This window comes from Streptomyces mesophilus (assembly GCF_040300965.1).
Classification (GTDB): Bacteria; Actinomycetota; Actinomycetes; order Streptomycetales; family Streptomycetaceae; genus Streptomyces; species Streptomyces mesophilus_A.
This window is the reverse complement of record NZ_JBEPEW010000033.1, coordinates 1-56,852: the sequence shown is the minus strand read 5'-3', so window position 1 is coordinate 56,852 and position 56,852 is coordinate 1. Positions and strand designations below refer to the sequence as shown.

The following is a 56,852-nucleotide window of genomic DNA, read 5'->3' as shown; positions in this document are numbered from 1 at the left end:
GGCATGTGGCGTGGACGCCGAGGGCGAAGTAGACCAGGCCCGACAGGCTGAGGGCGATCAGTGCGACCACCGCGAACGTCGAGGACGACGTGACCAGGGCGCCCACGATGAGCACCGCCCACACGCTCCAGACCATCAGCTGCGTGAGCGTGAAGTTCAGCGCCGTGGTGGCGTGGGCGCGGCTGTGGGCGTTCTTGGCGGTGGCCTTCAGGCACAGGGCCGGTATCCATGCCAGGTACGGGAAGCCCGTGAGCAGGCATACGACATGGGAGGCGTGGCTGAAAAGGGCGGCCGAGGTGTCCTGGGCAGGCGTCGGTATCGGCATCGCCGAGGTGTGCGTGGTCATGAGCGTGCTCCGTATCGCTGTTCCCCCTGCTTCCCCAGGCCCCGTCGATCCCCTGATCTCCCGGGTGCCCCACGCCTCCCAGCCTAGAAAGCCGCTATTGCGGCGATCGGGATGATTCGTAACAGAATGACGGCGATACGGGAGCGCCCTCATGCCGTCTGTTGCGCCGGCGCCGATTCCGGGATGCTGCGGTGGCATGAGTAGACCTCTGGGACGTATGCGTAAGCGGGCCTTCGCCCTGCCCCTCGTCGTCGGTCTCGCCGCCACTGTGCTCACCTGGAGCGGTCCCGCCGGTGCGGACAGTGACGCGGCCGCCCGGCCCGGGCTCACCGAGGCCATCGAGACGATCCTCGCCGATCCCCGTATGGACGGGGGCGCGGCGAGCGTCGTCGTCGCCGATGCGGCGAGTGGTGAGGTTCTGTACCGGCACGAAGCGGGGGACCGGCTGATGCCGGCCTCCAACACGAAGCTGGTCACGTCCGCGGCGGCGGCCGAACTGCTCGGCACGGACTACCGGTTCACCACCGAGGCGCTGGCCGCCGGGCGGCAGCAGGGTTCCGTACTGCGCGGCGATCTCTACCTGCGCGGCAGCGGGGACCCCACCGCGCTCGCGAGCGACTACCGCAAGCTCGCCGCCGACGTCGCGGACCGGGGGGTGCGGACCGTCACCGGTGAACTCGTCGCCGACGACACCCGGTTCGACGCCCAGCGGCTCGGGCGGAGCTGGGCCGCCGATGACGAGTCCTCGTACTACTCGGCCCAGATCTCCGCCCTCACCGTCGCGCCCGATACGGACTACGACTCCGGAACGGTGATCGTCGAGGTGTTCCCGGGTGCCGCGCCGGGCGACAGGCCGCGGGTCGCCCTCACGCCCCGGACCGGATACGTCGAGATCGTCAACGAGGCCGAGACCCTGCTGGCCGGACAGGAAGGCACGCTCACCGTCGAGCGGCGGCACGGCACGAACGAGATCGTGGTGAGCGGCGGCATCGCGGCCGGTGACGGACCGGTCAAGGAGTGGGCCACCGTCTGGGAGCCCACCGGCTACGCGGCCGACGTCTTCCGGCGGGCGCTCGAGGAGGAGGGCGTACGTGTCGTCGGCAGGACGCGACTCGGGCGTCAAGCACCGGACAGTGCGCGGGAGTTGGCGGTCCACCGGTCGATGCCGCTCGAGGAGCTGCTCGTACCGTTCATGAAGCTGTCCAACAACATGCACGCCGAGGCCTTGACCAAGGCCATCGGATACGAGAAGTCCGGCAGCGGGACCTGGAGCGCCGGACTCACCGCCGTCTCCGGGTACTTGAAGCAGGCGGGCGTCGATAGCTCCCGGCTGCGGCAGGTGGACGGCTCCGGGCTCTCGCGCATGAACAACTTCCCCGCCGCGCAGCTGGTCGAGCTGCTGCTCTCCGTACGCGACGAGCCCTGGTACGCGGACTGGGCGCGGTCTCTGCCCGTGGCCTGCGATCCCGACCGCTTCGTCGGCGGCACGCTCAGGTCCCGGATGTGCGGGACGCCGGCCGCGCTCAATGCCCGGGCCAAGACCGGCTCGTTGACGGGCGCGTCGGCGCTCTCCGGTTATGTGAAGGACAAGGGCGGCCGTGAGCTCGTCTACGCGATCGTGCTCAACAACTACCTCGCCTCGTCCGTGAAGAGCATCGAGGATGCCATCGTCGTCACCCTCGCGTCCTCGGACGGCAGCGGTGCCGTGGCGATCAAGCCACTCAAGAACCGGGCAGCGGAGGGCAATTCGGACATCGAGTGTTCCTGGAGCAAGGCAAGGGGCTGCTGATACGCGTGAGGAAAGAGGTCGCGGGCGCCGCTGCCTGCGACCTCTATCACGTATGGGGAAAGTTTTGCCATGCGCTGGAACCGCTCCCACGGCGCTCCGTGTCTTCACCGGGGCTGGGGGCGGGCGGTGAGGTCTCGAAGATGCGAGGCCGGACGGACGGCATGGGCGATAAGACCGTGTCGGGGCAGAACTGACCGGAACCGACGGGTGTCACTCTTCTGCGCTACATTCATCAGACGAGTGCAGAGTGAAGGCGGAGGCGCTCGGAGCGGGTGGGGGCCCGGTCCGCAGGCGGCTGACTTGTCTCACGTGGTCACTCGTTGGTTCCTTGGGGGAATAGGCGTACAGCAGTGGAGAATTGGCGGGAAGACGCCCTGTCGGGGCACACGCACGATCCGAACGAGGTCACGGTCCAGATCGACGGCCTGGGCCGCCTCTCGGGCAATGAGCCGTTGGCCGCCGAACGCCAAGAGGCCGCCGACAAGCCGGTGTTCGTCGACGAGTCCGGCAGCCGCGGCAGAAGAGTCCGCCGCATAGGCTGGATCATGGGCGCGGTCTGCGCGATCTACGCGATCGTGCTCATCAGCACCCTTGCCTCGGGGAACTCGGACGCGCCCTGGATGCCGGGCATCGGCAAGGACAGCAAGCCGGCCGGCAAGGTGAAGCCCACCTCGAAGCCGACCGGCCCGGAGGCCACCTCCGGTACGGAGACCGCACCGGCGCCCGGCGAGAGCACCGTCGTCACACAGAACCCGACGCCCTCCACCGGGATCTCGGGTGCGCCGGACCCGACCACAAGCCCTTCGGGCTCGGCCAAGCCCACCGGGAAGCCCACCACCGGCAACCCCGATCCCGACCCGGATCCCAGTACGCCCGACCCCGACCCGACCCCGACCGAGCCCGACCCCGATCCGACCACGCCGGATCCTGATCCGTCCCTGTCCGTGGACCCGGGCAGCGGGAACCAGAACGGCGGCAACAACGGGGACCCGATCTCCGTCGGTTCGGACGCCTTGGGATCGGACGCCTTCGGGTCGGGCATCTTCGGATCAGACACCTCCGGGTCGGACGACGCCGTATCCGCCCTCGTCTCCCTGGCAGGCGCCGCACTATGACCCCCCGCACCTCCGGCGTGGCGCGTCGCCGTCGCGTCCCCATGCGGTACCTGCTGCCGCTGCTCTTCCTCGTCGCGCTGATGGCCATGCTGATGCTGCGCGGCTACGTGCACAGCGAGATCCTCGCCGACCACCGGGTGCGCCCGCCCGCGGCCACCGACCAGGTGCCGCACCGGGTGCTCGGCGGCGGTCCGGTGATCGACGCCCGCGCGGACACCATCACCACCCGTCAGGTCCCGCGCAAGAAGCTCGTGCTGACCTTCGACGACGGGCCGGACCCGACGTGGACGCCGAAGGTGCTCGACACGCTCGAGAAGTACGACGCGAAGGCCGTCTTCTTCGTCGCGGGCACCATGGCCGCGCGCTATCCGGACCTGGTCCAGCGCATGGTCGACGAGGGCCACGAGGTGGGCCTGCACACCTTCAACCACCCCGATCTCTCGTACCAGTCCAAGAGCCGTATCGACTGGGAGCTCTCGCAGAACCAGCTGACGCTCGGGGGCTCGGCGGGCATCCGCACGACGCTCTTCCGGCCGCCGTACTCCTCGTTCAACGACGCCTTCGACAACAACTCCTGGCCGGTCACCGAGTACATCGGCTCCCGCGGCTACATCACCGTCGTCAACAACACCGACAGCGAGGACTGGAAGCGCCCGGGCGTCGACGCGATCATCAAGCAGGCCACCCCCAAGGGCGGCAAGGGCGCGATCGTGCTGATGCACGACTCCGGCGGCGACCGCTCGCAGACCGTGGCGGCGCTCGACCGGTTCATCCCCGATCTGCAGCGCAAGGGCTATGACTTCACGCATCTGACCGGCGCGCTCGGTGTGCAGAGCGCGCACACGCCCGTCACCGGACTCGATCTGTGGAAGGGCAAGGCCTTCGTCTACGCCGTCCAGACCTCGGAGCACGTGACCACCGTGCTCGTCGCGGGCCTCGCGGTGATCGGCGCCCTGGTCATCGGCCGCTTCGGCCTGATGCTGGTGCTCTCCTTCGTGCACGCCCGCCGTACCAGGCGCAGAGGCTTCCGCTGGGGGCCCGAGGTCCATGAACCGGTCTCGGTGCTCGTCCCCGCGTACAACGAGGCGAAGTGCATCGAGAACACCGTGCGTTCGCTGATGAGCAGCGATCACCCCGTCGAAGTGATCGTGATCGACGACGGCTCCACGGACGGCACCGCACGGCTCGTGGAGGGACTGCGGCTGCCCGGTGTACGGGTGATACGCCAGCTCAACGCGGGGAAGCCCGCCGCCCTCAACCGCGGTGTGGCCAACGCCAGTCACGACCTGATCGTGATGATGGACGGCGACACGGTCTTCGAGCCGTCCACCGTCCGCGAACTGGTGCAGCCCTTCGGCGACCCGCGCGTCGGCGCGGTCGCGGGCAACGCCAAGGTCGGCAACAAGGACTCGCTGATCGGCGCCTGGCAGCACATCGAGTACGTGATGGGCTTCAACCTCGACCGCCGGATGTACGACCTCCTTCGCTGCATGCCCACGATCCCGGGTGCCGTCGGCGCGTTCCGGCGCTCCGCCCTGGAGCGGGTCGGCGGGATGAGCGACGACACGCTCGCGGAGGACACCGACATCACCATGGCCCTGCACCGCGACGGCTGGCGGGTGGTGTACGCGGAGAACGCCCGCGCGTGGACCGAGGCCCCCGAGACGGTGCAGCAGCTCTGGTCGCAGCGCTACCGCTGGTCGTACGGCACGATGCAGGCCATCTGGAAGCACAAGCGGTCCTTCGTCGAGAGCGGTCCATCCGGCCGCTTCGGCCGCGTCGGCCTTCCCCTGGTCTCGCTCTTCATGGTCCTCGCGCCGCTGCTCGCGCCCCTGATCGACGTCTTCCTCCTGTACGGGCTCGTGTTCGGCCCGACCCAGAAGACGATCATGGCGTGGCTGGGCGTCCTCGCGATCCAGGCCATCTGCGCCGCGTACGCCTTCCGGCTCGACCGGGAGAAGATGACGCATCTCATCTCCCTGCCTCTGCAGCAGATCCTCTACCGGCAGTTGATGTACGTCGTACTGCTCCAGTCCTGGATCACCGCCCTGACCGGCGGCCGGCTGCGCTGGCAGAAACTGCGGCGCACCGGTGTGGTCGGCTCGGCACCCGGCATCCCCACGCAGGCACGCGGCGGGGACCGGAGGCCGGTGGGATGAGCACGCACCGCTACGACCCGTCGGCGGCGGGGCATCCGGACGAGCGGGCCGAGTGGCCGTCGTACGGGGTGCCGGAGCCGCGGGCGCAAGAGGCTGACGGGCGGGACGGGCAGGCCGCGCAGGCCGCCCGGGTCGAAGGGCCCGGACAGACCGGCCCGGCCCCGAAGCCCGCCCGTGACCGGTACTTGGACCTGCTGCGCTCGCTCGCCCTGCTGCGCGTGGTCGCGTACCACGTGTTCGGCTGGGCCTGGCTCACGCTCGTGTTCCCGTCGATGGGCGTGATGTTCGCCCTGGCCGGCTCCTTGATGGCCCGCTCCCTGAAGCGGCCCGCGTGGGGTGTGATCCGGGGACGGTTGCGCCGACTGCTCCCGCCGGTCTGGCTGTTCGCCGCGGTGGTGCTGCCGCTGATGTTCTGGGGCGGCTGGAAGCCCGCGCGGGACCTCGGCGGTACCTGGCTGCTGAACCTCTTCATGTATCTGGTGCCGGTCGGGGCGCCGCCCTACCCCGGGAACGCGGGGGACCCCACCGGGCTCTTCGAGAGCAGCTGGGCGGAGCAGGCGGTCGGACCGCTCTGGTACATCCGCGCCTATCTGTGGTTCGTCATCGCCTCACCACTGCTTCTGTGGGCCTTCCGCCGGGCGCCGTGGCCGACTCTGCTCGCACCGCTCGCCCTCACCGCGGTCGTCGGCACGGGTCTGGTGACGATCCCCGGTGAAACGGGACTCGCGGTGACCGACTTCGCGGTCTACGGGGCCTGCTGGATCCTCGGATTCGCGCACCAGGACGGCCTGCTGCGCCGCGTCCCCCGCCATCTGGTGGTCTCGCTCGCCGCGATGGTCATGGCCTTCGGGCTGTGGTGGGCATCCGGCCACCTCGGATCCGAGGGCTGGGACCTCAACGAGATTCCGCTCGCCCAGGCCACCTGGTCGCTCGGCTTCGTCGTGATCCTGCTCGTGTACGCACCCTCATGGCGCCAACTGCCCCCGAAACTCGCCGGGTACGGCAAGCTGATCACGCTGTCCAACAACCGCGCGGTGACCATCTACCTCTGGCACAACATGTTGATCATGTGTGCGGAGCGGATCGTCGACCGGGCCTGGGACATCCCGTATGTGGGGGACCATTTCTCGGCTCGGATCGAGTCGACGTACAGCCTGTGGACGTTCGTGCTGGTCATGCCGCTGATCGGCCTGACGATCCTGGCCGTCGGCTGGGCCGAGGACCTCGCCGCCAAGCGCAGACCACAGCTGTGGCCCAACGGCGCCGGGCGCAGGACGGGCTCACACACCCGCTGATCCCCGGGTGAGAGCAAGGTTGCGCCGCGGTCATCTGATCGGGCACCGGCCCGAAATAGCCGCTCCCTAGCGTCATCTGCGACGAGATGACGCGGGAGTGGAGGCGTGATGACAGCACCGGCTGCCACAAGCGGACGCAAGGGGGGCCGCTGGATCGAGCAGTGGGACCCGGAGGACGAGGAGTTCTGGGCCCGGACGGGCGAGAAGGTCGCCCGGCGCAATCTGCTCTACTCCGTCTTCAGTGAGCACATCGGTTTCTCGATCTGGACCCTGTGGTCGGTGATGGTCCTGTTCATGGGACCGGAGTACGGCATCGACCCGGCCGGGAAGTTCTTCCTGATCGGCACGGCCACCCTGGTCGGCGCGGTGATACGGGTGCCGTACACCTTCGCGGTGGCGCGCTTCGGCGGGCGCAACTGGACGATCGTCAGCGCCTGTCTCCTGCTGATCCCCACGATCGCGGCCTTCGCGGTGATGGAGCCGGGTACCTCGTACACGACCTTCGTCCTGGTCGCCGCGCTCACCGGCGTCGGCGGCGGCAACTTCGCCTCCTCGATGACCAACATCAACTCCTTCTTCCCGCTGCGCAAGAAGGGCTGGGCCCTCGGCCTCAACGCGGGCGGCGGCAACATCGGCGTCCCCGTGGTGCAGCTGGTCGGCCTCCTGGTCATCGGCACGGCAGGCGCGGGACACCCGCGGATCCTGCTCGGCGCGTACATCCCGCTGATCGTGCTCGCGGCCGTGCTCGCGGCCCTGCGGATGGACAACCTCGCGCCGGTGCGCAATGACACGGGAGCCGCGAAGGAGGCGGTCCGCGACCCGCACACGTGGATCATGTCGTTCCTGTACATCGGCACCTTCGGGTCCTTCATCGGCTACAGCTTCGCCTTCGGCCTGGTCCTGCAGACCCAGTTCGGCCGCACCCCGCTGCAGGCCGCCTCGCTCACCTTCATCGGCCCGCTGCTCGGCTCGCTGATCCGTCCGGTCGGCGGCCGGCTCGCGGACCGGCACGGCGGTGCGCGCATCACGCTGTGGAACTTCGCCGCGATGGGTGCGGCGACCATCGTGGTGATCTTCGCTTCCGTACGGGAGTCGCTGCCCGTCTTCCTGGTCGGCTTCATCGCGCTGTTCGTCCTGAGCGGCCTGGGCAACGGGTCCACGTACAAGATGATCCCGGGCATCTTCACGGCGAAGGCCTACGCGAAGGGCCTGGCCGGCGATGCCGCGGACGCCTGGGCGCGACGGCTCTCCGGAGCGTCCATGGGCCTGATCGGCGCGGTCGGCGCGGTCGGCGGACTCGGGATCAACCTGGCCTTCCGGCAGTCCTTCCAGAGCGCCGGGACCGGGACGGCGGCCTTCGTGGTCTTCCTCGGCGTGTACGTGGTGTGCTGCGTGGTCACCTGGGCCGTATACCTGCGCAGGACCGCACCCCCCGCCGTGGCGGCCCAGCCCACCGCCGAGCCGAAGCCGCAGCTCAGCTACGCGGAGGTGTGAGGCACCCGGGTGCGTGGGACCACGTAACACCTGCGCAATCAGGGCGAACCGAGCCTGTCACGCACCCTTGGCAGGCTCGGTCGACTGCAACGGGGTGCGGTGGTGCACTCGGCCACCGCGCCTCGGGGCCACTGCGAGCTCAGCGAAGCGGGACGACAGCCATGGGAAACAACACGAAGCCCCACGCGACCGGGCAGCCGCTCGCCGGATTCACCGTCGGCGTGACGGCGGCCCGGCGCGCCGACGAACTGGGCGCGCTCCTCGAACGCCGCGGCGCGAACGTGCTGCACGCGCCCGCGCTGCGGATCGTGCCGCTCGCCGACGACAGCGAACTGCTCGCGGCGACCAAGGAGTTGATCGACCACGCGCCCGACGTGGTGGTCGCGACCACCGCGATCGGCTTCCGCGGCTGGGTCGAGGCGGCCGACGGCTGGGGCATCGGCGAGGACCTCCTGTCCCGGCTGCGCGGTGTGGAACTCCTCGCGCGCGGGCCCAAGGTGAAGGGCGCCATCCGGGCGGCCGGGCTCACCGAGTCCTGGTCACCGGCGTCCGAGTCGATGGCCGAGGTGCTCGACCGGCTGCTCGACGAGGGCGTCGCGGGCCGCCGTGTCGCGCTGCAACTGCACGGCGAACCCCTGCCGGGCTTCATCGAGGCGCTGCGGGCGGGTGGCGCCGAGGTGGTGGGCGTACCGGTGTACCGGTGGATGCCGCCGGAGGACCTGACGCCGGTGGACCGGCTCCTGGACGCCGTACTGGCGCGCGGCGTGGACGCGTTGACGTTCACCAGCGCGCCGGCCGCGGCCTCGCTCCTGACCCGCGCGGCCGAGCGCGGCCAGGAGGCGGACCTGCTCGCCGCCCTCGAACACGAGGTGCTCCCGGCCTGCGTCGGCCCGGTCACCGCCCTGCCCCTGCAGGCCCAGGGCGTGACCACGGTCTCGCCGGAGCGCTTCCGGCTCGGCCCCCTGGTCCAGCTCCTGTGCGTCGAACTCCCGGCCCGCTCCCGTACGTTGCCCATCGCCGGCCACCAGCTCCAGATCCGCGGCCACGCCGCCCTGGTCGACGGCGACCTGCGCCCGGTCCCGCCGGCGGGCATGGCCCTCCTGCGCGCCCTGGCGCGGCGCCCGGGCTGGGTGGTGTCCCGGGCGGACCTGCTGCGGGCGCTCCCGGGCGCGGGCCGCGACGAGCACGCCGTGGAGACGGCGATGGCGCGGCTGCGGGCGGCGCTCGGGGTGCCGAAGGTGATCCAGACGGTGGTGAAGCGGGGGTACCGGCTGGCGCTGGATCCGGCTTCGGATGCGAAGTACGGGGACGGGTAGGGCGGTTGAGGCCCTGGTGCGGCTCGCCCCCGACCAAGGCCCGCCTTCGGTCGGGGAAGCCCTGCGTCAGTCCTGCAGGTGTTCGGGGAGCCGCACCCACCGCCGAGGTGCGTAGCGGTCCACCGCCGCCCGGCCGTCCGTGATGCGCATGCCGGCCTGACCACAGGCGTACGCGAGAGTGTCGGCGCCGTACGGGAAGGAGCCGCGCTGCCGGAAGCGGAAGTGCCACGCCGCCTCCGGCTCCGGTCCGTACGGTGTGGAGCCGATCTCCCCGCCGTCCACGAACCGACCGTCGCGGGCCAGAGTGCCGAAGTTCCCTCCCTTGGGGTTGTAGTAGATCCCGTAGGCGGTGGTGCCCGCGGAGACCGCCTCGAGGAGTTCGCCGCGGTTGGGGAGATACCCGTCCTGCGTGATCACGCAGCCGCCCGGTTCTCCGGGCACACCCAGCACGCCGACGTAGCGCAGGGACTCCTCGTAGTCGTCCTCGTCGAACGGGGCACCCTCGATGTCCGCCCGGGGGCAGTCGGCGGGGTCGGCCCCGAGCCGCCGGATCACCTCGTCCTCGTCCAGGCCCCGTACGAAGGCGATCCCGAGCCCCTCGGTCCACAGCCGCTCCGTGCCGAAGGCCGCGATCAGTTCGTCCGCCGCACGGAAGGCCGCCGCCTCCTCGGCGGACAGTGGCTGTGCTCCGGGCAGGTCCGCGACCAGCGGGGCGAGCGGCGGGGTGCTCAGGAGCAGCCGGCCCGGTGACCAGGGGCCGAGCTGCGGGGTCCAGACATCGGCTCCGGCGTCGAGCAGCGCGCGGATGACCTCTTCACGCCCGCCGTATACGGCATGCCAGAGCGGTGTGTGCCCGTCGTCGTCGCGGACGTCGGGATCCGCGCCGTACGACAGGAGCAGGACGACCGCTGCAGCCGTACGTTGCGCGGCAGCCAGGTGCAGGGGAGCGGTGCCCGGCCAGCCGACCTTGGTGTCGAGGGCCGCACCGGCGTCCAGCCGGGCCCGGAGCAGAGTCGTATCTGCCCAGTCCTGTGCGCGAAGCTGCTCCCAGTCGGGCCTGGGGACCGCACGTTGGCGCGCCTCCTCCCGGCTGCGCAGCTCTTGCAGCTCCCCGTCCGAAAGCGGCGGCGCCAGGAAGTTCGGCGGCCCGCCCATCTCCATGGTCACGAAGGCCGACGGCTCGACGGCGTCCGGCGGTTCGAGCCCCGGCCACACCTCGACGGCCTGCGCGGCCGCGTCCCGCAGGGCCGCCGTATCCACGGCCGTACGGGTCTCGGGAATCTCCTCGTCCGGCCACTCGACCACCAACTGCGTTTCCCCCGGTGGTAGAAGCTCCGGCAGATACAGGTCGACATCGGTCTTGAAGAGGGACCGCCGCGAAGACTGCATCCCCGGATCCAGCGGGATCAGACCGAACGCCTGCGGGGAGGACGCGTGCTGCCGGCGTCCCTCGCCGTCGGTGTACCAGACGTCCCGCGTCCCCATGCCGTCCAGCGACGTCACCCGCCGCCCGTCCGCCAGCAGCACCCCCACCCGCAGCCCTGACTTCCGCGCCCGGCCCGAGCTCTGCCACCGGGTCCTGCGGAACACCGAAAGATGCAGCGTCACACTCCCCGGCCACACCGACCACCCGGTGACGATCACGCGGGTCTCCGGCCCTGCACCCACCACCCCCAGCTGCGGCACCACCGCAGGCGCGAACCGGTCCACCGGCGGCCCGTACCGCCCCTCGTCCTCACCCGGCGGCCCGAGCCGGACCAGGGCGGTGCGCTCGGGGGCCGGCTCCTCGGGGAGCACCAGATCGTCGAAGAATCCCATGAGTTGATCGTGGCAGGAGGGTCTGACAATCCGCGGCGAGGCCGGGAGCCCTCACGCGGCCCGCCGCCCCAGCACCACCATCGCCCGGCTCAGGCACACCACGGCGGCCACGTTCAGCACACCCCGTACCGCGTTCCACATCACCCACGGGTCCTCGAAGTCCTCGCGCACCGCCCGGGACGAGGCGATCTTCGCCGGGTCGCCCGCCGCCGCGAGCTGGTCGTTGAGCGGGACGCTCGCGCCCGAGGTGACCGCGATCACCGCCACGTACAGCAGAAGTCCGGCCAGGACCCAGCGCAGCAGCGGGCGGTTCCGGCGCACGCGCCACGCGACCGCCGCCGGCAGCAGGAGCGCGCCGAACATGGCCAGGAAGAACACCGGGTTCTGGATGACCTCGTTGATGTCCTGCATCACCGAGATGAAGGTCCGGTCGTCGGCTCTGCCGAGCGCGCCCATCACCGAGGTGGCGTATGCGAACCACACCCCGGCCATCAGCCCGCTCAGCACTACGGCCGCGATCAGCAGTACGCCGTCGGCGCCGCGGTGCGCCCTGCCTGTGGATGCGGTCGGTCCCGTGATCGTTGTCATGGCCCCAAGTCAAGCCGTTGGCCGATCAGTTGACCATGGGTGTGCCGCTCGGTGGCATACGTGAGGGTCCACGCCCGGCCGCGACCGTTGTACGGTGCGCCGATGATCGATGAGAAGTTCGAGATCCGGCCCGCGACGCCGGACGACGCCGCCGCCCTCGTCGCGGCGCATCTGCGGAACAAGGAGCACCTGCGGTCCACCGACCCCGCGCGCTCCGACGCGTTCTACACCGTCGAGGGGCAGATCGCCCGGATGAACGAGCACGGGACCGCCCGCTGGATCATCACCGACGGTGACAAGGTGATCGGCCGCGCAGACCTCTCCGGGATCGTGCTCGGGCCCTTCCGTACCGCCTGTCTCGGGTACTGGGTGGACGGCGAGTACCTCGGCCGCGGACTCGCCGTGAAGGCCGCCGAGGCGATGCTCGCGCACGCCAAGGACGACCTCGGGCTGCATCGCGTCGAGGCCTCCACCCTCACCGACAACGAAGCCTCCCAGCGCGTCCTCACCAAGTGCGGCTTCGAGAAGATCGGGTTCGCACCCACGTATCTGCACATCAACGGCGCTTGGCGGGACCACTTCATCTTCCAGCGGATCCTGCACGACGACCCGCCGCCGCTCTCGTAAAGCCGCGCGGCCCGTGCGGGGGTCTTCCGGCGGCGCGCCCCGCCGGGCACTCTGTGAGGGAATCACCGGCAAACCGGAATCACCGGCAACCCCCCCACAAGGCGGTGACAGGCGCATGGTGGCGAGTACGGCCGCGTACGAGCCGCGGTTCGACGCCGGGCGGGTCGGTCTCGACCTGCTCGCCACGTCCCACCCGGAGGAACGGCTCGACGGCGCCGAGGCGTTGGGGGAGTGGCTGAGAAGCGCGGGACTCGTCCCGGCCGGGGCCCGGCTTCCGGGTATCGGTCTCGACTGCGTGCACCGCTTCCGTCAACTGCGCCAGGACATAGCCCAGTTGGTACGGGGTGCGCCGACGCTCGACGGAGAGCCGTTCACCGCCGCCCTCGCCCGGATCAACGAGGCCGCCGCCGCCCCGCCGCCCGCGCCCCGCGCCGTCCCCGCCGAGGACGGCCGTCTCGTACGGGTCCTGCACGCCGAACCCGACTGCGGGTCCCTGCTCGCCGTGATCGCCCGCGACGTCGTGGAGCTGCTCACCGATCCCGTCGCCGCCGCGCGGATCCGCCAGTGCGAGGGCGACAACTGCCCCCGGATCTACCTCGATACGTCACGCGGCCGCCGGCGCCGCTGGTGCTCGAGCGAGGTCTGCGGCAACCGGGAGAGAGTGGCCCGGCACCGGCGCCGTATGGCCGTGACCTGAGCGCGCGTCCGAGCGCGGACGTGAGCAGAAGCAGTCACGTCAGGCTCCTGAACGACCAGTCAGGAAAAAGTTTCCGGACCCGTTGAACACGCGGCCCGCCCACCGCGTAACTCCCCTGTGAGCGAAGCAGTGGACGAAGCAGCAGGGGCAGCCCCGTCGACCAGGGGACACCGGAGGCAGGCGTGCGCAAGGATTCCGCAGTGGCCGACGAACGACCTCCGCGGGCCAGGCACCGGGTGCCCCCGCCCTCGGAACGACCCACGCCGGACGAGGAGTTGATGCGCGCGCTCTACCGTGAGCACGCGGGTCCGCTGCTCGCCTATGTGCTGCGCCTTGTCGCCGGGGACCGCCAGCGCGCCGAGGACGTGGTGCAGGAGACGCTGATCCGCGCGTGGAAGAACGCCGGGCAGCTCGACCGTGCCACCGGCTCGGTCCGCCCCTGGCTGGTGACGGTCGCGCGGCGTATCGTCATCGACGGACACCGCAGCCGGCAGGCCCGGCCGCAGGAGGTCGACCCGGCCCCCCTGGAGGTCATCCCCGCGGAGGATGAGATCGACAAGGCGCTTTGGCTGATGACACTTTCGGACGCGCTCGACGATCTGACCCCCGCGCACCGGGAGGTCCTCGTGGAGACGTATTTCAAGGGACGTACGGTCAATGAAGCGGCCGAGGTGCTCGGAATACCCAGCGGCACCGTCCGTTCCCGGGTGTTCTACGCGCTTCGTTCGATGAAGCTGGCGCTTCAGGAGCGGGGGGTGTCGGCATGAGCGGCTACTACGGACCCGACATGCAGGGCATGCACGAGACACCCGACATCCACGAGAGCGTCGGCGCCTACGCGCTCGGCATCCTGGACGACGCCGAGGCCGCCGCTTTCGAGACGCATCTGGCCGGCTGCCCCTACTGCGCGGCCCAGCTGGACGAACTGTCCGGCATGGAGCCGATGCTCGCCGCGCTCGCGGACCTGCCGCAGCAGCCGGGCCGTTCGTCGGTGAGAGGGGTCGGGGACCAGCTCGCCGCGCAGCCGAGCCGGCGACTGCTCGACAACCTGGTCGGCGAGGTCGCCCAGAAGCGCGCGCAGAAGCGGCGGCGCGGCTTCTATCTGGTGGCCGCCGCGGCCGCGTTGATCATCGGGGGCCCGCTGACGGTGATCGCCGTCAACGACACGGGCACGACGACCACTCCGCACGCCCACTCGACCAGTCCGGCCGAGGACGCCTTCTTCCACCACATGGACACCAAGCTCACGGCGACCGACGCGACCACGGACGTGACGGCGACCGTCGGCATCGAGAAGAAGGGCTGGGGCACCCACACCGTCCTCGAACTGAAGAACGTCAAGGGCCCGCTCAAGTGCTCGCTGATCGCGGTCGGCAAGGACGGCGAGGAGGAGACGGTCACCTCCTGGGCCGTGCCCGAGCAGGGCTACGGCATCGAGGGCAGCACGGACAAGTGGGCCGGCAAACCGCTGTACGTCCACGGCGGTGCGGCCCTGAACCCGGACGAGATCGACCATTTCGAGGTTCGTACCTTCGAGGGCAAGAAGCTCGTCGATGTGAAGGCATAGTGCGCACAGGGCTCCCCTTCGATTACGGTGGACGGCTGCTCATATCGAGCAGCAGCACGTAGAAGGGGACCTCGGTGGCCGACGTCAATGCCGCCTCGCCGTCCGGCACGAGAGTGCCGGCCGGTCCACAGGAGCCGTCAGGCACGCAGGAGCCTCCGGGTACCCGGGAACGCGAGCTCGGCATCGAGCAGCGCCACCTCGACCGGGTCTACGCACGGCTCGAGGAGAAGATCCACGAGGCCGAGTTCCTGATGCAGGACGCGGCCAAGCGCTCCCAGGTGGGCACGCCCGGCGCGCTCGCCGAGCGCGACGCGCAGGTCTACCGCGCGGGCATCCACCTGAACCGGCTGAACAACGAGTTCGAGGACTTCCTCTTCGGCCGGATCGACCTGCTGCTCGGCAAGGACGGCAAGAAGGGCCCGGACGGCGCGTACACCTCGGTCGAGCCGGCCGAGGACGCGGTGCGTGCGGACAACACCGCCGATATCGCCGAGACCCTGCACATCGGCCGGATCGGCGTGCTCGACACGGACTACTCGCCGCTGGTCATCGACTGGCGCGCGCCCGCCGCCGCGCCCTTCTACCGCTCCACGCCGGTCGACCCCGGCCGGGTCGTACGCCGCCGTGTCATCCGCTCCAAGGGCCGCCAGGTGCTCGGCGTCGAGGACGACCTGATGCGCCCCGAACTCACCGCGTACCTGGGCGGCGAGCAGCTCGCGGTCCTCGGCGACGGCGCCCTGATGGCCGCGCTCGGGCAGGCCCGCAGCCACTCGATGCGCGACATCGTGGCCTCCATCCAGGCCGAGCAGGACCTCGTCATCCGCGCCCCCGCCGCCTCCGTCACGTACGTGGAAGGCGGCCCCGGCACCGGCAAGACGGCGGTCGCGCTGCACCGCGCCGCGTACCTCCTCTACCAGGACCGCCGCCGCTATGCGGGCGGCATCCTGATCGTCTCCCCGACCCCGCTGCTCGTCGCGTACACCGAAGGCGTCCTCCCCTCGCTCGGCGAGGAGGGCCAGGTCGCGATCCGCGCGGTCGGCTCCCTGGTCGACGGCGTGGAGGCGACGCTGTACGACGACCCGGCCGTCGCCCGGGTCAAGGGCGCCTCCCGGATGCTGAAGGTGCTGCGCAAGGCGGCCCGCGGGGTACTGGACGTGCCGCCTCCTGCCGGTGGTCAGCTGTCCTTCGGCGAGGACGACGAAGACGCCGTACGGGAAGCAGGCGCCCCGGTCCGCACCGACCTCCTGCGCGTGGTGGCCTTCGGCCGCCGCCTCGAACTGGACGCCGACGAACTGCGCCGTATCCGCCAGATCGCCCTCGGCGGCACCGCCCCCGTCAACCTGCTCCGCCCGCGCGCCCGCAAGCTGCTGCTCGACGCTCTGTGGGCCAAGTCGGGTGCCGCGGGCCGGCACACGGACCCGGAGCTCGCGGCCGAACTGCGCTCCTCCTTCGACGAGGACATCACCGACGAGGACTCCTTCCTCGCGTTCCTCGACGCCTGGTGGCCGGAGCTGACCCCGCGCAAGGTCCTCGAAGCGATGGCGGACGAGCGGCGCCTGGGCCGCTGGGGCCGCCGGGTCCTCAACCCCGGCGAGGTCCGCAAGGTAGCCCGCTCGCTGCGCCGCGACGGTTTCACCGTCCACGACGTGGCGCTGCTCGACGAGCTGAACTCGATCCTCGGCACGCCCGCCCGCCCCAGGCGCAAGCGTGAAATGGACCCGCTGGACCAGCTCAGCGGTCTGGAAGAGCTGATGCCGCAGCGCGAGGAGACCCAGCGCGAGCGTGCCGAACGCCTTGCCCAGGAGCGGGTCGAGTACGCGCACGTCATCGTCGACGAGGCGCAGGACCTGACTCCGATGCAGTGGCGGATGGTCGGCCGCCGCGGCCGGCACGCGACCTGGACGGTGGTCGGCGACCCGGCCCAGTCCTCGTGGTCGGAGCCGGACGACGCGGCCGCCGCGCGCGACGAGGCGCTCGGCACGCGTCCGCGCCGCCGCTTCGAGCTGACCGTCAACTACCGCAATCCGTCCGAGATCGCGGACCTCGCGGCCCGGGTCCTGGCCCTCGCCATGCCGGGGATGCCCTCGCCGAAGGCCGTACGGTCCACGGGCCTCGAGCCGCGTTTCGCCGTCGTACGGGACGGCCTCGGCGCGACCGTACGGGCGGAGGCCGCCCGGCTGCTCGAACAGGTCGACGGCACCATCGGCGTCGTGGTCGCCATGCGCCGCCGCGACGAGGCGGCGCGCTGGCTCGCGGACCTGGGCGACCGTGTGGTGGCGCTCGGCTCCCTGGAGGCCAAGGGCCTGGAGTACGACGCGACGGTCGTGGTCTCCCCGGCGGAGATCGCCGACGAGTCCCCGGCCGGACTGCGCGTCCTGTACGTGGCGCTCACGCGCGCGACGCAGCAGCTGACGGTGGTCTCGGCGACAGGGGACGCACCGGACGCGGCCGGGGTGCCGGACCTGCTGCGGGACTGATTTCCGGTCCTTACCCCAGCGACTCCACCTCGGACTCGAAGAGCGCGGCCGGGTCCACCGGCATCCCTGAGAAGTGCCCTGCCAGCTCCAGCGAGAGCAACCCGTGCAGACGGGTCCAGGCGCGCAGGGCACGGGACTCCGCATCGGGACCCGCCTTCGCGCATGCCGTGACCAGGCGGTCCATGATCCGTTGCGCCGTCTCGCGGGTGTCCTCCGGCGCGTGGTACCCGGGCACCGGCGTCCCGTACATCAGGAAGTACCGCTGGCGGTCGGCCAGTGCCCACGCCCTCAGCGCCCCGGCAAGGGCGGCCACATCGGCCTCGCCCACGGCGGCGACCGCCGTCTCCAGCGACCCGTACCCCTCCCGGATCAGTTCGGTGATCAGCTCGTCGCGTGAGGCGAAGTACCGGTAGAGCGCCGGGCCCGTCATGCCCAGCTGCTTGGCGATCGCGTTCAGCGACAGGCCGGGCGCGCCCGACGCGGCGATCTGCTCCCAGGCCTTCTCCATGGCCTCGGCCCGTACTTGCGCCCGGTAGCGCTCCCGCGGTGTCGTCATGCGTTAGACCCTATCACTGAAGTTATTGACTCCAGCTCTTCGAGTGGGTTACAACTTATAACGAAAGCTAGAGCGGCTTCCGAGTTCGCCGAGCCATCGGCGCAGACGTGATCAAGAAGGCGGGCACCCCATGAACACCGCAGACACCACGCAGCAGCTCACCGAGATCGTTCTCCCGGGCAAGGTCGAGCCCGAGGGGCTCGAGCTCCGCCGGCGGCCGGTCCCCGCACCCGGCCCGGGTCAGATCCTCGTCACGGTCGAGGCCACCGGCGTCTCCTTCGCCGAGCAGCAGATGCGCCGCGGCCGGTACTTCGACCAGCCGGCGTTCCCCTTCGTGCCGGGTTACGACCTCGTGGGCCGCGTGACGGCCGTCGGATCCGGCGTACCGCACGGGCTCGAAGGGCAGCGGATCGCCGCCCTCACCAAGATCGGCGCCTGGTCCAGCCATGTCGTCCTCGACGCCGAGGACGTCGTGCCCGTGCCCGACGGTCCGAGCGCCGCCGAGGCCGAGACCGCGGTCCTGAACGGGATCACCGCCTGGCAGATGCTGCACCGCAAGGCGCGGGTGCGCAGGGGGCGGACGATCCTCGTGCACGGCGCCAACGGCGGGGTCGGCACGCTCCTCGTCCAGCTCGCCCGCGCCGCAGGCGCCCGGGTCATCGGCACCGCCTCCGCCCGCCACCACGAGGCCCTGCGCGCCCAGGGCGTGGAGCCCGTCGACTACCGCACCGAGGACGTCCCGGCCCGCGTCCGCGAGCTCGCGCCCGGCGGCGTGGACGCCGTCTTCGATCACGTCGGCGGCCGGAGCGTCGTCGACTCCTGGCGGCTGCTCGCGCCCGGCGGCACGCTCGTCGCGTACGGGAGCGCCGCGACCCTCGACGACGAGGGGCCCAAGATGCGGCCCTTCCTGAAGCTCCTTGCCCGGGTGTGGCTCTGGCAGGCGCTGCCCAACGGCCGGCGGGCGTACTTCTACAACGTCTGGGCCGGAAAGGCGCTCGGCGAGAAGCGCTTCCGGCGGCGGCTGCACGCGGATCTGGCCCAGGTGCTCGACGCCCTGCGGCGCGGCGAGATCACGGCCACGGTCGCCGCCGAACTCCCGCTCTCCGCGGCCGCCGACGCCCTGCGCCTGGCTGAGTCCCGCGCCGTGGCCGGCAAGATCGTCCTGGTGCCCTGAGCCGCCGGCGTCCCGGTGTCCGGGTCATGGGTGCCCTGGCGCCCTGAGCCATTGGCGTACGCCCGGAACGTATCGCCTGGTACGGGAATTGCCTTGCGGGGATCGTTTGTTACCTTGGACGTGGCACCGGCTCGATCCAAGCCCCCGGGCCCAACCTTCGTCGCTACGAGCGACCACTTGCCGCGAGGCGAGCATGGCGGGTCGGTGTCATTGAGCTTCACAAAGGTCCACGCCCTTCGGGGCGTGGACCTTTTTGTATGTAGCCACAGAGTCGATACGTGCCCCCTGAAAGGGTTTCGCCCCGAGCCGCACTTCTCGTATGGTGGAACTGGTTTTCCGAAATCACACCCTGTCCACGAGCAAAACGTTCTAAACCCGGGACGGCTACCTCGTACCGGCAGGTAGGTGCGACGATCGGATGACGCACGCGATGTACAGGTGAAAGAGAGAAGTCGGCATGGCAACGGCGCCCAGCGTCTCCTACTCGATGACGGTCCGACTCGAGGTGCCCGCGAGCGGAACCGCCGTCTCGCAGCTCACCACGGCCGTCGAATCCTCCGGTGGCTCCGTCACCGGCCTGGACGTGACCGCTTCGGGCCACGAGAAGCTCCGGATCGACGTCACCATCGCGGCGACCTCCACCGCGCACGCCGACGAGATCGTCGAGGAGCTGCGCGGCATCGAGGGCGTCACCCTCGGCAAGGTCTCGGACCGTACGTTCCTGATGCACCTCGGCGGCAAGATCGAGATGCAGTCGAAGCACCCCATCCGCAACCGTGACGACCTCTCGATGGTCTACACGCCGGGTGTGGCGCGCGTCTGCATGGCGATCGCCGAGAACCCGGAGGACGCCCGGCGCCTGACCATCAAGCGCAACACCGTTGCGGTCGTGACGGACGGCTCCGCCGTCCTCGGCCTCGGCAACATCGGCCCGATGGCCGCCATGCCAGTCATGGAGGGCAAGGCGGCCCTCTTCAAGCGCTTCGCCGACATCGATGCCTGGCCGATCTGCCTGGACACCCAGGACACCGACGAGATCGTGCAGATCGTCAAGGCGATCGCCCCCGGCTTCGCGGGCATCAACCTCGAGGACATCTCCGCGCCGCGCTGCTTCGAGATCGAGGCCCGGCTGCGCGAGGCCCTCGACATCCCGGTCTTCCACGACGACCAGCACGGCACCGCCATCGTGGTGCTCGCCGCCCTGACCAACGCCCTTCGTGTGGTGGGCAAGTCGATCGGCGATGTGCGCGTGGTCATGTCGGGCGCGGGCGCCGCCGGCACCGCGATCCTCAAGCTCCTTCTCGCGGCCGGCGTCAAGCACGCCGTCGTCGCCGACATCCACGGTGTGGTGCACGCGGACCGCGCCGACCTGGTCGACGCCGCCGCCGACTCGCCGCTGCGCTGGATCGCCGACAACACCAACCCCGAGGGCGTCACCGGCACGCTCAAGGAAGCGGTCGTCGGCTCGGACGTGTTCATCGGTGTCTCCGCGCCCAACGTCCTTGACGGCAACGACGTGGCCGCCATGGCGGACGACGCGATCGTGTTCGCGCTTGCGAACCCGGACCCCGAGGTCGACCCGTCAATCGCCCGGCAGACCGCGGGAGTTGTCGCCACCGGCCGTTCGGACTTCCCGAACCAGATCAACAACGTCCTGGTGTTCCCGGGTGTGTTCCGCGGTCTGCTCGACGCCCAGTCGCGCACCGTCAACACGGAGATGATGCTCGCGGCGGCGACGGCCCTTGCCGATGTGGTCTCGGAGGACGAGCTGAACCCGAACTACATCATCCCCAGCGTCTTCAACGACAAGGTCGCGGGCGCGGTGGCCGGCGCGGTGCGCAACGCGGCGAAGGCGGCGGGCGCGGCGCCCTCGGCGTGATGTGACCCGAACCACGGCCTGAATAGCGGCGCGTCGTGGAACGCGACGTGCACGGACGCGCTCTAGGGTTGCGGCGGAAACCACGCCCTCATGCCCTACGGTGCTTCGCCGGGAGCCGACGGAGCGTCACCATTTCGGGGCACGTTGCCTACGATGGGCGCTTTTCGTGTGACTGCGCTACCCATAACGGGGCGGCGGATTGGCTTTCCCGCCGGAGGTGGGGGCAGGATGCTTCCCCAAGGGCTTAGTCCGAGGGGCACCCCCACGGGCGCGAGGGTCCGGCTGGCGGACCCGGGTCACGGGACCGCCGAGGGCCCTGGCAGCATCGGCTTCGCTGTGCCCGACAGGCTTTGCCGCGTGGCACCGCCTCAACAGCAAGAAGAACACGGGAGTAACAACATGAACCGCAGTGAGCTGGTGGCCGCGCTGGCCGACCGCGCCGAGGTGACTCGCAAGGACGCCGACGCCGTGCTGGCCGCGTTCGCCGAGACCGTCGGCGAGATCGTCGCCAAGGGCGACGAGAAGGTCACCATCCCCGGCTTCCTCACCTTCGAGCGCACCCACCGTGCCGCTCGTACTGCCCGCAACCCGCAGACCGGTGAGCCGATCAACATCCCCGCCGGTTACAGCGTGAAGGTTTCCGCGGGCTCGAAGCTCAAGGAAGCGGCCAAGGGTAAGTAAGTCCTTGTCTCGCGAAGGGGCCACCGGACCTGTTCCGGTGGCCCCTTCGGCGTTCCCGCCCTCTGCACCCCCCGGATGCCAGGCATTTGGGTGTCTAGAAGGCGACCTCCGTCAGGGACCGTACGAAGGTCGTGCGCGGGCTCTCGGGGATGCCCGGGACGGTGGGGACCGCCAGGAGGCGGCAGCCGGCCGACAGGGCCGCTGACGCGCCTGTCGGGGTGTCCTCCACGGCGAGGCAGGAGGCCGGGTCGGCGCCCAGGGTCGCGGCGGCGTTCAAGTACGGGTCAGGGAACGGCTTCCCGCGCTCCGACTCACCCTCCGCGAAGGACGCGTCGAAGCGGTGGCGGCCGAGGGTCGCCAGGACCAGGTCCGCCACATGGCGCTCCGACGAGGTCACAAGGGCGGTGGGGACGCCCAGTTCCCGCGCCCGGTCCAGCAGCGCGAGCGCGCCCGGCTGCACCGTCACACCGGCCGCCACGGCCTGTGTGAAGGCCTTGTCCAGCGTCCGGGCCACTTCTTCCCGCGGGCGCGCGGTGAGTTGATCCCGTACGAGGAGATCCGCGGCGACCGCGATCGTCGCGCCCGCGAACGGGGCGAGCAGGGACGCGGGGGCCGGCCTGTCCTCGGCGGCGAGGAATTCCCGTACGACATCGAGCCAGGCGTGCTCGGTGTCCACGAGGGTGCCGTCCATGTCGCACAGGAGGGCTGCGGGGCGGGGGAGCGTGACCAAGGGGACCTCCACGACGGAACCGGGGCGGCGCCAACTGAATGGCGCCGCCCCGGAAACGTACAAGCAGAAGATCTAGACGAGCGCACCGCCCGGCAGTTCGACCTTCGCGCCGAGCTCCATGAGCTTCTCCATGAAGTTCTCGTAGCCGCGGTTGATCAGGTCGATGCCGTGCACGCGGGACGTGCCCTGCGCGGCGAGCGCCGCGATCAGGTACGAGAAGCCGCCGCGCAGGTCGGGGATCACGAGGTCCGCGCCCTGGAGTTTCGTCGGGCCCGAAACCACCGCGGAGTGCAGGAAGTTGCGCTGTCCGAAGCGGCAGTCGGAGCCGCCGAGGCACTCGCGGTAGAGCTGGATGTGGGCACCCATCTGGTTCAGCGCGGAGGTGAAGCCGAGCCGCGACTCGTACACCGTCTCGTGGACGATGGACAGGCCAGCGGCCTGCGTGAGCGCGACGACCAGCGGCTGCTGCCAGTCGGTCTGGAAGCCCGGGTGGACGTCCGTCTCGAGAGCTATGGCGTTGAGCGAGCCGCCCGGGTGCCAGAAGCGGATGCCCTCGTCGTCGATCTCGAAGGCGCCGCCGACCTTCCGGTACGTGTTGAGGAAGGTCATCATCGTGCGCTGCTGTGCGCCGCGCACGTAGATGTTGCCCTCGGTCGCCAGCGCGGCCGACGCCCAGGACGCGGCCTCCAGACGGTCGGAGAGCGCCTTGTGGTTGTAGCCGCCGAGGCGGTCGACACCGGTGATCCGGATGGTCCGGTCGGTGTCCATCGCGATGATCGCGCCCATCTTCTGCAGCACGCAGATGAGGTCCTCGATCTCCGGTTCCACGGCCGCGTTGGAGAGTTCGGTGACGCCCTCGGCCAGTACGGCCGTCAGGAGCACCTGTTCGGTCGCTCCCACGGACGGGTAGGGCAGTGAGATCTTGCAGCCGCGCAGCCGCTGCGGTGCCTCCAGGTACTGGCCGTCGGCGCGCTTCTCGATGGTCGCGCCGAACTGGCGGAGCACCTCGAAGTGGAAGTCGATCGGCCGGCCGCCGATGTCGCAGCCGCCGAGGCCCGGGATGAAGGCGTGGCCGAGGCGGTGCAGAAGCGGGCCGCAGAGCAGGATCGGGATACGGGAGGAACCGGCGTGCGCGTCGATGTCCGCGACGTTCGCGCTCTCGACGTGCGAGGGGTCCATCACGAGTTCGCCCGGCTCGTCGCCGGGGCGGACGGTCACACCGTGCAGCTGCAGCAGGCCACGCACCACGCGGACATCGCGGATGTCGGGCACGTTGCGCAGCCGGCTCGGCTCGTGGCCGAGCAGCGCGGCGACCATCGCCTTGGGCACGAGGTTCTTAGCTCCGCGGACACGGATCTCGCCCTCGAGCGGGGTGCCGCCGTGGACAAGGAGTACGTCGTCGGTGCCGTTGACGGTCATGTATCTCGCGTTCCGATGAGTCGGGCAGGGGGGTCCGAAGGTGCAAGCGTAATGGCCGTGCACCCCTGTTCCGGAAGCCCGAAGGGGCTTCAGAACCGTCATGAGTTCGCCACAACACGAGCGGTGGCTTCGCAGTTGCGTACGGTCACCGGATCGCGGACCGGTGTGTGAGGGTGCCCGGTCGGCGCGGCGCCCTGCTCACCACCGGATATGGGGCTGTGACGTCCGCGTCTGTCCACCGCGGCCGAATATGCGGGATCATGTCGACCATGACCGAGGTGTCCTCGCTCACAGGGCGGTTGCTCGTGGCCACCCCCGCCCTGGCGGACCCGAACTTCGACCGCGCGGTCGTCCTCCTGCTCGACCACGACGAGAAGGGTTCGCTCGGCGTGGTCCTCAACCGGCCCACGCCCGTGGGTGTCGGCGATGTCCTCGAAGGGTGGGCGGAGCTCGCCGGTGAGCCCGGTGTCGTCTTCCAGGGCGGACCCGTCTCGCTCGATTCGGCGCTCGGTGTGGCCGTCATCCCCGGTGATTCCACGGAGCGGGCGCCGCTCGGCTGGCGCCGGGTGCACGGTGCGATCGGGCTCGTGGACCTGGAGGCCCCGCCGGAACTGCTCGCGGCCGCCCTCGGCTCGCTGCGGATCTTCGCCGGGTATTCGGGCTGGGGCCCGGGCCAGCTGGAGGACGAGCTGGCCGACGGCGCCTGGTACGTGGTGGAGTCCGAGCCCGGGGACGTCTCCTCGCCGGTGCCGGAGAACCTGTGGCGCGCGGTGCTGCGGCGCCAGCGCAGCGAGTTGGCCATGATCGCGACATATCCGGACGATCCCTCTCTTAACTGAAGAGGATGTCCTTCGGGTGCGGTGTGGGCCGACGCCCGGCCGCCTTTGCCCTGAGCCTTCGGTAGCCTTTGGATATGAGCACTCTCGAGCCCGAGCGCGGCACAGGTACGGGGACCCTCGTAGAGCCGACACCCCAGGTGTCGCACGGCGACGGTGACCATGAGCGCTATGCCCACTACGTCCAGAAGGACAAGATCATGGCGAGCGCGCTCGACGGCACCCCCGTCGTCGCGCTCTGCGGCAAGGTCTGGGTACCGGGCCGCGACCCGAAGAAGTATCCGGTGTGCCCCCTGTGCAAGGAGATCTACGAGTCCATGGGGGACAGCGGCGGCAAGGACGGCAAGGACGGCAAGGGCGGCGGCAAGAAGTAGCCCGCCCGCTCCGTCGGGCCGTACGGCTCCGGTGTGTGCTCGGGCGCGCGCCGGGGCCGGTTCTTTTTTCAGCCTCGTTGTCTATGCCACCTACGTGACAGGGTCGTGACCATGACGACTCCTGACGAACTGCCGCCCCTCGTACCGCTTCCGAGTACCTATGAGTGGACCACCGGCGGCACGTATCCGCTCGGCGCCGCATCCACCCTGTGCGCCGGCCCCGGCACCCGAGGTGTCGCATGCTGGCTGCGCGCCACTGTCGGGGCGGCCACCGGTCTGCCGCTCGACCCCGGGCCGGAACGCGGTGACATCGCACTGCGCATCGATGCCGAACTGGCCCCCGAGGCCTACCGCTTGACCGTGCGGTCCGGCAACGGCGTACGGATCGAGGGCGGCAGCGCGGCCGGGGTGTTCTGGGGTGCGCAGACCCTGCGGCAGCTGCTCGGGCCCGAGGCGTTCCGCCGTGCGCCCGGCGCCGGGCGCGAGGAGTGGGGGATACCGGAGGTCCTCGTCGAGGACGCACCCCGCTTCGGCTGGCGCGGCATGATGCTCGACGTGGCACGGCACTTCATGCCCAAGGACGGCGTACTGCGGTACCTCGATCTGATGGCCGCGCACAAGCTCAACGTGTTCCACCTCCATCTCACCGACGACCAGGGCTGGCGCGTCGAGATCAAGCGCCACCCGCGCCTGACCGAGGTCGGCTCGTGGCGCTCGCGCACCAAGCACGGGCACCGCGCCTCGCCGCTGTGGGAGGACAGGCCGCACGGCGGGTTCTACACGCAGGACGACATCCGCGAGATCGTCGCGTACGCGCGGGAGCGGCACATCCGGATCGTCCCCGAGATCGACATCCCCGGGCACTCGCAGGCCGCGATCGCCGCGTATCCCGAACTCGGCAACCGCGATGTCGTGGACACCGCGGCGCTGGGCGTCTGGGACACCTGGGGAGTCAATCCGAACGTGCTCGCGCCGTCCGAGGACGTGCTGCGGTTCTACGAAGGGGTCTTCGAGGAACTGCTCGGCCTCTTCCCCGAGGACGTCTCGCCCTTCGTGCACATCGGCGGCGACGAGTGCCCCAAGGAGCAGTGGAAGCAGTCCGCGTTCGCGCAGGAGCGGATGCGGGAGCTGGGGCTCAAGGACGAGGACGAGCTGCAGTCGTGGTTCATCCGGCACTTCGACCAGTGGCTCGCTCACAAGGGCCGGCGGCTCATCGGCTGGGACGAGATCCTCGAAGGCGGGCTCGCCGAGGGTGCGGCGGTGTCCAGCTGGCGCGGGCACGCGGGCGGGATCGCGGCCGCGCAGGCGGGACACGATGTCGTCATGTGCCCCGAGCAGCAGGTGTACTTGGACCACCGGCAGGACGGCGGCGCGGACGAGCCGGTGCCGATCGGATACGTACGGACGCTCGAGGACGTGTACCGCTTCGAGCCCGTGCCGCCGCAGCTGTCCGCCGGCGAGGCCGCGCATGTGCTCGGGACGCAGGCGAATCTGTGGACCGAGGTCATGGAGAACGCGGCGCGCGTCGACTACCAGGCGTTTCCCCGGCTTTCGGCCTTCGCCGAGGTGGCCTGGAGTGAGCTCGGGCCGTCGGGGGAGCGTGACTTCGCCGGGTTCGAGCGGCGAATGACCGCTCACTACGCCCGACTTGAGGCGCTCGGCGTCGACTTCAGGCCGCCCGGTGGCCCGTTGCCGTGGCAGCGGCGACCCGGTGTGCTCGGACGCCCGATCGAGGGGGCGCCCCCAAACGTGTGAGGTGTGCACGACCCATGTGTCCCAGGGGTGCGGCCCTGGGAGCGTGGGCGTCCGGTGGCGCGAGCGCGCCGTGAGCGGCCAGAAGCGCTGGTCGGCAATGGCGCCTGAAATCCGGGCATTACGTGAATTCCCGTGCGAAAGGGTCCTAGTGGACCCCACCGTCGGCGGGTACGGAAGATGTGCCAGAGTTGCCACGTCCGGCCTGTGAGCACGTACCGTACGGCGCAACAGACACACCACGGCCTCATGAGTCGGGCACGGGAAGGGGCAGCCGGTCTTGACCACGCACGCACCGCAGGTGGCGCAGTCCGTGACGTTGCCGACCTCGCTCGACGAGGCGGTCGCGGCACTCTCCGCCATGCCCGCCGCCGTGCCCGTGGCCGGCGGCACCGATCTGATGGCCTCGGTGAACAAGGGGCAGCTGAGGCCCGCCGGTCTGGTCGGACTCGGGAAGATCAACGAGATCCGCGGCTGGCAGTACCAGGACGGCCACGCGCTGCTCGGCGCGGGACTCACCCACGCCCGCATGGGCCGCCCCGACTTCGCCGCCCTGATCCCCGCCCTTGCCGCCGCCGCGCGTGCGGCCGGGCCGCCCACGATCCGTAACGCCGGGACGCTCGGCGGCAACATCGCCACCGCCGCCCCGACCGGTGACTCGCTGCCCGTCCTCGCCGCGCTCGAGGCCGACCTGATCGTCGCGGGACCCGGTGGCGCGCGCCGTGAGGTGCCCGTCTCGCATCTGCTCGCGGGGATGGAGCGGCTGCGCGGCGGTGAACTCATCGGCTACGTACGGATTCCGCTCCTGCACGCCCCGCAGGTCTACCTGAAGGCGACCGGCCGCACCGGCCCCGGACGCGCTCTCGCCTCCGTCGCCCTCGTGCTCGACCCCGCGCGTCGCGGGGTGCGGTGTGCGGTGGGTGCGGTCGCGCCGATGCCGCTGCGTCCGCTCGAGGCCGAGCGCTGGGTCGCCTCCCTGATCGACTGGGACGCCGACCGTGCGCTTGCACCCGAGGCGCTGCACGCCTTCGGTGACTATGTCGCCGCGGCCTGCATCCCCGACCAGGCGCCGGACGGCACCCCGCAGGAACTGCCGCCCGCCGTCCAGCAGCTCAGGCGCACGGTTTCCGTGCTGGCGCGGCGGGCACTGGGGAGGGCGCTGGCATGAGCGGTACGGAAGGCAACGGCGCTCCCGGTTACGGGGACGGGTACGGAAGCGGCGGACAGGTGAGCAACGGGCAGCAGGGCGAGGGCTCGTACGGGAACGGTGCGCACGGCTCGTACGGGGACGATGCGCACGGGTACGGGAACGATGCGCACGGCTCGTATGGGCACGGCGGCTGGCAGCCCACGAGCCAGGGCGAGTACGACGGCGACGCGACGGCCTTCGTCGCCCTGCCCGAGGGCTTCGCGGACGCGCCGCTCGCGGCGCCCGGCGGCAGCTTCGTACCGCCGCAGATCTCGGTCGTGCCGGGTGCCGCCGCCGATCCGGCGGCCACCGGGACCTTCGTGATCCCTTCGCTGGTGCCGCAGATGGGCACGGAGCCCGTCTCCGCTCCCGAGCCCGCCCCCGCGCCCGTCCAGTGGCCCGAGCCGAACGCGCCCCAGCAGCCCGCGCCGCAGCACGAGGCGGGCATGACCGGGCAGTGGTCGTTCACGGAGGCGGCCGCCCAGGCGGCGCCCGAGCCCGGTCCTTCGCAGGTCACCGGGCAGTGGTCGATTCCGCTGGCCCAAGGTGATCTTCCGGATGAATCGGGCGAGTTCACCTCTTCCTCGCTGGTCGACCAGTGGGCGGACCGCGCACCCGCGACCCTGCCGGGCGGTGCTCCGGCGCCGTGGGCCCAGGCCGTGCCGCAGGACGCTCCGCAGCCTGCTTCGCAGGACGCCTCGCAGGACGCCTCGCAGGACGCTTCGCAGAACGGGGAGCCGGCCGCGCACGACGAGCCCGCCGCCCCCGAAGCGATGCCGGCCGCGGAACAGCCCGCGGAAGCGGACGTGAGGCAGCGGGACGCACAGCCGGACCCCGCCGCCGACGAGCCGTCCGCGCAGGACGCGCAGGACGCCGCCGAGGTCACCCCGGACGACGGCGGGCAGCCGGACGGGTCCGAGCCCGCCGCCGCTGTCTCCGCCTTCGGCGACGAACACCCCCTCTCCTCCTACGTGCTGCGTGTGAACGGCGCCGACCGCCCCGTCACCGACGCCTGGATCGGCGAATCGCTGCTCTACGTGCTGCGCGAGCGCCTCGGCCTCGCCGGCGCCAAGGACGGCTGCTCGCAGGGCGAGTGCGGCGCGTGCGCGGTGCAGGTCGACGGCCGCCTCGTGGCCTCCTGTCTCGTGCCCGCCGCGACGGCCGCGGGCAGTGAGGTACGTACGGTCGAAGGCCTCGCCGACGAAGGACAGCCATCCGACGTGCAGCGGGCGCTCGCCGCGAGCTGCGCCGTGCAGTGCGGCTTCTGCGTGCCGGGCATGGCGATGACCGTGCACGACCTGCTCGAAGGCAATCCGCAGCCGACCGAACGCGAGGCCCGCCAGGCGCTGTGCGGCAACCTCTGCCGCTGCTCCGGCTACAAGGGCGTACTCGAAGCGGTCAAGGACGTGGTCGCCGAGCGGCAGTCGGCCGTCCCTGAGGACGAAACCGACGATCAGGCACGTATCCCGCACCAGGCGCCCCCGGGTGCCGGTGGCGTCACCTACTCGCAGGGCGGAGGCCGGGCGTGAGCAACGAGACGGTCACCGCACCCGCCGCCGAGGAGAAGAGCCACGGCCTCGGTGCCTCGCTGGCGCCCGCGGACGCGCGGGCGAAGACGGAGGGCACGTTCCCGTACGCCTCCGACCTGTGGGCCGAGGGCCTGCTGTGGGCCGCGATCCTGCGCTCCCCGCACCCGCACGCGCGGATCACCTCCATCGACACCTCGGGCGCCGAGCAGATGCCGGGCGTGCACGCGGTCGTGACGCACAAGGACGTGCCCGGTGACGCCGCGCACGGGCGGCGGATCGCGGACCGTCCCGTCTTCGCCTCCGAGCTCGTACGCCACCACGGCGAGCCCATCGCCGCCGTGGCCGCGGACCACCCGGACACCGCACGCATGGCCGCCGCCGCGATCGTCGTCGAGTACGAGGTGCTCGAACCGGTCACGGACCCGGAACAGGCCTTCGCCGCCGAGCCGTTGCACCCCGACGGCAATCTAATCCGGCATATCCCGCTGCAGTACGGGGACGCCGAGGCGAGCGGCGAGGTGATCGTCGAAGGCCTCTACCGCATCGGCCGCCAGGACCCCGCCCCCATCGGCGCCGAGGCGGGCCTCGCGGTACCGCGCCCGGACGGTGGCGTGGAGCTCTACGTGGCCTCCACCGACCCGCACTCCGACCGCGATCTGGCCGCCGCCTGCTACGGCCTGGAGCCCGACCGCGTGAAGGTCGTCGTCACGGGTGTGCCCGGCGCGACCGCCGACCGCGAGGACCCCGGCTTCCAACTCCCGCTCGGGCTGCTCGCGTTGAAGACCGGCTGCCCGGTCAAGCTCACCGCGACCCGCGAGGAGTCCTTCCTCGGCCACGCCCACCGGCACCCGACGCTGCTGCGCTACCGCCACCACGCGGACGCCGAGGGCCGCCTGGTCAAGGTCGAGGCGCAGATCCTGCTCGACGCGGGCGCCTACGCGGACGCGTCCTCCGAATCGCTCGCCGCGGCCGTGGCCTTCGCCTGCGGTCCGTACGTCGTGCCGCACGCCTTCATCGAGGGCTGGGCGGTGCGCACCAACAACCCGCCCTCCGGGCACGTGCGGGGTGAGGGCGCGCTCCAGGTCTGCGCCGCGTACGAGGCGCAGATGGACAAGCTGGCCGCGAAGCTGGGCGTGGACCCGGCGGAGCTGCGGCTGCGCAATGTGATGGCGACGGGCGACATCCTGCCCACGGGGCAGACGGTGACCTGCCCTGCCCCGGTCGCCGAACTCCTGCGCGCCGTAAGGGACTTCGACCTCCCGCCGCTCCCCAAGGACACCTCGGAAGAGGAGTGGATCCTCCCCGGCGGCCCCGAGGGCGCGGGCGAACCGGGCGCGGTGCGCCGCGGCGTCGGCTACGCGCTCGGCATGGTGCACATGCTCGGCGCGGAAGGCGCGGACGAGGTATCGACCGCGACCGTGAAGGTCCAGGACGGCGTCGCGACCGTGATCTGCGCGGCCGTCGAAACCGGCCAGGGCTTCTCCACCCTCGCCCGTCAGATCGTCCAGGAGACCCTGGGCATCGAAGAGGTCCACGTCGCCGCTGTCGACACCGACCAGCCGCCCGCGGGCGCGGGCTGCCGCAGCCGTCATACGTGGGTCTCCGGCGGAGCCGTCGAACGCGCCGCGAAGATGGTCCGCACCCAGCTACTGCAGCCCCTGGCCGCCAAGTTCGGCATGTCCACGGAGCTGCTCCAGATCGCCGACGGCAAGATCACCTCGTACGACGGTGTCCTGTCCACGACCGTCACCGAGGCGATGGACGGCAAGGAACTCTGGGCCACCGCCCAGTGCCGCCCGCACCCCACCGAGCCGCTGGACGAGACGGGCCAGGGCGACGCCTTCGTGGGCCTTGCCTTCTGCGCCATCCGCGCGGTGGTCGACGTGGACGTGGAGCTCGGCTCCATCCGCGTCGTCGAGCTCGCCGTGGCCCAGGACGTCGGCCGTGTGCTCAACCCCGCCCAGCTGGCGGCCCGCATCGAAGCGGGCGTGACCCAGGGCGTCGGCGCGGCGCTGACGGAGAACCTCCGCACCCCGCGCGGCGTGGTCCGCCATCCGGACCTGACGGGCTACGCACTGCCGACCGCCCTGGACGCGCCCGATATCCGCATCGTCAAGCTCGTCGAGGAGCGCGACGTGGTGGCCCCCTTCGGCGCCAAGGCCGCCTCGGCGGTCCCGGTGGTCACGGCGCCGGCGGCGGTCGCGGGAGCCGTACGGGCGGCCACGGGCCGCCCGGTGAACCGGCTGCCGATCAGGCCGCAGGCGGCGGTGGCCTCCTCCTGAGTCCGGTCAGAACTGCCCGACCACGTACGACCCGGCCGGGTTCCGGACCGTCACATTGAGGCGGTTCATCGCGTTCATCAGGGCGATCAGCGAGACCAGGCCCGCCAGTTCGTCCTCCGTGTAGTACTTGGCCGCGTGAGCCCACGCCTCGTCCGAGACGCCGCCCGCCGCGTCCGCGATGCGGGTTGCCTGCTCCGCGAGTTCCAGGGCGGCGCGTTCCGCGTCCGTGTACACCGTGGCCTCGCGCCAGGCCGGGACCAGGTTGATACGGACCGCGTCCTCGCCCTCGTGCGCCAGGTGCTTGGTGTGGATGTCGACGCACATCGCGCAGCCGTTGATCTGGCTGACCCGCAGCGAGACGAGCTCCTGGAGGGAGGTCGGCAGCGACGAGTCGGTGAGGACCTTGCCCGCGGAGACCAGGTACTTGAGGTGCTTCGCGGCGAGTTCGTTGGTGAAGAGGTTCAGTCGTGCGGTCATGGCGGGCTCCTCGTATGCGGTGGTGTGAGCTGCTGACAACCACGAGATGCCGCCGGGTCCGAAGCTGTGACAGGGCAGTTGATGTGACCCGGCTCACCCGTGCGGGAGCGCACGTATGCTCCGTAGCAGAAACAGGCTCTGAGCTGAGGGAGGGGCCCGCGTGACTGTCGTGAGCGGGGATGCCGTGGTCGTCGAAGGGGACGGGCTCGTGCTGCGGGAATGGCGTGACGACGACGTCGACGCCATGGTGAAGATCTTCGACAACGACGACGTCGCCCGGTTCACGCCCCTTCCCGTGCCCTTCGGTGCTGCGCAGGCCGAGGCGCATCTGGCGACCGCACGCGAGAAGCGCGCGGCCGGCACCCGGCTGCGGTTCGCGGTCACCACCGACGGCGGACTGCCGCTCGGCGAGGTCATGGTGAACCTGGAGGACGGCACCCTCGGCTACGCGATCGGGCCCGAGCACCGCGGCCGCGGCCTGGCCGTACGGGCCACGCGGCTGCTCACCTCGTACGCGCATGAGGAGTTGGGGCTGCGCGAGCTCAGGCTGCAGATCGACGAGGACAACCTCGCGAGCCGGGCCGTCGCGACCGCGACCGGTTACCGGATGGTCGAGGACGAGGCCGAGTGGATCGAGTCCGACGGGCGGCGGGTGCTGCTCACCAGCTGGCTGCACGAGGACACCGCCGACCGGCCGCACGGCCACGCCGCCGACCGGCCGCACGACCACACTGTCGACCGGCCGCACGCGGCCATCGCCGACCGGTCGTCGCATGAGGACACCGCTTGATACTCCGTGAACTGCGCACGCCCCGGCTGAGGTTGCTGCCGGTGAAGGCCGAGTACGCCGCCGAGATGGCGCGGGTGCTCGGGGATCCCGCGCTGCACACGTTCATCGGGGGCGCGCCCGAGGACGAGGGGGAGCTGCGGGCGCGGTACGAGCGGTGGGCGGCCGGTTCCCCGGACCCGCAGGTGACCTGGTGCAACTGGGTGGTCGAACTCTGCGCCCAGCGGCGGTTCGTGGGGGCGGTGCAGGCGACGGTCGGTCCCGCGCCGGCGCATCTGTCGGGTTACGCGGAGGACTCCCGTATCGCCGAGATCGCCTGGACCGTGGGCACCCCGTGGCAGGGGCGGGGCATCGCGCGGGAGGCGGCCTGCGCGCTGGTGGCGGCGCTGGCGCAGGAACCCGTCGAGCGCATCGCCGCCGTGATCGCCCATGTGCACCCGGATCATCACGCCTCCGCGGCGGTCGCCGCGGCTGCCGGGCTCGTCTCCACGGATGTCGTGCACGACGGGGAGATCATGTGGCGGCTCGAGCTGTCGGAGACTGGGGCGGGCTCGAGACAGTCGTGAGTACGGCGGGTCCCCGGGTGCTGAACACCAGGGTCCCGCCGTACGCGCTGCCGCACCGGAGGCCGTGGCGGGAATCGAACCCGCGTTACTTGCTTTGCAGGCAAGTCCCTGAACCACTCGGGCACACGGCCGTGTTGATGTGCTCGACGGTAGGCGGGCGTCGGACCGTGGCCAAGGGAACGGCGGGGGCCGCAATACGACTGCCATGCCGCGTTCACGCTCCGGCGCGGCTTCGGGACCGCCGCGGCGCCGCTCCGGGACCGCCGCGGCGCGGCTTCGGGACCGCCGCGGCGCGGCTTCGGGGCGTAGGACCAACGGACGAGGAAGGTCCCGTCCCTGGTCAGGCGCGGTTGTCAGTGCCGGACCGTACGGTTCTTCGCATGACCGCCGTCGAATCGCGCAGCGTTGCGCCCCCGAGCCTCGCCACCCCGGACGAAGGGGTGCTGGGGCGGCGCCTGCGCGCTCTGAGCGTCGGGATCGTCTCGGTCGTCGTCCTGATCGCCTTCGAGGCGACCGCCGTCGGCACCGCTATGCCGGTGGCGGCACGGGAGTTGGACGGGGTCGCGCTCTACGGCTTCGCGTTCTCGGGGTACTTCACGACCTCGCTCTTCGGCATGGTCCTGGCCGGCCAGTGGGCCGACCGGCGGGGACCTCTCGGGGCGCTGGCGGCGGGGATCGGCGCGTTCGCGGCGGGGCTGCTGCTGTCCGGGACGGCGGGGGCGATGTGGCTGTTCATCGCAGGGCGCGCGGTGCAGGGGTTCGGCGGTGGATTGGTGATCGTCGCGTTGTACGTGGTGGTCAGCCGCGCCTATCCGGAGCGGCTTCGGCCCGCGATCATGGCGGCGTTCGCGGCGGGCTGGGTCGTCCCGGCGATCGTCGGCCCGCTGGTGGCGGGGACGGTGACCGAACACCTCGGCTGGCGCTGGGTGTTCCTCGGCATCCCGGCCCTGGTGGCGCTCCCGCTGCTGCTCGCGCTGCCGGCGATACGGACCAACGCAGGGGGTCCGCCGGACGGCGCGCCCGCGCTCTTCGAGTCCCGCCGGATCCGTCTCGCGCTCGGCATCTCGCTCGGCGCGGGCCTCCTTCAGTACGCGGGCCAGGATCTGCGCCCGTTCTCGGTGCTGCCCGCGGCGGCCGGGCTCGCGGTGCTCGTCCCGTCGGTGCTCGCGCTGCTGCCGCCCGGCACGTTCCGTGCGGGGCGCGGGCTTCCTTCGGTGATCCTGCTGCGGGGGCTCGCGGCGGGCTCGTTCATCGCCGCGGAGTCCTTCATCCCGCTGATGCTGGTCTCACGGCGCGGTCTCTCCCTGACCATGGCAGGTCTCGCCCTCGCGGTCGGCGGCGCGACCTGGGCGCTCGGCTCGTACCTCCAGTCCCGTCCGCGCCTCGAAGACCGCCGCGAGCCGCTGGTCCGCCTCGGCATGGTCCTGGTCACCGCGGCGATAGCGACGGCCCCGGCCGTTCTGATCGACTCCGTCCCGGTCTGGATCATCGCGCTCGCCTGGGCCTGGGGCTGCTTCGGTATGGGCCTGGTGATCTCCTCGACGAGCGTCCTGCTCCTGAGCCTGTCCGCCCCGACGGAAGCGGGCTCGAATTCCGCGGCGCTCCAGATATCCGACGGCCTGTCCAACGCCCTGCTCCTCGCGGGCGGCGGCGCGGCCTTCGCGGCGCTGGGCGGGGGTGCGCTCTCCGGGCACGGGGCGGATGCGGCGACGGGCGGGCCCGCGGTGGCGTTCGCTTCGGTGTTCGTGCTGTCGGTGCTGGTCGCGGCGGTGGGGGTGTGGGTGGCGGGTCGGCTGCGTACGCCCGCTGTGCGGGGCTGACGGCTGCGTACTTCTGAGGAATCGCTCAGGTGACCCAAGCCGCCCCCTGTCGCGTGTGACCCATCTCGCACCCGGCTCCGACCCGGCTCGTTGCGCCCGGACCGAAACATCCGCCCCGGTAAGGTGGCCCGGTTGTCATACGGAGCCGGCACCCGTCCGTCGCCGGCCCCCGACCGTCAGTCCCACGCCGCCGACCTGCCGAACCGGAGACCGTGACTACCACCGCCACCAGCAGCTCGCACCACCTCTCACCTGCGTTCCCGGGCCGTGCCCCCTGGGGTACGGCCAACAAGCTGCGCGCCTGGCAGCAAGGGGCCCTCGAGCGGTATGTGCAGGAGCAGCCGAGGGACTTCCTCGCCGTCGCCACCCCCGGCGCCGGCAAGACGACCTTCGCGCTGACCCTCGCCTCCTGGCTGCTGCACCACCATGTGGTGCAGCAAGTGACCGTGGTCGCTCCGACCGAGCACCTGAAGAAGCAGTGGGCGGACGCCGCGGCCCGGATAGGGATCAAGCTGGACCCGGAGTACAGCGCGGGCCCGCTCAGCAAGGAGTACCACGGCGTCGCCGTGACCTATGCGGGTGTCGGCGTGCGGCCCATGCTGCACCGCAACCGCGTTGAGCAGCGCAAGACCCTGGTCATCCTCGACGAGATCCACCACGCCGGTGACTCCAAGTCCTGGGGCGAGGCCTGCCTGGAAGCCTTCGAGCCGGCCACCCGTCGCCTCGCGCTGACCGGCACCCCGTTCCGCTCGGACACCAACCCGATCCCCTTCGTCCAGTACGAAGAGGGCAGGGACGGCATCCGGCGCTCGTCTGCGGACTACACGTACGGCTACGGCAACGCGCTCGCCGACAGCGTCGTGCGGCCCGTCATCTTCCTCTCGTACAGCGGCAATATGCGCTGGCGTACGAAGGCGGGCGACGAGATCGCGGCCCGGCTCGGCGAGCCCATGACGAAGGACGCCATCAGCCAGGCCTGGCGCACGGCGCTCGACCCGCGCGGCGACTGGATGCCCAACGTGCTGCGCGCCGCCGATCAGCGCCTCACCGAAGTCCGTAAGTCCATCCATGACGCGGGCGGTCTGGTGATCGCCTCCGACCAGGAATCGGCGCGTGCGTACGCGAAGTTGATCCGCGAGATCACCGGGACCAAGGCCACCCTGGTGCTCTCCGACGACGCCGGGGCGTCGAAGAGGATCGACGACTTCAGCGAGGGCACCGACCGGTGGATGGTCGCGGTCCGCATGGTGTCCGAGGGCGTCGACGTGCCGCGCCTCGCGGTCGGGGTGTACGCCACGACCATCTCGACACCGCTGTTCTTCGCGCAGGCCGTCGGCCGTTTCGTACGGTCGCGTCGCCGCGGCGAGACCGCGTCCGTCTTCCTGCCCACCATCCCGGACCTGCTCGGCTTCGCCAACGAGATGGAGGTCGAGCGCGACCATGTGCTCGACAAGCCGAAGAAGGACGGCGAGGAGGACCCGTACGCGGAGTCCGAGGCCGAGATGGACGAGGCCAACAAGGAGCAGGACGAGGACACCGGCGAGCAGGACATGCTGCCGTTCGAGGCGCTGGAGTCCGACGCGGTCTTCGACCGGGTGATGTACAACGGCGCCGAGTTCGGCATGCAGGCCCACCCCGGCAGCGAGGAGGAGCAGGACTACCTCGGCATCCCCGGCCTGCTCGAACCCGACCAGGTCGAGCTGCTGCTGCAGAAGCGCCAGCAGCGGCAGATCGCGCACAGCCGCAAGAAGCCCGCCGAAGAGGCCGATCTGCTCGAGATGCCGGCGGAGCGCCGTCCGGTCGTCTCCCACAAGGAGATGCTCGAACTGCGCAAGCAGCTCAACACGATGGTCGGTGCGTACGTCCACCAGTCCGGCAAACCCCATGGCGTGATCCACACCGAGCTGCGCCGGACCTGCGGCGGCCCGCCGAGCGCGGAGGCCACGGCCGGTCAGCTGCGGCAGCGGATCGCCAAGGTGCAGGAGTGGGCGACCCGGATGAAGTGAGGACTCGTCGCGCGCGGTGTGCGGTGCGTATGGCCTCATTCGGGACCTTCGTCGCCACCCGGCCCGGGACCTTTGCTCCCGGGCCCGGGACTTCCGCTGCTCGATGGGCCCTTATTTGATCATTACGTTGGTGTCGGGACCGGCCGGGCGAGCCGCGGCCGCCCGCCGACTCCGCCGTCCCCGCCGACCGAGGTCCTGCCATGAAGTACCGCCGCACCACGCTCGCCGCCCTGTGTGCCGTGCTCGTCGTGGCGGTGTTCCTGGTCTCGCCCCTGATGCCCGGGCTCTGGACCGTGGTGGGAGCGCTGCTCATCCTCGGTGTGGGTGCGGCGATGGTGGTCATCGGGCGGAAACTCGGGTCGGGGGCCTGAGGACCAAGGGCCTCGCCGCCGCGGGATCTTCCCGGCAAACAGCCCGTACCTCCCGGCCCTTCGTCGCCGAGTGCCCGGATTCTGGACGGAGTCTTCCGCTCAGCGGACCCGCTCGCTACTGTCCCGGCAACGCACACGCCCCGTGGCAGCGCCGCCGCGGAGCGCAGCCGGTGCGTGAGCTCGACGGGGGAGTCAGGCCTTCCGTGGAGCTGATGACCGGCGGCCTCTGACGCGCGTCGCCGACGGGACCGGCGACGGGGTGACCCGCTCATCGCGGACACCGCCGCGTACAAGGCCGTCGCCACTCACCTTAAGGAGAGGGCGTCGTGACCGCGGAGACCTCCCAGACGCTCGACCGGGGACTGCGTGTCCTCAAGCTGCTCGCCGACACGGACCACGGACTGACCGTCACCGAACTGTCCACCAAGCTCGGTGTCAACCGCACCGTCGTCTACCGCCTCCTTGCCACGCTCGAGCAACACGCGCTGGTACGCCGCGACTTGGGCGGCCGCGCCCGCGTCGGACTCGGTGTCCTGAGCCTCGGCCGCCAGGTGCACCCGCTGGTGCGCGAGGCCGCGCTGCCGGCGCTGCGCTCGCTGGCCGAAGACATAGGCGCCACCGCTCACTTGACGCTCGCCGACGGCACGGAGGCCCTCGCGGTCGCGGTCGTCGAACCGACCTGGACGGACTACCACGTCGCGTACCGCACGGGTTTCCGTCATCCGCTGGACCGCGGCGCGGCCGGCAAGGCGATACTCGCCGCCCGCCAGGGACTCGTCGACGACCCCGGCTTCACCCTCACCCACGGCGAGTTGGAGGCCGGCGCGAGCGGCGCCGCGGCACCGCTGCTCGGGGTGACCGGCATAGAGGGCAGCGTCGGCGTGGTCATGCTGTCCGACTCGGTCCCGGAGCGGGTCGGGCCCCGTGTCCTGGACGCGGCCCGCGAGGTCGCGGACGCGCTCCGGTAGCGGGATCGCCGTGTGATCTGCTGGGGGACACGCCCGCACGGACCGACCCCCAGCAGGAGCAGCAGTGACGCCCGACCTTGATCTGACCGCCGATGTGGTCGCGCTGACCCGCGCGTTGGTGGACCTCCCCTCCGAGAGCGGCGCCGAGGGCCCGCTCGCCGACGCGGTCGAGTCGGCTCTCGCCGCACTGCCGCACCTCGCCGTCGAGCGGTTCGGCAACACGGTCGTGGCTTGTACCGACCTCGGCCGCCCGGAACGCGTGATCGTCGCCGGCCACTTGGACACCGTTCCGGCCGCGGACAATCTCCCCTCCCGTCTGGAGGGCGAACGGATCCACGGCCTGGGCGCCTGCGACATGAAGGGCGGCGTCGCCGTCGCGCTGCGCCTGGCGGCCGAACTCACCGCGCCCGCACGGGACATCACGTACATCTTCTACGAGTGCGAGGAGGTCGAGGGCGAGCGCAATGGTCTGCGCCGGCTCGCCCTTCACCGCCCCGACCTGCTCACGGCCGACTTCGCCCTCCTCATGGAGCCCTCCGACGCGGGCGTGGAGGCCGGCTGCCAGGGCTACCTCGAGGCCGACATCGTGGTCCGCGGCACGCGTGCCCACACCGCCCGCGCCTGGATGGGTGTCAACGCGGTCCACCGCTCGGCGGCGATCCTGCAGTGTCTCGCCGACCACGAGCCCGAGCGGGTGGTGATCGACGGACTCGAGTACCGAGAGGGCCTCGGCGCCGTCGCCGTACGTGCCGGGGTCGCCGGCAACGTCGTCCCCGACGAGTGCGTGATCACGGTCAACGCCCGCTTCGCACCGCACCGTTCACCGAAGGAGGCGGAGGAGTACGTACGCGGTCTCTTCCCGTCCTCGGCCTACGACGAGTTCCTCGTCACCGACGCCGCGCCGGGCGCCCTGCCGGGCCTCGCCCGCCCGGCGATCGCCTCCCTGGTGGCCTTCCTCGGCGCGACACCCCGTCCCAAACTCGGCTGGACAGACGTCGCCCGCTTCACCGAACTCGGTGTCCCCGCCCTGAACTTCGGCCCCGGCGACCCCGCTTTGGCCCATACGGCGGGAGAGTTCGTCCCGGTGGAGCAGCTGCGGGCGTGCGAGCGGAAGCTGGGGGAGTGGCTGCGATGAGGTGGCGCGTGGTGTGAGCCGGGCCGGGTCCAGGGGCCCGGCCGCACGCTGGACGTCAGAAGAGCTCCAGGAGCTCGGACAGCGAGCCGATCGAGGCGACCCCGGCCGGAGCCGCCCCACCCGCCGGAGCCCCGGGCCGGCTCACCGCGAGCCCTTCGTAGCCCAGCGCGATCGCCGCCGCGACCAGCTCCGGATCGTCGTCCAGGAACAGGCACTGCGCGGGTGCGAGCCCGAGCGCTTCGCTCGCGTGGTGGTACATCCGGGGGTCCGGCTTGTTGCAGCCGAGCACCGCCGAGATCGCATACGCCTCGAAGTAACCGCCCAGACCGAGCCGGTCGTGCAGTGCGGGGAGCTCCGGCCAGGCATCCGACACCACCGCCATCCGCACCCCGCGGCGCCCCAGTTCGTCCAGGGTGCCCAGGACGTCGGGAAAGACCTCCAGGACCGTGGCGGGGTCGACTTCACGGCTGAGCTCCGCGAGCAGTCCGGGTGTCCCCTCGATGCCGAGGTGATCCAGCAGGATCCGGTGGTAGTCGTCGTACGGGGGTGTGTCGGTCGCCGCGTCCAGGAACCGGTCACCGGCCGCGACGGCCTCGGCGAACTGCCCGTCGGTGATCCCGGGGGAGTGGGCCAGGACCGTCGGCTCGAAGTCGGCGCGCGGGTTCCAGCGGCCACCCAGGGGCTGCATCAGCACGCCACCGGAGTCGAACAACACCGCGCTTACACCGGGCAGTTGGGCGTCTGAAGGCATCGGGTCAGTCTGGCGTCGCTGGTGCGGGGGCTCAAGGACGCAGGGGGGCCGGTCATGTTCGACGGCACAATTGGGACATGACCGTCACCGTCCGTACCGTGCACGACGTGGCCGGGATCGCCGCTGTCGCCGACTTCTTCTGCGACGTGTGGCGGACGCCCCGCAGCATGCCGCCCTATCCGGCCGAGGTCCTGCACAGCCTGGAGCACGCCGGGGGTGCCGTGCACGCCGCGTACAACACGGGTGGTGAGCTGCTCGGGGCGGCCGTCGCCGTGTTCGGGGAGCCGGGCACGCGGGACTGCTACTCGTTCGTGGCGGCCGCGCGCACCAGCGACCGTGGCGTCGGGTTCGTCGTGAAGCGGGCGCAGCGGGACTGGGCGGTGCAGCGCGGTGCGCGGACCATGCGGTGGACGTTCGACCCGCTGGTCGGACGTAACGCCCGCTTCAATCTGGTCAAGCTCGGCGGCACGGGCACCGAGTACCTCGTCGACTTCTACGGACCGATGGCCGACGGCCTGAACGACGGCGACGAGAGCGACCGGCTCACCGTCACCTGGGACCTGACCCGGTCCGATGCGGAGCTCCATGAGCCCGCGCGCCCTACCGGCGAGGTCCTCGCCACGGCCCCCGACGGCGACCCGCTCGCGAGATACGACGGCACCGGCACTCTCTGGTGCCGCGTCCCCGACGACATCGTGAAGCTGAGGGCGGCCGACCCGGAGCTCGGACTGCGCTGGCGGCATGCGGTACGGGAGGTCTTCACCGAGGCCTTCGCCGAGGGGTACGCCGCCACCTCGATGTCCCGCGACGGCTGGTACACCCTGGAAAGGACCCGGGCGTGAAGCTCGAACGCGTCGAACTCCTCCACGTGGCCATCCCGCTGGTCACCCCCTTCCGTACGTCCTTCGGGACGATGACGGCGAAGGACACCTTCCTGCTGCGGGTGGTCACGGACGAGGCCGAGGGCTGGTCGGAGTTCGCGGCCGATCCGGCGCCCGACTACTGCTCGGAGTTCCTGGCCGGCGCCGAGACCGTCATCCGCGACTTCCTGCTGCCGAGGATCGCCGAGCTCCCCGTGCCCGCCGTCGCGGCCCTCGCCCCCGTGATGGCGAAGGTCAAGGGCCACGAGCTGGCCAAGGCCGCGGTCGAGACGGCCTTCCTCGACGCCGAGCTGCGGGCGTACGGGATGTCGCTCGCCACCTTCCTCGGCGCGGTGCGCGAGCGCGTGCCCGCCGGGGTCTCGGTCGGCATCAAGGACTCGGTCCCCGAACTGCTCGACGACGTCGAGCGCTACCTCGCCGAGGGGTACGTACGCATCAAGCTGAAGATCGAGCCCGGTTGGGACGTCGAGCCCGTACGGGCCGTGCGCGAGCGCTTCGGTGACGCGCTGCCGCTGCAGGTCGACGCCAACACGGCGTACAGCCTGGCCGACGCCGAGCAGCTGAGGAAACTGGACGCGTTCGGGCTGCTGCTCATCGAGGAGCCCCTGGACGAGAACAACCTGCACGCGCACGCCCTGCTGCAGCAGCGCATCACCACCCCCGTCTGCCTGGACGAGTCCCTGCACAACGCCCGCGACACGGCCTCCGCGATCGCCATGGACGCCTGCCGCGTGGTCAATGTGAAGCCGGCCCGCGTCGGCGGCTACCTGGAGGCCCGCCGTCTCCATGACGTCGCCGCCGCGCACGGGGTGCCGGCGTGGGTCGGCGGCATGCTGGAGACCGGGATCGGCCGCGCGCCCAACCTGGCGCTTGCCGCCCTGCCGGGCTTCACGCTGCCCGGCGACACCTCGGCCTCGAGCCGCTACTTCGCCGAGGACCTCACCGAGCCGTTCGTCCTCGACGACGGCCATCTGTCCGTGCCGACCGGCCCGGGCATCGGGACCGCCCCGCGGCCGGACGCGCTGCGGCGCTTCACCGTCGCCCGGCGCGACCTGTTCGCCGGGTGACCGGGCCGCCCACGTTAGATTGACCCCGTGCTCATTCGCCTCAGCCGCCGCACGGCCCTCGCCCTCAGCGCCGTCCCCGTCGCCGCGCTGCTCGCCGTCGCCGGACTCGCCCCGCTCCCGTTCACCGTGGCCCAGCCCGGCGGGACCTCGGACGTGCTCGGTGAGCACGACGGCAAGCCGGTGATCACCATCGAGGGTGCACCGACCCGCGAGACGGACGGCGAGCTGCGGATGACCACGATCCTCGCGACCGGACCGGACGCCGACGTCGACTTCGGTGACGTGGTCGACGGCTGGTTCCGCACCGACCGCGCGGTGATGCCGCGCGACGCCGTCTATCCGAGCGGCGGCAGCGTCGAGGAGATCGAGGAGCACAACGTCGCCGAGATGCGGAAGTCGCAGAACTCCGCGGTCGCGGCGGCCCTGAACTACCTGGACGAGGACCCCGGCAAGGTCAAGGTCGACCTCGAACTCGCCGGCATCGGAGGCCCGAGCGCGGGCCTGCTCTTCTCCCTGGGCATCGTCGACAAGCTCGACGGCAACGGTGCGGGCGGCGATCTGACCGGCGGCCGCTCTATCGCCGGTACGGGCACGATCGACGCGGACGGCAAGGTGGGCCCGGTCGGCGGGGTCTCGCTCAAGACCCAGGCGGCCAAGCGTGACGGCGCCACGGTCTTCCTGGTCCCGAAGGCCGAGTGCTCGGACGCTCAGGCCGAGCTGCCGAAGGGCCTCCGGCTGATCCCGGTCACCACCCTGGAGCAGACGGTGGAGGCGCTCAGGGCGCTGGACAAGGGCGGGGACGTCCCTAGCTGCTGAACGCGGGGGCGGTCCGCGCCGGGACGGCCAGGCGCAGGCCCACGTGAACCAGGGTCCAGCCGAGGCGGACACGCATCCCGGACGGCTGCTCGACGGACTTGAACTCCGCGGCGGAGTACGGGAGTTCGGTGGTGCGCTGCTGATGTACGTACAGATGCGCTTCGGGTATCACTTCGAGTCCTCCTCGTCGGTACGGGGGAACGCGTGCAGCTGCACGCGGAACGCTCGCTCGCCCGGCCCCCGTTCGCCCGGCATGTCGCGCTTATAGCTCTCGATCACTTCCATCAGCCGTTCACTCAGCTCGCGCGCCTGATCGGGCGTGAGACTGAGTCGCCAGCCGCTCATGTCGGCCGCGTCGCGCCATTCCTCGGGGAGTTGGTACCGCGTGCCCAGGAACGTGTTGAGTTCCGAGGTGTGCTGGTCGGCCATCATGTGCAGCATCGACTCGACCGCTCCGCGCACCGTGGGGTCCGGGTCGTGGATCAGCTCGGACGTCATCCGTGTGCCGACGTGCACCGCTTTCCACCAGCGCTCCCGCCCCTTCCCGTGCTCCGGCGCGTCCTGCACGAACCCATGCGCGGCGAGCTGCCGCAGGTGATAGCTGGTCGCCCCGCTCGACTCGCCCAGCCGGTCGGCCAGTTGGGACGCGGTGGCAGGACCGAAGCGGCGTAGAGCATCCAGCAGCTGCATCCGCAGCGGATGCGCGAGCCCCCGCAAGGACCGCGGGTCCAGATCGCGTATCGCGGGGTCGGTCTTCGGATGCTTCTCCGGTTCGGCCATGCCCCCACCGTAGCGATGCAAAGACTTGCTTGCAACGGTTTCTTTGCAACCAAGTCTTTGTAACTGACGGATGGCCGAAACGGGCCCTAGCTCTTGGTGACAAACCCCTCCGAAACCAACCAGTCCAACGCCACCTGATGCGGATCCTGCCCCTCCACATCCACCTTGGCGTTCAGATCCTGCGCCACCGAGTTCGTCAGCTTCTTCGTGATCGGGTCGAGGATGTCCGCGATCTCGGGGTGTTCCTTCATCGTCTCGGTGTTCATCATCGGCGCCGCGTTGTACGACGGGAAGAAGTGCTTGTCGTCCTCCATCACGACCAGATCCATCGCCTTGATCCGGCCGTCGGTCGTGAACACCAGGCCGAACGTGCAGGCCGTGCCGCCCGACACCTGGGTGTAGACGATCCCGGAGTCCATCGTCTGCACCTGGGACGGCGGGATCTTCATGCCGTACGCCTTCTCCATGCCCGGCAGTCCGTCGTCGCGCGAGGCGAACTCCTGGTTGACGCAGAGCGTCACCGCCGACGGGTCGGACTTGGAGAGCGCGGCCACGTCGGAGAGTGTCTTGGTGCCGTACTTCTTCTCGTTGGCCTGGTTCACGGCGAGGGCGTACGTGTTGTTGAGCTCGGCGGGCGGCAGCCAGTCGATGCCGTTCTTCAGGTCCGCCTCGTGTACGGCCTTCCACTGCGCCTCGGCGCCGACGACCGGCTCCGTGTTGCCGAGATACGTGATCCAGCCGGTGCCCGTGTACTCGTACATCCCGTCCGCGTCACCGGACTTGACGGCCTCGCGGGCACCGATGGAGCCCTGGATGCCGGTGCGGTCGAGCACGTCGGCGCCGGCGGCCTTGAGCGCGATGCCCATGATCTGGCCGAGGACCAGCTGTTCGGTGAACTCCTTGGAGGTGACCGTGAGATCGACCCCGTCGAGCGGTTTGCCCTTGCCGATCGAACCCGGCGCGACATCCGCGACCAGTGGGCTGCCGCTGTGCAGACCGCAGCCGGCCGCGAGCAACGCGAGGGCCGCGCACACCCCGTAGAGCCGCCGCTTCATGAGCGCACCTCCAGGCCGCGCGGCCTGAGCATGATCTCCGCGAGCGAGGCCAGCCAGTCCACCAGGAGCGCGAGCGCGACCGTGAGGATCGAGCCGAGGACCAGGACCGGCATGCGCTGGGTCGTGATGCCGGTGGAGATCAGGTCGCCGAGCCCGCCACCGCCGCCGAAGGTCGCGAGCGTCGCCGTGCCCACGTTCAGGACCAGTGCCGTCCGTACGCCCGCGAGGATCAGCGGTACGGCGAGGGGGAGTTCGACCTTGCCGAGGACCCCCATCGGGGACATCCCGATCCCGCGCGCGGCCTCGAGGAGGGTCGGGTCGTTGGCCTTGAGGCCCGCGATGGTGTTGGAGAGGACGGGCAGCACCGCGTAGATCACCATGCCGACCAGGGCGGCCTTCATGCCGATGCCCATCCAGATGACCAGCAGCGCCAGCAGACCGATGGCGGGGGTCGCCTGGCCGATGTTGGCGAGCGCCATCGCGAAGGGGGCGGCCGGCCGCAGTCGCTTGCGGGTGAGCAGGATCCCGAGCGGGATCGCGATGAGCAGCACGAAGAACGTGGAGATCACGGTGAGTTCGATGTGCTGCTTCAGGCGCACCCAGACGTTTCCGTCCGCGAGCGCGTTCTGCGAGATCGAGTCGAGCTCGGCGTTGCGGAACCACAGCCAGGTGATCAGCAGCACCACGAACAGCGTCACCGGCAGAAAGGTCAGTTTCTGCCAGGTCAGGCGCCGCGGCTCGCGCGTGGCGGAGACGACCGGGGTGGCCTCCGGCTCGCCGTCGCCGGTGTCACGGAAGGTGTGTCCCTTGAGCTCGTGCTCGCCGTCCGGGCGGCGCGGTTCGGTCGGATGGGGTCCGAGCGGTGGCTCCTGCGGTGGCGTCACGACTCCTCCTCCCGGAACCCGGCCCCCTCGCCCTCCTGTGCGCGATGGGTCTGCTCGGCACGCTGGTCCTGGAGGTCGTGCTGGTGCTCGATGGCGTCGAGGCGGTCCTGTTCGAGGAGTTCGTGCACGGAGTTCATCAGCGTCTCCATGTCCACGACGCCCGTGTACTCACCGCGCCGCCCGGTCACCGCGACCCGCCCCGCACTCTCGGTGAGCACGGCCTCCAGGGCGTCGCGCAGTGTGGCGTCGCGCGTCACCGTGTCGTGCACGAGCGCGCCCGCCCGGGCCAGCGAACCGCGCGCCCGCATCAGGTCGCCGCGCCGGAGCCACTTGTAGGGCCGGCCGCGCTTGTCCAGGAGCAGCAGCTCGTTGGTGGTGCCGTCGCGCAGCTTGTTGAAGATCTCCTGGAGCGGATCGTCCACGGTCACGGTCGGGTAGTCGCGGATCTCCACATCCCGTACGCGGGTGAGGTTGAGCCGCTTCAGGGCCGCGCCCGCGCCCACGAAACCGGACACGAAGTCATCGGCGGGATTCGTCAGGATCGCTTCCGGGGTGTCGAACTGCGCGATGTGCGAGCGTTCGCGCAGGACCGCGATCCGGTCGCCGAGCTTGATGGCCTCGTCGAAGTCGTGCGTGACGAAGACGATCGTCTTGTGCAGCTCGTGCTGGAGCCGGATCAGCTCGTCCTGGAGGTGGTCACGGGTGATCGGGTCGACCGCGCCGAACGGCTCGTCCATCAGGAGTACGGGCGGATCGGCCGCCAACGCCCGCGCCACGCCCACCCGTTGCTGCTGCCCACCGGACAGCTGGCGCGGATAGCGCCCCCGGAACTCGGCCGGATCCAGACCCACCAGATCGAGCATCTCCTCGACCCGGTCCTTGATCCTGGGCTTCGACCAGCCGATCATCTTCGGCACCAAAGCGATGTTCTGCGCGACGGTCATATGCGGGAAGAGCCCGGAGGACTGGATCGCATAGCCGACCTTGCGGCGCAGCTTCACCGGGTCCATGTCCGTGACGTCCTCGCCGTCGATCCGGATCCGGCCGCCGGTCGGCTCGATCAGACGGTTGATCATCTTCAGTGTCGTGGACTTCCCGCAGCCCGAAGGCCCCACGAAGATGACCAGTTCACCGGCCTTGATCTCCATGTTCACGCTGTCCACCGCGGGCTCCGGACTGCCCGGGTAGCGCTTGGTGAGGTTCTCCAGCTCGATCGTCGCGCCGGTGGTCTGCTGGACGGCGCTCGGAGCGGTGGCCTCGGTCGTGGTCGTCTCAGACACGGATACCCCTAGAGATGGTCAGCCGTCCGATCAGTACGTAGGCGGCGTCGAAGAGCAGCGCGAGGACGACGATCCCGAGCGTGCCGGCGAGTACCTGGTTGAGTGCGTTCTTGCTGCCGAGGGAGCCGATCCCGCGGAAGATCTCATTGCCGAGCCCGGGGCCCGAGGCGTACGCGGCGATCGCGGCGATGCCCATCAGCATCTGCGTGGAGACCCGGATACCGGTCAGGATCGGCGGCCACGCGAGCGGCAGCTCGACCTTGAAGAGCCGGGCCGTACGCGACATCCCGATGCCCTTGGCCGCGTCCACCAGGGCCGGATCGACCCCGCGCAGACCCACGATCGAGTTCCGCACGATCGGAAGGAGCCCGTACAGGGTCAGCGCGATCACCGTCGGCGGCACACCCAGACCCACGATCGGGATCAGCAGACCGATCAGGGCCAGGGAGGGGACGGTCAGGATCGTCGAGGTCGTGAGCGTGGCGAGGTTGCCCGCCCATTCGCTGCGGTAGGTGACGACGCCGATCACGATGCCGAGGAGCGTCGCGATGACCATGCACTGGAAGACGGCGCTGGCGTGCTGGAACGCGTCCGCCAGGAGCTGCTCGTGCCGGCTGCTCAGGTAGTCCCAGAAGTTCACACGTGCTCACCTCTCGGGATCAGGGCCGGCTCGGCTCAGGTGCCGCTGTCCTCCCAGGCCGCCGCCTGCTCCACCAACGGGATGATCCGCAGCGGAACGGGATTTTCCATGACGATCGCCGTGGAGGCCCGGACGATGCCATCAAAACCCACAACCCGGTCGATCACACGTTGAAGATCCGCGTTGGAACGGGCCACCAGACGGCACAGCATGTCCCCGTGCCCGGTCGTGGTGTGCAGTTCCAGCACTTCGGGAACGCCGGCCAAATGCGCCCGTACCTCCGTGCCCTGGCCCTGTTTGATCTCCAGCGTCGCGAAGGCCGTCACCGGGTAGCCGAGCGCCGCCGGGTCCACATCGGGGCCGAAGCCCCGGATGACTCCATTCGACTGAAGCCGGTCCATCCGCGCCTGCACCGTCCCGCGCGCGACCCCGAGCCGCCGCGAGGCCTCCAGGACGCCGATACGGGGTTCGCGGGCGAGCAGCACGATGAGGCGGCCGTCGAGCTGGTCGATGCCGGAGGAGCCGGGCGAGGGCGACGAGGGCGGGGCCATGGCGTGGGTCACACTCCGACTGGTCATCATGTACAGATCGTCCGGCCATCCTGGCGTACGACTGTGCAGATTGCCCAGTGGATTCACCAACTATTGCGCACCTTGCGGGCCGGAGAGACCCTACGGCCATGACTGAGACCATGCACCAGACTCCCGAAACCGCCCGGCAGGCCGACCCCTTCCCGGTGAAGGGAATGGACGCGGTCGTCTTCGCCGTGGGCAATGCCAAGCAGGCCGCGCACTACTACTCGACCGCCTTCGGCATGCAGCTGGTCGCGTACTCCGGACCGGAGAACGGCAGCCGCGAGACCGCCAGTTACGTGCTCAAGAACGGCTCGGCCCGTTTCGTCTTCACCTCCGTCATCAAGGCCTCCACCGACTGGGGCCGCTTCCTCGAGGCCCATGTCGCCGAGCACGGCGACGGCGTGATCGACCTCGCCATCGAGGTCCCGGACGCGCGCGCCGCCTACGCGTACGCGATCGAGCACGGCGCCCGCGGGATCGACGAGCCGTACGAGACGAAGGACGAGCACGGCACCGTCGTGCGCGCCGCGATCGCCACGTACGGCAAGACCCGTCACACGCTGGTCGAGCGCACCGGCTACGACGGCGTGTACCTGCCCGGCTTCGCGGCCGCGGACCCGATGGTCGAGCCGCCGGCCAAGCGCACCTTCCAGGCCATCGACCACTGCGTCGGCAACGTCGAGCTCGGCAAGATGAACGAGTGGGTGGCCTTCTACAACAAGGTCATGGGCTTCACGAACATGAAGGAGTTCGTGGGCGACGACATCGCCACCGAGTACTCCGCACTCATGTCGAAGGTCGTCGCGGACGGCACGCTCAAGGTCAAGTTCCCGATCAACGAGCCGGCGATCGCGAAGAAGAAGTCGCAGATCGACGAGTACCTGGAGTTCTACGGCGGCGCCGGTGTCCAGCACATCGCGCTCGCCACGAACGACATCGTCGCCACGGTCCGCTCCATGCGCGCGAACGGTGTCCAGTTCCTCGACACCCCGGACTCGTACTACGACACCCTCGGCGAGTGGGCGGGCGAGACCCGCGTCCCGGTCGAGACCCTGCGCGAGCTGAAGATCCTCGTCGACCGCGACGAGGACGGCTATCTGTTGCAGATCTTCACCAAGCCGGTCCAGGACCGTCCGACCGTCTTCTTCGAGATGATCGAGCGCCATGGCTCGATGGGCTTCGGCAAGGGCAACTTCAAGGCCCTGTTCGAGGCGATCGAGCGCGAGCAGGAGAAGCGCGGCAACCTGTAACCACGGGCGGGGGCGGGACCTTTCGAGGTCCCGCCCCCTTTCGTGCCCGGAGCCGGAGCCGGAGCCGGAGCCGGAGCCGGTGTCGGCTTCAGCGGGCGGTGCGCTTGGGCGTCGGCTTCGTGCCGCCGCCGCTGCCACTCCCGCCGCTGCCACTCCCGCTGCCGCCGCTCTGCTTGCGCGGAGTCGTCCGCTGCGGCGCCTGCTCCCGCGTACGCGGAGTCTGCTTCTTGTACGTGGACGAGCCCGAGCCCTTGCGCGAGGAACTCCCGCCCTGCTGAGAGGACTTGGGTCCACCGCGGCCCGTGGGCGCGACCTGCTGACGCGACCCGGACGGCCGGCCGAGCGACGGCGCCTGCGGCTTCTCGCCGGTGACGTTCGCCGGTCCGCCCGGCGGCGGCTCGCCCAGCGCGTCCAGGGCCTCCTGCGCGGCCGGTGCGTGCACCTGCGAGAAGTGCGGATTGACCTTCAGGGCCTCAGTGAGGAAGCGCCGTGCCGCCCCGTACTCGCCGACGGCCCGCTCGATCTGTCCCCGGTGATACGCGAACAGCGCGCTGCGCGGAGCGTCCTTGTCCATCGCGCGCTTCGCGTACGCGAGTGCCTGCTTGTTGTCCCCGGCCCGGTAGTGGGCCCACCCCAGCGCGTCCGTGACCTGCCGCCCCGGATGCCGCCTGAACTCCGCCGTCAGCCGCACGACCGCCGCGTCCGCGTCCCCGTGGTCCGCCTCGAAGAGCCCAAGGACCAGCTGATCCGCACCCGGATCCGCCAACTGCCGCCGTACGACGTCGTACTGGGCGTTCGCGGCGGCGTCGAGCCCGATCGACTCGTACAGCTCGCCCAGTTCCACCGCGTACTGCGGCAGCGGCAGCTTGCGCAGCACGTCCTGGTACGTCGCCAGGGCGTCCGTGGTCCGCCCGAGCGCGGCGAGCGCACGCGCCCTGCCGCCGATGGCCGGATAGTGCTCGGGGTCGGTGCGCAGCGCCGTCTCGAACCAGCGCAGCGCCTCCGCCGGCTCACCGCGCTCCCACGCGTGCTCGCCCACGCTGTGCTGGTAGGCGGCCTGTTCGGCGGGGGCGTCCGCGAGCGCGGCGGCGTCCACGATCGCGGCGGCCGCGTTCTCGCGCCAGCCGCGGTCCACGTAGAGCTCGGCGGAACGCGCCATGATCGCCGCGTTGTTGTGCAGCTCCTGGAGCTTCTCCAGGGCCTTGTCCGCCGCCTTGTAGTCGCCGAGGCGGTCGTACGTGTCGATCAGCACGGGGTAGAGGTTCCAGCGCCCCGGCTTCTGCATCACCGCCAGCTCGCCCCACTTCTTCGCGGCCCGGTAGTCGTGCCGAGCGTTCGCCAGGGCGGCCATCGCGGCCAGCGCCTCGATATTGCCCTGGTCGGCGGGGCGTGCGGCCAGCGAACGGTTCAGCGCCTGCTCGGCCTGCGTGTAGAGCCCGCGGTCGGCGGTCCGCTTCCCGTGCTCCACGTAGGCGCCGCCGAGCACCGCCCAGGACTCCTCGTCCCCGGGGTGCTTCGCCAGGTGCGCCTCGCGATCGGCGATCAGCGCACCGAGATCGGTCAGCGAGGCCGGCGCCCCCGCGCCCACCGCCTGCATCGCCCGGCCGACAGGGCCGGGCGCGGGCTCGGGGCCGTGCTCCACGACGAGCGGGAGCGCGAACACGGAGCAGGACAGGACGACCGAGCCGATGACGGACGTGATCACGGTCCGGCGCAGGGCGTGGGCGCTGTCCCGCCGGGGCGGAGTGCGGCGGCCTTCCGTGGTGACCGGCTCAGAGGTGAACGGCTCAGAGGTGAACGGCTCCGAGGGCCCGGGCCCGGCGGCCTCGGGCCCGGCCCACGCGCCGAGCGGCCTCGCATCGGGCGTGGCCCACCGGTCCTCGGGCTCCCGCTGTGTCCCGTATCCCGCTGTCCGTTCTGTTCCCTGTCCCGTCCCCTGCCCGAACGGCGGCGGCCAATCGGAGCCCGGAGCCTCACGTTCCTGTTCGTTCGCCATGGCGCAACTGTGCGCCCATATGAAGAGCACACGGATGTACGGCAAGCGGTTGAGTGGACGGGTTCACACCGATGGCCCCGGGTGCCAGTCTGGGGATCATGACCGCCGCACCCGAGCTCCTCCAGCGCCTGCAGGACGTACTCCCCGCCGAAGCGATCCTCACCGACCCCGATGTCACCGCCTCGTACGCGCATGACATGGCGAGCTTCTGCGAGGCCGGCGCACCCGCGGTCGTGGTGCTCCCGCGCACCGTCGAAGAGGTGCAGCACGTCATGCGCACGGCGACCGCGCTGCGGGTGCCGGTCGTCCCGCAGGGTGCGCGCACCGGCCTCTCGGGCGCGGCGAACGCGAGCGACGGCTGCATCGTGCTCTCGCTGGTCAAGATGGACCGGATCCTCGAGATCAACCCCGTGGACCGTATCGCCGTGGTCGAACCCGGCGTCATCAACGCCGTGCTGTCCCGCGCGGTGGGGGAGCGGGGTCTGTACTACCCGCCGGATCCGTCCAGTTGGGAGATGTGCACGATCGGCGGCAACATCGGCACGGCCTCGGGCGGCCTGTGCTGCGTCAAGTACGGGGTCACCGCCGAGTACGTGCTCGGCCTCGACGTCGTCCTCGCCGACGGCCGGCTGCTCAGCACGGGCCGCCGTACGGCGAAGGGGGTCGCGGGCTACGACCTCACGCGGCTCTTCGTCGGCTCCGAGGGCAGCCTCGGCATCGTGGTCCGCGCGGTGCTCGCGCTCAAGCCGCAGCCGCCCCAACAGCTGGTCCTGGCAGCCGAGTTCGCCTCGACGGCGGCCGCCTGTGACGCCGTATGCAAGATCATGGAAGCCGGCCATGTGCCGTCGCTGCTCGAACTCATGGACCGTACGACGGTACGCGCCGTCAACGACATGGCGCGGATGGGCCTGCCCGAGACCACCGAGGCGCTCCTTCTCGCCGCCTTCGACACCCCCGACCCGTCCGCCGACCTGGCGGCCGTGGGCGAGCTGTGCGCGGCGGCGGGCGCCACCGAAGTGGTACCGGCGGAGGACCACGCCGAGTCCGAACTGCTGCTCCAGGCGCGTCGGTTGTCGCTCACCGCGCTCGAGGCGATCAAGGGGTCGAGCATGATCGACGACGTCTGCGTGCCGCGCTCACAGCTCGGCGCCCTGCTCGAAGGCACCGCGCGGATCGCGGAGAAGTACGACCTGACGATCGGGGTCTGCGCCCACGCGGGGGACGGCAACACCCATCCCACGGTCTGCTTCGACGCGCAGGACCCCGACGAGTCCAGGCGCGCCCGCGAATCCTTCGACGAGATCATGGCCCTCGGCCTGGAACTCGGCGGCACGATCACCGGCGAGCACGGTGTGGGCGTCCTCAAGAAGGAGTGGCTGGCGCGCGAAATCGGCCCGGTGGGCGTCGAGTTGCAGCGGGGCATCAAGCAGACCTTCGACCCGCTGGGCATCCTCAACCCGGGCAAGCTGTTCTAGCGCTCTCATGTACGGCAGTACGGCGATGGACGGGCACGTACGGGATCACTCACCGTCCTTGGACTCGTCCGAGGGCCAGGGGTCGCTCAGCCACAGATCGTCGTGACCGCGCGGTGCGGGGGCGAGCAGCTCGGCCAGGCCCTCGTCGATGCCGAGCTGCTCGGATTCAGCACCCGGCGGGACCACCCGCAGTGTGCGCTCGAGCCAGGCGGACACGGCGGCGGCGGGCGCTTCGAGCAGCGCGTCACCGTCGGGTGAACTCAGCGCCATGAGCACCACGCTGCGGCCCTCGACCTTGGTCGGCCAGACCCTGACGTCCCCGTGTCCGCACGGCCTGAACACCCCCTCGACCAGGAGCTCCCTGGCGAAGGTCCAGTTCACGGGCAGATCGGTGTTGACATGGAAGGTGATGTGCACGGCGTACGGATCGTCCGTGCGATAAGTGAGCCTGGCCGGCACCGGGATCGTCCGCTCCGGCGACAGCACCAGCCTCAGCTCCAGCTCGCGTTCCACCACGGTGTGCATGTGCGTCAGCTTCCTTTCCTCCTGCGGGCTCCGAAGCGGCCCACGGAAGGAGAGAGCGCGGTGGGGCGGATTGATTACGCGACTTTCTTCAGCTTTCTTGCGGCAGTTGGAGGTGACCTGGGTCACTGTGGCGGCCGGTCGCGTGCGTGCTCGAAAGGGGCCGATGAAGCGGGACGGGCCCGGGTGCGGCCGGAGGTCTGATAGATGTGGACCCACTACCCCAAGACCCCCGAGCAGATACGGGACGACGGACCATGAGCGCGCCCACCCCGGCACCCGGCGACACCAGCCCGCGCGCGGGCTACTACCCCGATCCGTCCATTCCCGGATATGTCCGGTACTGGAACGGAGTTGCCTGGGTCCCCGGCACCAGCCGCCCCGCCCCGTCCGAGGGCGAGGCCATGCCGGCACCGCCCGGTGGCGGCGCGGCACCCTCGGTACCGGCCCAGCAGGGACCGCGGGCGGACGAGACGGGCCCCATGTTCTTCGACGAGGAGCCGGCGGACGCGGTGCCGGCGGACGCGATCCCGGCCACTTCCGCCCAGGCTGCTCAGTCCGCGCCCTCGCCCGCGCCCGCGCCTTCGGCTCCGACGGCATCTGCGGCGGCGCCCGCCGCGTCCGTGGCCTCGGACGCACCTGCCGACGCCGTACCCTCCGCGCCCTCCGCGCCCTCCGCGCCCTCCGAGCCGGAGGACCTGCACGGTGCCCGCCCCGAACCGGCCTCCGCGTGGCAGGCCGACGCGGGACGGCAGTCCGGGTTCGGCGGGGAGCAGGACCGCCGGGTGTCGTGGGGTGCGCCGGCCGGCTCGGGCCAGGACCCGCGAGTCGCCGCGTCCGCCCCTTCTCCTGCTCCTTCGGCTTCCTCCTCTGCTGCGGGCTCTTCCGATACGGAGAAGGGGGCCGAGTCCGCCGCATCCTCGGCGCCCTCCGCGGATGTCCCGTCCGACGGGACCATGACGATGCGCGCCCTGCGCCCGCGCGCGGGCCAGGCCGGTACGGCGGCACCTCAGGGACCGTCGCACCGCACCGACGGCACGATGTCGATCCGCCGCGTCGAAGCCGCCGGCTCCGCCCCGAAGGCTCAGGCCGCCGCACCGCCGGCTCGGGCCGCCGCACCGCCGGCTCAGCCGAGCGCGCCTGCCGGGCCGACGGCTCCCGCCCAGCCCGCGCCCCAGCCCCCGGCCCCCGCCGTCCCGCAGTCCGGCTACGGCTACCCGCAGCCCGCCGCTCCCGCGACGCCGCAGGCGGGCCCGCCCGCGCAGTCCGGTTACGGCTACCCGCAGCCGGGCTCGCCCGTGACTCCGGGCCCCGGCGGCGGCAACGTCTCTTGGGCCCAGCAGGCGCACCAGCTCGCGCAGCCGCCCGCGGCCGAGGGTCAGCCGGTGACGCCGTTCAAGCCGGTGGCCGAGGACCCGTTCCTCGCCATGGCGAGCGCGCAGGCCTCGGCCCGGCCCGCCGGGCTCGGCAAACGGCTCGCGGCCCGCCTCGTCGACACCCTGGTCGTCGGCGGTGTCACCGCGGCCGCGGCGATCCCCGTCGTACCGAAGGCGCTCGACCACATCGAGGCGAAGATCGACGAGGCCAAGCTGTCGGGTCTGAAGACCACGGTCTGGCTGCTCGACGGCACGACCGCCGGATACCTCGGCATCGTCCTCGGCGTCCTGCTCGTCGTCGGCCTGCTCTACGAGGCGCTGCCGACCGCCAAGTGGGGCCGCACCCTGGGCAAGAAGCTCTGCGGCATCGAGGTCCGCGATATCGAGGAGCACGAGCCCCCGACGTTCGGCGCGGCCCTGAAGCGCTGGCTCGTCTACACGATTCCGGGCCTGCTGGTGATCGGCGTCGTCGGCATCATCTGGTGCCTCTTCGACCGCCCTTGGCGCCAGTGCTGGCACGACAAGGCCGCGCGTACGTTCGTGGCGGGCTGAGTTCCCCCACCCAACCCCAAGCTCTCAACTTCGTTCGAGCAGGGGAGACCCCTCTCTTCCTGAGACCGGGGGCTTCGCCCCCTGACCCCCGTATCCGGCGGGCCTGGTTCGTAACCCGGACGGCCCACACCCGGATGCGCCGACCCGGCCCACGCGGTCGACTCGGGCCATGACGACGAACCCGCCGCCCCCGGGCTCAGGCTCGGGCCCGGACGACGATCCGTTCCAGAAGCAGCCGCCGTCCGGCAGTGGCAGCGGCTCCCCCTACGACAGCCCGCAGGGCCAGGGCACCCCGCCCCCGAGCGACCCCTACGGCACCCCGCAGGGCGGCACCCCGCCGCCGAGCGGCGACCCCTACGGCACCCCGCCGCCCCCGCCGCCCTCGGGCGGCAACCCGTACGGGGGCGGCGCCCAAGGCCCGTACAACACCCCGCCCCCACCGCCTCCTCCCGGAGGCGGCGACCCGTACGGCGGAGGCGGTGGCGCCTTCGGCGGCTACGGCGGCGGCCCCGACCCGCTGCAGGGCATGCCCCCGCTCGCCGACATGGGCAAGCGCGTCGCGGCCCGGATCATCGACGCACTGATCATCGGTATCCCGCTGGCCGTGATCCAGCTGCCGTTCCGCAAGGTCGAGACGGACACGGACGACCTCGGTGACGTGGTCAGCCAGAGCTACAGCGGCTCGTCCTTCATCTGGACGCTCATCGCGTGCGTGGCCTTCGTCGGCTACGAGTGGTTCATGGTCAAGAAGAACGGCCAGACCGTCGGCAAGAAGCTGATGAACCTGCGCGTGGCGAACCTCCAGGACGGCTCCACCCCGGAGTCCAACGCGGCGCTGATGCGCGGCGCCGTGCTCTGGCTGCCGGCGCTCCTGTGCTGCCCGTGTGTGTGGTGGCTGATCCTGATCGTGATGATGTCCGTCGACAAGCCCTACAAGCAGGGCCTGCACGACAAGGCCGCGAAGACCGTGGTGGTCAGCACCGTCTGACCGGCGGGACGGCGGAACACAGGCGGCGGGACCGTGCGCATCGCACGGTCCCCCCGCGGCGGTAGAAATAGGGGCCGCCCCGGCGGGGGGGGGGCGCGGGGGGGGGGCCCGCCCGCCCCCGCCGGGTAGGCGAGGGTGGAGACCC

General features: G+C 71.0%; 51 protein-coding genes and 1 tRNA gene (1 of these 52 running past the window's edge). 34 read left to right on the top strand and 18 right to left on the bottom strand.

From position 1 onward, the window contains the following. A protein-coding gene (locus ABT367_RS14995; RefSeq protein WP_352253308.1) for a DUF4870 domain-containing protein crosses the window boundary here: on the bottom strand, positions 1-346 show its 5' portion. Its footprint begins 74 nt before the window's first position; the window shows 346 of its 420 coding nt (coding positions 1-346); the start codon lies at positions 344-346; the stop codon falls past the left edge of the window. A 196-nt stretch (positions 347-542) separates the two neighbouring features. Here ABT367_RS14995 and dacB point away from each other — a divergent pair, with 196 nt between their 5' ends. The 6 genes from dacB to ABT367_RS14965 all read left to right on the top strand — a co-directional run bounded on the left by dacB (position 543) and on the right by ABT367_RS14965 (position 9,514). Further along, positions 543-2,135 (top strand): D-alanyl-D-alanine carboxypeptidase/D-alanyl-D-alanine endopeptidase, encoded by a 1,593-nt coding sequence (gene dacB / locus ABT367_RS14990; RefSeq protein WP_352253306.1) that lies wholly within the window; start codon positions 543-545, stop codon positions 2,133-2,135. A 350-nt stretch (positions 2,136-2,485) separates the two neighbouring features. After that, a complete protein-coding gene (locus ABT367_RS14985) occupies positions 2,486-3,250 on the top strand; it encodes a hypothetical protein (protein WP_352253304.1) in 765 nt (254 codons plus the stop codon). Continuing rightward, positions 3,247-5,409: a bifunctional polysaccharide deacetylase/glycosyltransferase family 2 protein gene (locus ABT367_RS14980; RefSeq protein WP_352253302.1), complete on the top strand. Its 2,163-nt coding sequence runs from the start codon at positions 3,247-3,249 to the stop codon at positions 5,407-5,409. The genes ABT367_RS14985 and ABT367_RS14980 overlap by 4 nt, the downstream gene beginning before the upstream one ends. After that, entirely contained in the window at positions 5,406-6,704 is a 1,299-nt protein-coding gene (locus tag ABT367_RS14975) for an acyltransferase family protein (protein ID WP_352253300.1), read from the top strand. The genes ABT367_RS14980 and ABT367_RS14975 overlap by 4 nt, the downstream gene beginning before the upstream one ends. Before the next feature lie 108 nt (positions 6,705-6,812). Continuing rightward, positions 6,813-8,198, top strand: a complete 1,386-nt coding sequence (locus ABT367_RS14970) for a nitrate/nitrite transporter (protein ID WP_352253298.1) — start codon at positions 6,813-6,815, stop codon at positions 8,196-8,198. Between the two features lie 161 nt (positions 8,199-8,359). Next, positions 8,360-9,514: a uroporphyrinogen-III synthase gene (locus tag ABT367_RS14965; protein WP_352253296.1), complete on the top strand. Its 1,155-nt coding sequence runs from the start codon at positions 8,360-8,362 to the stop codon at positions 9,512-9,514. A gap of 66 nt (positions 9,515-9,580) precedes the next feature. Here the strand turns inward: ABT367_RS14965 and ABT367_RS14960 are convergent, their stop codons facing one another. Together ABT367_RS14960 and ABT367_RS14955 are read right to left on the bottom strand one after the other, a co-directional pair. After that, positions 9,581-11,332: an ankyrin repeat domain-containing protein gene (locus tag ABT367_RS14960; RefSeq protein WP_352253294.1), complete on the bottom strand. Its 1,752-nt coding sequence runs from the start codon at positions 11,330-11,332 to the stop codon at positions 9,581-9,583. 51 nt (positions 11,333-11,383) lie between these two features. Beyond that, entirely contained in the window at positions 11,384-11,920 is a 537-nt protein-coding gene (locus ABT367_RS14955; RefSeq protein WP_352253292.1) for a DUF1772 domain-containing protein, read from the bottom strand. A 102-nt stretch (positions 11,921-12,022) separates the two neighbouring features. Here ABT367_RS14955 and ABT367_RS14950 point away from each other — a divergent pair, with 102 nt between their 5' ends. From ABT367_RS14950 to ABT367_RS14930, 5 genes are all read left to right on the top strand, one after another. After that, positions 12,023-12,547 carry a GNAT family N-acetyltransferase gene (locus tag ABT367_RS14950; RefSeq protein WP_352253290.1) on the top strand — a complete coding sequence of 175 codons (525 nt, stop codon included), beginning with the start codon at positions 12,023-12,025 and terminating at the stop codon, positions 12,545-12,547. A gap of 115 nt (positions 12,548-12,662) precedes the next feature. Then, positions 12,663-13,244, top strand: coding sequence for a CGNR zinc finger domain-containing protein (locus tag ABT367_RS14945; protein ID WP_352253288.1), 582 nt, complete (start codon positions 12,663-12,665; stop codon positions 13,242-13,244). A gap of 182 nt (positions 13,245-13,426) precedes the next feature. Beyond that, complete coding sequence (locus ABT367_RS14940) at positions 13,427-14,011, top strand: sigma-70 family RNA polymerase sigma factor (RefSeq protein ID WP_165332245.1); 585 nt, start codon at positions 13,427-13,429, stop codon at positions 14,009-14,011. Then, positions 14,008-14,811: an anti-sigma factor family protein gene (locus ABT367_RS14935; RefSeq protein WP_352253286.1), complete on the top strand. Its 804-nt coding sequence runs from the start codon at positions 14,008-14,010 to the stop codon at positions 14,809-14,811. The genes ABT367_RS14940 and ABT367_RS14935 overlap by 4 nt, the downstream gene beginning before the upstream one ends. A 113-nt stretch (positions 14,812-14,924) precedes the next feature. Next, positions 14,925-17,288, top strand: a complete 2,364-nt coding sequence (locus ABT367_RS14930; protein WP_352253326.1) for a HelD family protein — start codon at positions 14,925-14,927, stop codon at positions 17,286-17,288. A gap of 10 nt (positions 17,289-17,298) precedes the next feature. Here ABT367_RS14930 and ABT367_RS14925 read toward each other — a convergent pair whose 3' ends face one another. Further along, positions 17,299-17,844 carry a TetR/AcrR family transcriptional regulator gene (locus ABT367_RS14925; RefSeq protein WP_352253284.1) on the bottom strand — a complete coding sequence of 182 codons (546 nt, stop codon included), beginning with the start codon at positions 17,842-17,844 and terminating at the stop codon, positions 17,299-17,301. 130 nt (positions 17,845-17,974) lie between these two features. Between ABT367_RS14925 and ABT367_RS14920 the strand changes: the two genes are divergently transcribed. The 3 genes from ABT367_RS14920 to ABT367_RS14910 all read left to right on the top strand — a co-directional run bounded on the left by ABT367_RS14920 (position 17,975) and on the right by ABT367_RS14910 (position 21,578). Next, on the top strand, positions 17,975-19,018 hold the full coding sequence (locus tag ABT367_RS14920; protein ID WP_352253282.1) for a medium chain dehydrogenase/reductase family protein: 1,044 nt from the start codon (positions 17,975-17,977) through the stop codon (positions 19,016-19,018). 457 nt (positions 19,019-19,475) lie between these two features. Next, positions 19,476-20,897 (top strand): NAD-dependent malic enzyme, encoded by a 1,422-nt coding sequence (locus ABT367_RS14915; protein ID WP_352253280.1) that lies wholly within the window; start codon positions 19,476-19,478, stop codon positions 20,895-20,897. 399 nt (positions 20,898-21,296) lie between these two features. Then, on the top strand, positions 21,297-21,578 hold the full coding sequence (locus tag ABT367_RS14910; protein WP_016645140.1) for an HU family DNA-binding protein: 282 nt from the start codon (positions 21,297-21,299) through the stop codon (positions 21,576-21,578). 94 nt (positions 21,579-21,672) lie between these two features. Here the strand turns inward: ABT367_RS14910 and ABT367_RS14905 are convergent, their stop codons facing one another. Beyond that, a complete protein-coding gene (locus tag ABT367_RS14905) occupies positions 21,673-22,308 on the bottom strand; it encodes an HAD family hydrolase (RefSeq protein WP_352253279.1) in 636 nt (211 codons plus the stop codon). A gap of 72 nt (positions 22,309-22,380) precedes the next feature. Further along, positions 22,381-23,727: a UDP-N-acetylglucosamine 1-carboxyvinyltransferase gene (gene murA, locus ABT367_RS14900; protein WP_352253277.1), complete on the bottom strand. Its 1,347-nt coding sequence runs from the start codon at positions 23,725-23,727 to the stop codon at positions 22,381-22,383. 269 nt (positions 23,728-23,996) lie between these two features. Here murA and ABT367_RS14895 point away from each other — a divergent pair, with 269 nt between their 5' ends. The 6 genes from ABT367_RS14895 to ABT367_RS14870 all read left to right on the top strand — a co-directional run bounded on the left by ABT367_RS14895 (position 23,997) and on the right by ABT367_RS14870 (position 31,689). Next, positions 23,997-24,566, top strand: coding sequence for a YqgE/AlgH family protein (locus ABT367_RS14895; protein ID WP_352253275.1), 570 nt, complete (start codon positions 23,997-23,999; stop codon positions 24,564-24,566). A gap of 74 nt (positions 24,567-24,640) precedes the next feature. Further along, entirely contained in the window at positions 24,641-24,937 is a 297-nt protein-coding gene (locus ABT367_RS14890) for a DUF3039 domain-containing protein (RefSeq protein ID WP_165332238.1), read from the top strand. Between the two features lie 111 nt (positions 24,938-25,048). Then, complete coding sequence (locus tag ABT367_RS14885; protein ID WP_352253273.1) at positions 25,049-26,692, top strand: beta-N-acetylhexosaminidase; 1,644 nt, start codon at positions 25,049-25,051, stop codon at positions 26,690-26,692. 277 nt (positions 26,693-26,969) lie between these two features. Next, positions 26,970-27,857, top strand: coding sequence for an FAD binding domain-containing protein (locus ABT367_RS14880; RefSeq protein WP_352253271.1), 888 nt, complete (start codon positions 26,970-26,972; stop codon positions 27,855-27,857). Beyond that, complete coding sequence (locus ABT367_RS14875) at positions 27,854-29,407, top strand: 2Fe-2S iron-sulfur cluster-binding protein (protein WP_352253269.1); 1,554 nt, start codon at positions 27,854-27,856, stop codon at positions 29,405-29,407. The genes ABT367_RS14880 and ABT367_RS14875 overlap by 4 nt, the downstream gene beginning before the upstream one ends. Beyond that, positions 29,404-31,689 (top strand): xanthine dehydrogenase family protein molybdopterin-binding subunit, encoded by a 2,286-nt coding sequence (locus ABT367_RS14870; RefSeq protein WP_352253267.1) that lies wholly within the window; start codon positions 29,404-29,406, stop codon positions 31,687-31,689. Before ABT367_RS14875 ends, ABT367_RS14870 begins: the two co-directional genes overlap by 4 nt. A gap of 6 nt (positions 31,690-31,695) precedes the next feature. Here the strand turns inward: ABT367_RS14870 and ABT367_RS14865 are convergent, their stop codons facing one another. Further along, entirely contained in the window at positions 31,696-32,166 is a 471-nt protein-coding gene (locus ABT367_RS14865) for a carboxymuconolactone decarboxylase family protein (protein ID WP_352253265.1), read from the bottom strand. Between the two features lie 160 nt (positions 32,167-32,326). Between ABT367_RS14865 and ABT367_RS14860 the strand changes: the two genes are divergently transcribed. Continuing rightward, entirely contained in the window at positions 32,327-32,956 is a 630-nt protein-coding gene (locus ABT367_RS14860) for a GNAT family N-acetyltransferase (RefSeq protein WP_352253263.1), read from the top strand. Next, a complete protein-coding gene (locus tag ABT367_RS14855) occupies positions 32,953-33,519 on the top strand; it encodes a GNAT family N-acetyltransferase (RefSeq protein ID WP_352253261.1) in 567 nt (188 codons plus the stop codon). Before ABT367_RS14860 ends, ABT367_RS14855 begins: the two co-directional genes overlap by 4 nt. A 59-nt stretch (positions 33,520-33,578) precedes the next feature. On the opposite strand, the gene ABT367_RS14850 is transcribed toward ABT367_RS14855, so the two are convergent. Continuing rightward, positions 33,579-33,650 (bottom strand) — tRNA-Cys (locus ABT367_RS14850). A 249-nt stretch (positions 33,651-33,899) separates the two neighbouring features. Between ABT367_RS14850 and ABT367_RS14845 the strand changes: the two genes are divergently transcribed. The 5 genes from ABT367_RS14845 to dapE all read left to right on the top strand — a co-directional run bounded on the left by ABT367_RS14845 (position 33,900) and on the right by dapE (position 39,819). Then, positions 33,900-35,339 (top strand): MFS transporter, encoded by a 1,440-nt coding sequence (locus ABT367_RS14845; protein ID WP_352253259.1) that lies wholly within the window; start codon positions 33,900-33,902, stop codon positions 35,337-35,339. A 212-nt stretch (positions 35,340-35,551) separates the two neighbouring features. Continuing rightward, positions 35,552-37,345: a DEAD/DEAH box helicase gene (locus tag ABT367_RS14840; RefSeq protein WP_352253257.1), complete on the top strand. Its 1,794-nt coding sequence runs from the start codon at positions 35,552-35,554 to the stop codon at positions 37,343-37,345. 200 nt (positions 37,346-37,545) lie between these two features. Then, positions 37,546-37,716, top strand: coding sequence for a hypothetical protein (locus ABT367_RS14835; RefSeq protein ID WP_352253255.1), 171 nt, complete (start codon positions 37,546-37,548; stop codon positions 37,714-37,716). Between the two features lie 326 nt (positions 37,717-38,042). Beyond that, complete coding sequence (locus ABT367_RS14830) at positions 38,043-38,684, top strand: IclR family transcriptional regulator (RefSeq protein WP_165332228.1); 642 nt, start codon at positions 38,043-38,045, stop codon at positions 38,682-38,684. Between the two features lie 64 nt (positions 38,685-38,748). Continuing rightward, complete coding sequence (dapE, locus tag ABT367_RS14825; RefSeq protein WP_352253253.1) at positions 38,749-39,819, top strand: succinyl-diaminopimelate desuccinylase; 1,071 nt, start codon at positions 38,749-38,751, stop codon at positions 39,817-39,819. 55 nt (positions 39,820-39,874) lie between these two features. Here the strand turns inward: dapE and ABT367_RS14820 are convergent, their stop codons facing one another. After that, positions 39,875-40,570, bottom strand: coding sequence for an HAD family hydrolase (locus ABT367_RS14820; RefSeq protein ID WP_352253251.1), 696 nt, complete (start codon positions 40,568-40,570; stop codon positions 39,875-39,877). 77 nt (positions 40,571-40,647) lie between these two features. Here ABT367_RS14820 and ABT367_RS14815 point away from each other — a divergent pair, with 77 nt between their 5' ends. Genes ABT367_RS14815 through ABT367_RS14805 form a run of 3 tightly spaced genes read left to right on the top strand, consistent with a single transcriptional unit; the run spans position 40,648 to position 43,334 of the window. Next, complete coding sequence (locus ABT367_RS14815; protein WP_352253249.1) at positions 40,648-41,412, top strand: chorismate synthase; 765 nt, start codon at positions 40,648-40,650, stop codon at positions 41,410-41,412. After that, positions 41,409-42,518 carry an o-succinylbenzoate synthase gene (menC, locus tag ABT367_RS14810; protein WP_352253247.1) on the top strand — a complete coding sequence of 370 codons (1,110 nt, stop codon included), beginning with the start codon at positions 41,409-41,411 and terminating at the stop codon, positions 42,516-42,518. The genes ABT367_RS14815 and menC overlap by 4 nt, the downstream gene beginning before the upstream one ends. 27 nt (positions 42,519-42,545) lie before the next feature. Further along, complete coding sequence (locus tag ABT367_RS14805) at positions 42,546-43,334, top strand: S16 family serine protease (RefSeq protein WP_352253245.1); 789 nt, start codon at positions 42,546-42,548, stop codon at positions 43,332-43,334. On the opposite strand, the gene ABT367_RS14800 is transcribed toward ABT367_RS14805, so the two are convergent. From ABT367_RS14800 to ABT367_RS14770, 7 genes are all read right to left on the bottom strand, one after another. Further along, positions 43,324-43,506 carry a hypothetical protein gene (locus tag ABT367_RS14800; RefSeq protein ID WP_352253243.1) on the bottom strand — a complete coding sequence of 61 codons (183 nt, stop codon included), beginning with the start codon at positions 43,504-43,506 and terminating at the stop codon, positions 43,324-43,326. The two genes, ABT367_RS14805 and ABT367_RS14800, sit on opposite strands and share 11 nt — an antisense overlap. Then, a complete protein-coding gene (locus ABT367_RS14795) occupies positions 43,503-44,114 on the bottom strand; it encodes an ArsR/SmtB family transcription factor (protein WP_352253241.1) in 612 nt (203 codons plus the stop codon). The genes ABT367_RS14800 and ABT367_RS14795 overlap by 4 nt, the downstream gene beginning before the upstream one ends. Positions 44,115-44,200: 86 nt before the next feature. Next, positions 44,201-45,169 carry a glycine betaine ABC transporter substrate-binding protein gene (locus ABT367_RS14790; protein ID WP_352253239.1) on the bottom strand — a complete coding sequence of 323 codons (969 nt, stop codon included), beginning with the start codon at positions 45,167-45,169 and terminating at the stop codon, positions 44,201-44,203. Beyond that, on the bottom strand, positions 45,166-46,053 hold the full coding sequence (locus ABT367_RS14785) for an ABC transporter permease (RefSeq protein ID WP_352253237.1): 888 nt from the start codon (positions 46,051-46,053) through the stop codon (positions 45,166-45,168). Before ABT367_RS14785 ends, ABT367_RS14790 begins: the two co-directional genes overlap by 4 nt. Beyond that, complete coding sequence (locus ABT367_RS14780; protein ID WP_352253235.1) at positions 46,050-47,333, bottom strand: betaine/proline/choline family ABC transporter ATP-binding protein; 1,284 nt, start codon at positions 47,331-47,333, stop codon at positions 46,050-46,052. The genes ABT367_RS14785 and ABT367_RS14780 overlap by 4 nt, the downstream gene beginning before the upstream one ends. Then, on the bottom strand, positions 47,326-47,973 hold the full coding sequence (locus ABT367_RS14775) for an ABC transporter permease (protein ID WP_352253233.1): 648 nt from the start codon (positions 47,971-47,973) through the stop codon (positions 47,326-47,328). The genes ABT367_RS14780 and ABT367_RS14775 overlap by 8 nt, the downstream gene beginning before the upstream one ends. Before the next feature lie 35 nt (positions 47,974-48,008). After that, entirely contained in the window at positions 48,009-48,524 is a 516-nt protein-coding gene (locus ABT367_RS14770; protein ID WP_352253324.1) for an Lrp/AsnC family transcriptional regulator, read from the bottom strand. Positions 48,525-48,652: 128 nt separating this feature from the next. Between ABT367_RS14770 and hppD the strand changes: the two genes are divergently transcribed. Beyond that, positions 48,653-49,798 (top strand): 4-hydroxyphenylpyruvate dioxygenase, encoded by a 1,146-nt coding sequence (gene hppD, locus ABT367_RS14765; protein ID WP_352253231.1) that lies wholly within the window; start codon positions 48,653-48,655, stop codon positions 49,796-49,798. Between the two features lie 88 nt (positions 49,799-49,886). Here the strand turns inward: hppD and ABT367_RS14760 are convergent, their stop codons facing one another. Next, positions 49,887-51,794 carry a tetratricopeptide repeat protein gene (locus tag ABT367_RS14760; RefSeq protein WP_352253229.1) on the bottom strand — a complete coding sequence of 636 codons (1,908 nt, stop codon included), beginning with the start codon at positions 51,792-51,794 and terminating at the stop codon, positions 49,887-49,889. Between the two features lie 98 nt (positions 51,795-51,892). Between ABT367_RS14760 and ABT367_RS14755 the strand changes: the two genes are divergently transcribed. Continuing rightward, a complete protein-coding gene (locus tag ABT367_RS14755; RefSeq protein WP_352253227.1) occupies positions 51,893-53,269 on the top strand; it encodes an FAD-binding oxidoreductase in 1,377 nt (458 codons plus the stop codon). Between the two features lie 45 nt (positions 53,270-53,314). Here ABT367_RS14755 and ABT367_RS14750 read toward each other — a convergent pair whose 3' ends face one another. Then, entirely contained in the window at positions 53,315-53,794 is a 480-nt protein-coding gene (locus tag ABT367_RS14750; protein ID WP_352253225.1) for an SsgA family sporulation/cell division regulator, read from the bottom strand. Between the two features lie 254 nt (positions 53,795-54,048). Between ABT367_RS14750 and ABT367_RS14745 the strand changes: the two genes are divergently transcribed. Both ABT367_RS14745 and ABT367_RS14740 read left to right on the top strand, forming a co-directional pair. Continuing rightward, positions 54,049-55,719: an RDD family protein gene (locus ABT367_RS14745; protein ID WP_352253223.1), complete on the top strand. Its 1,671-nt coding sequence runs from the start codon at positions 54,049-54,051 to the stop codon at positions 55,717-55,719. 169 nt (positions 55,720-55,888) lie between these two features. After that, positions 55,889-56,707 carry an RDD family protein gene (locus ABT367_RS14740; protein WP_352253221.1) on the top strand — a complete coding sequence of 273 codons (819 nt, stop codon included), beginning with the start codon at positions 55,889-55,891 and terminating at the stop codon, positions 56,705-56,707. Positions 56,708-56,852: the final 145 nt, after the last annotated feature.

Coding starts and splice junctions, on each gene's coding strand:
- ABT367_RS14885 (WP_352253273.1), top strand. CDS start 25,049: ATGACGACTCCTGACGAACTGCCGCCCCTCGTACCGCTTCCGAGTACC.
- ABT367_RS14970 (WP_352253298.1), top strand. CDS start 6,813: ATGACAGCACCGGCTGCCACAAGCGGACGCAAGGGGGGCCGCTGGATC.
- ABT367_RS14740 (WP_352253221.1), top strand. CDS start 55,889: ATGACGACGAACCCGCCGCCCCCGGGCTCAGGCTCGGGCCCGGACGAC.
- ABT367_RS14980 (WP_352253302.1), top strand. CDS start 3,247: ATGACCCCCCGCACCTCCGGCGTGGCGCGTCGCCGTCGCGTCCCCATG.
- ABT367_RS14975 (WP_352253300.1), top strand. CDS start 5,406: ATGAGCACGCACCGCTACGACCCGTCGGCGGCGGGGCATCCGGACGAG.
- ABT367_RS14915 (WP_352253280.1), top strand. CDS start 19,476: ATGGCAACGGCGCCCAGCGTCTCCTACTCGATGACGGTCCGACTCGAG.
- ABT367_RS14945 (WP_352253288.1), top strand. CDS start 12,663: ATGGTGGCGAGTACGGCCGCGTACGAGCCGCGGTTCGACGCCGGGCGG.
- ABT367_RS14865 (WP_352253265.1), bottom strand. CDS start 32,166: ATGACCGCACGACTGAACCTCTTCACCAACGAACTCGCCGCGAAGCAC.
- ABT367_RS14965 (WP_352253296.1), top strand. CDS start 8,360: ATGGGAAACAACACGAAGCCCCACGCGACCGGGCAGCCGCTCGCCGGA.
- ABT367_RS14815 (WP_352253249.1), top strand. CDS start 40,648: ATGACCGTCACCGTCCGTACCGTGCACGACGTGGCCGGGATCGCCGCT.
- ABT367_RS14745 (WP_352253223.1), top strand. CDS start 54,049: ATGAGCGCGCCCACCCCGGCACCCGGCGACACCAGCCCGCGCGCGGGC.
- ABT367_RS14890 (WP_165332238.1), top strand. CDS start 24,641: ATGAGCACTCTCGAGCCCGAGCGCGGCACAGGTACGGGGACCCTCGTA.
- ABT367_RS14750 (WP_352253225.1), bottom strand. CDS start 53,794: ATGCACACCGTGGTGGAACGCGAGCTGGAGCTGAGGCTGGTGCTGTCG.
- ABT367_RS14950 (WP_352253290.1), top strand. CDS start 12,023: ATGATCGATGAGAAGTTCGAGATCCGGCCCGCGACGCCGGACGACGCC.
- ABT367_RS14820 (WP_352253251.1), bottom strand. CDS start 40,570: ATGCCTTCAGACGCCCAACTGCCCGGTGTAAGCGCGGTGTTGTTCGAC.
- ABT367_RS14790 (WP_352253239.1), bottom strand. CDS start 45,169: ATGAAGCGGCGGCTCTACGGGGTGTGCGCGGCCCTCGCGTTGCTCGCG.
- ABT367_RS14955 (WP_352253292.1), bottom strand. CDS start 11,920: ATGACAACGATCACGGGACCGACCGCATCCACAGGCAGGGCGCACCGC.
- ABT367_RS14925 (WP_352253284.1), bottom strand. CDS start 17,844: ATGACGACACCGCGGGAGCGCTACCGGGCGCAAGTACGGGCCGAGGCC.
- murA (WP_352253277.1), bottom strand. CDS start 23,727: ATGACCGTCAACGGCACCGACGACGTACTCCTTGTCCACGGCGGCACC.
- ABT367_RS14755 (WP_352253227.1), top strand. CDS start 51,893: ATGACCGCCGCACCCGAGCTCCTCCAGCGCCTGCAGGACGTACTCCCC.
- ABT367_RS14760 (WP_352253229.1), bottom strand. CDS start 51,794: ATGGCGAACGAACAGGAACGTGAGGCTCCGGGCTCCGATTGGCCGCCG.
- ABT367_RS14845 (WP_352253259.1), top strand. CDS start 33,900: ATGACCGCCGTCGAATCGCGCAGCGTTGCGCCCCCGAGCCTCGCCACC.
- ABT367_RS14920 (WP_352253282.1), top strand. CDS start 17,975: ATGAACACCGCAGACACCACGCAGCAGCTCACCGAGATCGTTCTCCCG.
- ABT367_RS14875 (WP_352253269.1), top strand. CDS start 27,854: ATGAGCGGTACGGAAGGCAACGGCGCTCCCGGTTACGGGGACGGGTAC.
- hppD (WP_352253231.1), top strand. CDS start 48,653: ATGACTGAGACCATGCACCAGACTCCCGAAACCGCCCGGCAGGCCGAC.
- ABT367_RS14795 (WP_352253241.1), bottom strand. CDS start 44,114: ATGGCCGAACCGGAGAAGCATCCGAAGACCGACCCCGCGATACGCGAT.
- ABT367_RS14770 (WP_352253324.1), bottom strand. CDS start 48,524: ATGGCCCCGCCCTCGTCGCCCTCGCCCGGCTCCTCCGGCATCGACCAG.
- ABT367_RS14895 (WP_352253275.1), top strand. CDS start 23,997: ATGACCGAGGTGTCCTCGCTCACAGGGCGGTTGCTCGTGGCCACCCCC.
- ABT367_RS14835 (WP_352253255.1), top strand. CDS start 37,546: ATGAAGTACCGCCGCACCACGCTCGCCGCCCTGTGTGCCGTGCTCGTC.
- ABT367_RS14960 (WP_352253294.1), bottom strand. CDS start 11,332: ATGGGATTCTTCGACGATCTGGTGCTCCCCGAGGAGCCGGCCCCCGAG.
- dacB (WP_352253306.1), top strand. CDS start 543: ATGAGTAGACCTCTGGGACGTATGCGTAAGCGGGCCTTCGCCCTGCCC.
- ABT367_RS14935 (WP_352253286.1), top strand. CDS start 14,008: ATGAGCGGCTACTACGGACCCGACATGCAGGGCATGCACGAGACACCC.
- ABT367_RS14910 (WP_016645140.1), top strand. CDS start 21,297: ATGAACCGCAGTGAGCTGGTGGCCGCGCTGGCCGACCGCGCCGAGGTG.